Below are 56,802 nucleotides of genomic sequence, written 5' to 3' on the forward strand. Positions count from 1 at the left end.
GGGCGGGCCCCCAGTGCTCCTCCATCCCTTCGCGCAGTTCCGCGGGCAGCCCGGCGAACCACTCGCGGTACTTGTCGGCCGGGACGCGGATCGGGTTGCCGGACAGCTGCTCCTCGGTCAGCCATTCCGGATCCTGGCCGCCCGCGGCGATGAGCGCGTGGATCAGCGCGTCACCGTCCGGCTGATCGGTGCCGGTGGGCTCGACGCCGGGGAACGGGTCCTCGCCGAGGTCGTAGCCCCGGTCGCGCATGCGACGCAGCAGTTCGATCGCGGACGCGGGCGTGTCGAGGCCGACGGCGTTGCCGACGCGAGAGTGCTTCGTCGGGTAGGCCGACAGCATCAGCGCGATCTTGCGCTCCTGGGGCGGCGTGTGCCGCAGTCGGGCGTGCGCCAGCGCGATCTCGGCGACGCGGGACGCGCGCTCGGTGTCCGGCACGTACTTGGGGAGGCCGTCGTCATCGATTTCCTTGAACGAGAACGGGACGGTGATCAGGCGGCCGTCGAACTCGGGGACGGCCATCTGGTTGCCCGCGTCGAGCGGGGAGAGCCCGTCGTCGTTCGCCGACCAGGTCTCGCGGTCGCTGGTGAGGCACAGCGCCTGCAGAATCGGGATGTCGAGCGCGGCCATCTCGGCGACGTCCCATGCCTCGTCGTCCCCGCCCGCCCCGACCTCGGAGGGCTTGGTGCCGCCGGCGGCCAGCACGGTCACGAGAAGCGCGTCGGCCTTCGCCAGCTCGGCCATCATCTCCGGCTCGCGGGTGCGCAGGGACGCGCAGTGGACCGGGAGCGCGCGGCCCCCGGCGTCCTCGATGGCGTCGGAGAGGGCGTGGACGAACTCGGTGTTGCCGGACAGGTGGTGCGCGCGGTAGTAGAGGATCGCGATGACCGGGCCGCTTGTTCGCCGGGATGCGCGCTCGAGGACTCCCCAGAGCGGCTGCACCGCGGGCGGCTCGAAGCCGTCACCGGTGAGCAGGAGCGTGTCGCTCAGGAAGCGGTGCAGCTGTGTGAGGTTCTCGGGCCCACCCTGCGCGAGGTACGCGTGAGCCTCGGCAGCCGTCCCGGCCGGTACCGTCGAGAGCTTCATGAGCTGCGCGTCCGGCGTCTGCTCGCCGCCGAGGACGACCACGTGCGCGCCACTCGCGCGGACCGTGTCGAGCCCGTCGGACCAGCTACGCTCGGACCCGAGGATCCGGACGACGACGATCTGGGCGCCGTCGAGCAGAGCGGGCAACTCGGCGAGGTCGAGCCGGGCGGGGTTGGCCAGCCGGTAGTCGGCCTCACCGGCGCGGGCGCTGAGCAGGTCGGTGTCCGAAGTGGACAGAAGCAGGATCACGGCAGTCCTCACTCGGGGTGTCCGCGCCCCGGGTCGTGCGGTCGCGGCGGCCGGAGTTCCTGGCTTCCCCTCTTTGTGGCTGGGAGGGGTGACAGTGGCGGGACCGCCCCGGAGTCCCACCGGGTTCCTCCACTTGCCGACGCGTGGGTTCCCGCTCACTCTCCGGTGCGGTTCGGCGGGAGTCAAGGTGATGTGTCCGGCAGGGGTGTTTCCGCTGGTGGAGGGGTTCGCCGGAAGTGGTGGTTCGGTCTGGTGGGCCGGGCGCGGCGTTTCGGGTTCCGGTGGGCTCACGGCTGCCGACTCACCGTCCCGAATCTTCCCCGAGGTTCCAGATGGCGTGACCTCCGTTGTGCAAGCTCCGTGGCGGTGGCGCCCGTGCGCTCCGTCAGCCGTCGATATCGCCCATGACCTTCCGGAGTTAGTGTTGTCCGTTGACGTACAAGTCTTCACGCCACGAGACTCGATCTTCGCCAGGTACTGGCCCAACCCGGCGGTCGCCACCCTTGTCACCTGCACTGAAAAGTGATTCGGCCAGGTGTGCGCGGTTACCGCATTTAGTCGACTAATTGCGACACGCAGCTGCCCACCCCGATAACGAGATCATCGCCATTGGTCGGCGAGGTGGCGGGTCGGCCGGGCCTGGCGCAGGTGGAGGTCCCTTACCTTCCCCAACGCGGCTTTCCCTGACGCGGTCCCAGATTCTGTCGTGGGTCACCCGCACCAGATCCGCCGTCACGCCGTGTTCGCTCAGCATCCGAGCCGCGCCACCTCCGGCCGACAACAGTCCGGCGATCAGCTCGACAACGCCGAGTGAGCCAGACCGCAAGACCTCGAAAGCCTCACCGTCGACCGAGAAACCCTCGACGGTCTCAGTGGCCGGTGCCGAATTCGCCGCGACCGCTTTCTCCAGCTGCCACACGAGGACGTCGCGAGGAATCTCCAGCGAGACGAAGATGAAGTACCCGAAGCTCTCATCCAGGACGGCGAGCAGAAGCTCCTCGCCCCGATCCCATCCCGCCCCAGCCGCACGGCATGCGCGTGCGCCCGCTCCGGCAGACTCACGCCGACCGCTCCGAGGAATCGCCGATGCGCGGGAAGGGGGCGGTGGAGAAGATGATCTCCACCGCCACCTCGAAGAACCCCGCGATCCGCAACGCGAGGTAGAGGCTCGGGCTGTACTCGCCGCGTTCGAGGTAGCCGATGGTCTGGTAGTGCACGCCCAGCGCATCGGCGAGCTCGCGGCGGGAGATGCCCCGTTCCGCCCGTAGCATCGCGATCCGGTTGTAAACGACCTCGCTCATGAGCTAGCCAATTCGCTGCATCGCCTTTTCCCGTCGTGCCGCCACCGAGGACCCGGACTCCCGCCGCGCCATGCGCCGCAGGACGATCGGGGCCAGTGCCAATCCGATCACGGTCCACGCGGTCAGCACGCCGAGGGTCTCCCACGGCCGCCAAGACTGCCCGATCTCGATCATCACCGTCGAGTCCGGCAGCAGCGCCGACCGCATGCCGAGGCCGAGCCAGTACATCGGGAACACCTGCGCGATGCCCTGCAGCCATTCCGGCAGCGCGGTGATGGGGTAGAAGATCCCGGAGATCGCGCCAAGGCCGAGGGTGGGCAGCATGACCAGGCCGATGCTGCGCGCGTTCTTGGTCAGCGAGCCGAAGATCGCGCCGATCGGCATGGTGGCGAGCAGGCCGAGCACCAGCACCCACAGCAGGCCCAGCCACGACGTCAGCCCGCCGGGCGCGATGCCGTCGAACAGGACCAGGCTGGGGATCAGGACCAGCACGATTCCGATGACCGTGCTGAAGGACACCGTGACGACCTTGCCGATGAGATAGCCGACCATCCCGTTCGGGGTCGCCTTGGCGCGCAGGAGGGTGCCGTCCTCGCGTTCGACGGCGAGGATGCCGGCCATCCCGAGCATGCCGCTGAACACGATCGACGCGCCCAGCACGCTCGGCACGGTGGCGGCGCCGAGCGAGAACTCCGTTCCCGGCAGTTTCGCGTTGCGCATGAAGAACATGGCGATCACGAACATCGCCGGGAAGAGGAAGGTGTTGAACAGGTCTTCGCTGTTGGTCATCATCTGGCGGGCTTCGAGCCAGCCCCGTCGGATGCCCAGCCGGACGCTGTGCTGCACCGGGTTCATCACACACCCACCTCCGAGCGGGGAGCTTCGGCCTTGCGGACCAGGGTCATGTAGGTGTCCTCCAGTGACGCCCGGCGGACCTCCAGGTCGCCGACGGCGTCCCCGTGCTGCTTGAACAGTTCGTGCACGTACTTCGTCGATTCCGTGGTCGAGTGCACGAACCGCTGACCGTCCAGCGTCCAGCGCACCTCGGCCTCGCCGGCGATCTGCCTGCTCAGCGCGTCGGCGGAACCGTCGGCGACGATCCGGCCGTGGTTCAGGACCAGGATCCGGTCGGCCAGCTTCTCGGCTTCGTCGAGGTCGTGCGTGGTCAGCAGGATCGTCGTGTCGTCGTCATCGGTCAGCCGGTGCACGAGTTCGTGGAATTCGCGCCGGGCCTCCGGATCCAGTCCGGCGGTCGGTTCGTCGAGGAACAGCAGTTCCGGACGGCCGACGATGCCGATCGCGACATCCAGCCTGCGCCGCTGCCCGCCCGAGAGCATCCGGACCTTCTTGTCCGCGTGCTCGGTCAGCCCGACCGCGGCGACCAGTTCGTCCGGATCCCACGGCCGCTTGATGCGGTCGGTGGAGTACGGCGCATAGTAGCCGCCGAGGTGCTCCAGCAGTTCCCGAACCCGCCATTTCGCGTGGTCACGCCAAGCTTGGAGGACGACCCCCAGCCGCGCCCTCCAGTTCTCGTCCGCGCGTGCCGGGTCGATGCCCAGCACGCTGACCTCGCCCTCCGACCGCATCCGGAAGCCTTCGAGGATCTCGATCGTCGTGGTCTTGCCCGCCCCGTTCGGCCCCAGCAGGCAGATCACCTCGCCGCGGTGCGCGGTGAAGTCCACGCCGTGGAGGACGTCGTTCGTCCCGTACCGCATCCGAAGATCTTTGACGGAGATCATCAGCTCTTGTGGATCTCTCATTGGTCACCCCCATCTCAGTGCTGCGACTGAATGTAGCACACCTACTACATATGATCTGAGAGATACTCTTGCTCGGGGTGGCCATCTACAGTGAGCGCATGTCCACGAGCACGCGTGTCCGAGCCGACGCGTGCCCCGGCGTTTTCGCCACGCACGACGCCGCCGACGGTCCGCTCGCCCGGATCCGGCTGCCCGGCGGAGCCATCACGAAAGAGCAGCTCACGGTCCTCGCGGACGCCGCCGACGACCTCGGCGACGGCGCTCTCCACCTGACCTCCCGTGGCAACGTCCAGCTGCGCGGCGTCACCCGTCCGGGTCTCGCGAGCAGACTCTCCGCGGCCGGGCTCCTGCCCTCGCCGTCGCACGAACGCGTCCGCAACATCCTCGCCTCGCCCCTGAGTGGCACCGCCCAAGAACTCGCCCCGGCACTCGACAAGGCCCTGTGTGCCGTCCCTGAGCTGGCCGAACTTCCCGGACGCTTCCTCTTCGCCCTCGACGGCGGTCGCGGCGACGTCTCTGGGGAGGGCGCCGATGTCTGCTGGCGTGACGGCGCGTTGCTGCTCGACGGCGCAGACACCGGCCTGCGCGTCGCCGTGGAGAACGCCGTCGAGGCGTTGATCGCGGTCGCGCGCGCCTTCGTCCGGATCAGGGAAACCGCCTGGCGGGTCGGTGAACTCCACGACCCAGAACCACTTCTTCATGGCATACCGGGCGAAACCGAAGAACCCCGGATCTTCGACACGAACCCTGGCCTGCCCATCGGGCCTATCGGTGACGCCTTCGGGGTCGCGCCGGTCTTCGGCCGCCTGGCCGCCGAACAGGCGCGCGCGATCGTGAAGGCCGGGAACGCCGTGGTGACGCCGTGGCGCTCGATCCTCGTCTTCGGCACGTTGGACGACGACGCCGGCCTGATCACCGATCCGGCCGCGCCGTCGCTCGGGATCAGTGCCTGCATCGGGCGTCCGGGCTGCGCGAAGTCGCTCGCCGACGTCCGGGCCGACGCGGCGCGGGTCGGCCAGACCCCGAGGGTCCATTTCGCCGGTTGTGCGCGGCGGTGCGGAAAGCCCGCGCGTGAGCACGTCGACGTGCTCGCGGCGGAGGACGGTTATCTGGTCGACGGGGCATGGGTCCCGGTCGGCGACCTGGCCAGGACGTTGGCGCGGAAGGGCAGTGCCGAATTGAAGGGACAGCAGTGATCGACTACATCCGGGACGGGGCCGAGATCTACCGGCATTCGTTCGCCACCATCCGCGAGGAGGCGGATCTCGCGATCCTGCCCGACGACGTCGCGGTGCTGGCCGTGCGGATGATCCACGCGTGCGGGATGGTCGACCTGGTCGACGACCTCCGCTACAGCCTGGACGTGGTGGAGTCCGGCCGCGCGGCCCTCGAAGCGGGTGCGCCGATCTTCTGCGACGCGAACATGATCGCATCCGGCGTGACCCGCAAACGTTTGCCTTCGGCCAACGAGGTGCTGTGCACGTTGTCCGACCCGAAGGTGCCGGGGCTGGCCGAGCGGATGGGCACCACTCGCTCCGCGGCGGCGCTGGAGCTGTGGCGCGACAAGCTGCCCGGCTCCGTGGTGGCGATCGGCAACGCGCCCACCGCGTTGTTCCGCCTGCTGGAACTGCTCGACGAGGGCGTCGGTGCCCCGGCGGCGATCATCGGCGTCCCGGTGGGCTTCGTGGGCGCCGCCGAGTCCAAAGTGGAGCTCGTGCAGCGTGCTCCCGCGCCGTACCTGGTGGTGCACGGACGCCGCGGCGGCAGCGCGATGGCCGTCGCCGCGATCAACGCGATGGCGAGTGAGGTCGAATGAGCGGGCTCGGAAAACTCTGGGGCGTCGGGCTCGGACCCGGTGACCCGGAACTGATGACGGTCAAGGCCGCGCGGCTGATCGGCGAGGCCGACGTCATCGCCTATCACAGCGCGCGGCACGGCCGGAGCATCGCGCGTTCGGTCGCCGAGCCGTACCTGCGGGACGGCCGGATCGAGGAGAAGCTGGTCTACCCGGTCACCACCGAGACCACCGACCACCCCGGCGGCTACGAAGGCGCCATCGCCGATTTCTACGAACTGAGCGCGAAACGGCTTGCCGAACACCTCGACGCCGGACGTGACGTGGTCGTCCTCTGTGAAGGCGACCCGTTCTTCTACGGCTCCTACATGTACATGCACGAACGGCTCGCCGACCGCTACGAGGCGACCGTGGTTCCCGGCGTGACGTCGGTCAGCGCGGCGTCGTCGGTGCTCGGCCGTCCGCTGGTGCAGCGCGACGAGGTCCTCACCATCCTGCCCGGCACGCTGCCCGCGCCGGAACTCGCGCGACGCCTCGCCGACACGCAGGCCGCGGCGGTGCTCAAGCTCGGCCGCACGTTCGGCAACGTCCGCGAGGCACTGGCCGAAGCCGGGAAACTGGACGATGCCGTGTACGTCGAACGGGCGACCTGGCCGACGCAGCGCGTCGAGCCGCTCGCCGGCGTCGACCCGGACTCGGTGCCGTACTTCTCGCTGGCGCTGCTGCCCAGCCCGGCCTACGCGTCGCGTCTCGCGGGGGAGCAGGAGACGGCGAAGCCCGCTGAAACCCACACCGGTGGCGAAGTCGTGGTCGTCGGCCTCGGCCCGGCTGGCCCGGACTGGCTGACCCCTGAAGCGACCGAGGAACTGGCCGCGGCGGAGCACATCGTCGGCTACGGCCCGTACGTCGCGCGGGTGCCGCAGCGTGCGGGCCAACAGCGGCACGCGTCGGGTAACCGGGTCGAGGCGGACCGCGCCGTCGAGGCGCTCGAGTTGGCCGCGAACGGCGCCAAGGTCGCGGTGGTGTCCTCGGGCGACCCAGGTGTGTTCGCGATGGCGTCGGCCGTGCTGGAGCAGGCCGCCGCCGGACACGGCACGGGGACGCGGGTCCGGATCGTGCCGGGGGTGACCGCCGCGCAGGCGGCCGCGTCCCGGGTCGGCGCCCCACTGGGGCACGACTACTGCGTGCTCTCACTGTCCGACCGGCTCAAGCCGTGGGAGATCATCGAGAAGCGGCTCGACGCCGCGGGTGCCGCGGATCTCGTGCTCGCGCTGTACAACCCGGCGTCGCGCACGCGGACCACGCAGCTCGCACAGGCCCGCGACGTCCTGCTCCGGCATCGCGCGCCGGAGACGCCGGTGGTCGTCGCCCGCGACGTCGGCGGCCCGGAGGAGGACATCCGCGTCGTCACCCTCGGCACGCTGGATCCGGCGAGCGTGGACATGCGCTGCCTGCTGATCGTGGGCTCGTCGAAGACTCGCGCCGAGAACGGCATCGTCTGGACACCGCGCAGCTACGAGTGACGGCCCAGCCCCGCGTTGCGCGCCTGCCGGACCGTCCGGTTGCGAGACGTCGGCGAACTGGCCTCGAGTGGCTCTGGGCGATGGACGACTCCCGGGCCAGGACCGGTGCCGGGAAGAGTGGAAGAGGTACTTTCCGGGGCTCGAAAACTTGCCACCGGATGGATGAGCGACTCTCTCCGTAATAAACATATAGCGCATAGGGGGACTTGCCGCAAGACCCCGGTCATGCTTCAAACTCACTCGCCGTAGCCGAAACCTGGCGAAATGGGAGTCTGTGTCAACTCAGGGTCATGAAGAAGAGCTGCTGTCCGAGCGCGAGTACGTCGCCGGGCTCTACGCGCGCCTGGACGCCGAGCGAGCGCGGGTGAAGGGCGAGCACCAGGCAGCGCTGGGGGGAACCGGCGGGACGGCCATGGAACGCGACGTCGAGGTGCGGGCGCTGGCCAGGGAGTCGCGGCGGCTGGAAGTCGTGGACAACGGACTGTGCTTCGGCAGGCTGGACAGCGTCGCGGGGGAGACCTTCCACATCGGCCGCATCGGGCTCTTCGACGAGAAGAACGACTACGAGCCGGTGCTGCTCGACTGGCGGGCACCGGCGGCGCGCCCGTTCTACACCGCGACCGGTGCGACACCGGAAAAGATGCGCCGTCGCCGTCAGTTCCGCACGCGCGGGCGCGAGGTGCTCGGGTTCACCGACGAGGTGTTCGGCCGTCCCGGCGGTGACGCGGAGGGTGACGCGGCGCTGCTCGCGGCCGTCAACGCGCCGCGCGGCGAGGGCATGCGCGACATCGTCGCGACGATCCAGGCCGAACAGGACGAGATCATCCGGCACGAGCACCCCGGTGTGCTGGTGATCGAGGGCGGGCCGGGTACCGGGAAGACCGTGGTGGCGCTGCACCGCGTCGCGTACCTGCTCTACACCCAGCGCGAGCGGATGGAACGGCACGGCGTGCTCGTGGTCGGGCCGAATCCGGCGTTCCTGCACCACATCGGACGGGTTCTGCCGTCGCTGGGCGAGACCGACGTGGTGTTCATGACCACCGGCGACTTCGTCCCCGGCAAACACGTCACCGCCGAGGACGGTCCGGAGGCGGCGCGGCTCAAGGGCTCGCTGAAAATGCTGGACGTCCTGGCCGCGGCCGTCGCCGATCGGCAGTCGCTGCCGGAGGAGCCGCTGCCGATCGACCTGTCCGACGTCACCGTCCGGATCGACGCCGAAACCGCGGACTGGGCAAGGGAGGAGGCGCGCAAGAGCGGGTTGCCGCACAACGAAGCGCGCGCGGTGTTCACCGACATCGTCACCTACGTCCTGACCGAGCGGGCGATCGCGCGGATCGGCCGCGGCTGGCTGAGCCGGGACGACCGTGACGAATGGGAGCGGCTGCGCAAGGACCTGCTCAAGGAGCTGGCGGAGAGCGAGACGTTCACCGCCGCGCTCGACGCGCTCTGGCCGATCCTGACGCCGGAAAGCCTGCTGGGGTCGCTCTTTTCGTCGTCGGAACGGCTTCGTGCGGCGGGCGCCGACCAGGCGCTGCTGCGTGCCGACGGTGCGGCATGGACGGTGTCGGACACGCCGCTGCTCGACGAACTCGTCGACCTCCTCAGCCGGGACACGGCGGCGGAGAAGGCGGCCGAGGCAGCCGTCGAGCGGGCGAAGAAGGCCGAGGCCGAGTACGCCGAAGGTGTGCTGGACACGATGAAGCTGGACCGCGAGGAGATGGACGAGGACGTCCTGCTGTCCGCCGAAAACCTGCTCTTCGCCGACGAACTCGCCGATCGCTTCGTCGAGCACGACACGCGCGGCCTCGTCGAACGCGCTTCCGCGGACCGGGACTGGACGTACCGGCACGTCGTGGTCGACGAGGCGCAGGAACTGTCCGAAATGGACTGGCGGGTGCTGATGCGCCGTTGCCCCAACCGGTCCTTCACCGTCGTCGGCGACCTCGCGCAACGCCGGTCCGAGGCCGGGGCACGGTCGTGGGGCTCGATGCTGGAGCCGTACGTGCCGGGCCGGTGGGTCTACCGGTCCCTGACGGTGAACTACCGCACCCCGGCGGAGATCATGGCCGTCGCCGCCGCTGTGCTCGCCGATTTCGCACCCGAGGTCCGGGCACCGGATTCGGTCCGCTCAAGCGGTGTCCTGCCGTGGGCTCGGCCGGTCACCGACGACTCGCTGGCCGGCGCCATCGAGGAGTTCGTCAAGGACGAAGCCGGCCGTGAAGGCACCAGCGTCGTGATCGGACCGCCCGGGGTACCGGGCACCGTGCCCGCCTCGGAGACAAAGGGCCTCGAGTTCGACGCCGTCCTCGTCGTGGACCCGGTGCGGATCCTCGCCGACGGGCCGCGGGGTGCGGCCGAGCTCTACGTCGCGCTCACTCGCGCGACCCAGCGGCTCGGGGTCCTGCACGACGGTCCGCTGCCGCCGGCGTTGGCCGTGCTGGCTGTCCGGTGAGCGATGGGTTTCGTGAGGGGTAGGGACGGTTCTATCAAGGGGTGTGTGGAAATAGGGACGTTGAGTGTCCCTATTTCCACCCACCCCCCGGGCAGCGGGACCGGTCACCGGCACGCGTGAGCCGACGGACGACACGCGTGATGGGATGGACGACACTCGTGTCCAGACGGACGACTCGCCGCGCAGCCTGGCCGCACGTGTGTCGTCCATCTGGTCACGTGACATCGCCACTGGCTGAAGGGGCCCATCACCGCGTCTCATGCGGTGATGGGCCCCTTCGCTGCGTCTTACGCGGGGAAAGTCCCCTTCAGCTCCGAGCACGTCAGCTCCTAGCACGTCAGCTCCTAGCGCGTCGGGTCCTTGCCGTTCGGCTGCCGCGGTCCCGGACCCGGCGACCACCAGCCGGGCACGACCTTCTCACCGTGGATGATCGTCGGAGCGATCCCCTCGGTGAACGGTTCGACCTGCAGCAGCTGTCCCCACGACTGACTCGGCTGGCCGATCAGGTAACTGGGCACCTCGGGTTCGGCCGCGACCTCTTCGAGCCAGCCGATCGGGCCGCCGTTGGTACTGGACGCCCAGTTCGCCTCGTCGGCGACGGCGCCCGCGGTGATCCGGTACTCGGGCATCTTCGAGATGCCGTCGTGCGAGGTCACCGGCTGCACACACGGGTAGACGAACGACGCGGGCCAGTCGACGTACACCGGCTTGCCCGCGATCTTCTCGGTCAGCGTGGTGAACGTCGGGACGCGGGGTGCCGACGCGGCGATCCAGCCGTCCTCGGTGAGGTCGTTGTCGACGATGTTGATCCGCACGGACGTCGTCTCGGCCGGCAGGTCACGCAGGTTGATCCGGGTGTCGTTCCAGCCGTTGGTCCCCGCGCCCGGCGGAAGTACGAACTGGCTGCGAAGCACCTTCACGCCTTCGCCGGTGTTCACGCCGTAGTCGAGGCTGACCGACGTCGGCCGCCGTGATGCTCCGGCGGTGGCGACCACGATCTGGCCGTCTGCGGGCTTTTCGGCGAGGGCGTACCAGTCGCCGCGCAGCCGCCCGGCCCGCGTTTCGGGGTCGAGGAAACTGCTCCACATCGGCACTTCGTCGGGTTTGAAGCCGTGCGGCGGTTCGGCCAGCGGGTCCTTGTCGTCGATCGCGCGGGTGTGGAACCCGGTCTGCACGCGGCCGTTGTCCTGCCCCGGATCGGGCAGCGGCGGGGTCGCCCCGGCGGGCGGCTCCTCCTTCTTCACCGGCACCGTCCGCTGTTCGGGCTGGGCCCGCAGGATGCTGGTCGCGGCGTCCCGTTCCACCATCACGTGGTCGGAGAGGTTGCAGCTCTTGCCGGACAGATGCCCGAAGTTCGCGGCGCCGAGACTGTAGGAACCGGCTTGGTTGTGGATCGCCCACGCCATGCTGACGAACTCGCCCGTCGCCATCAGGCCACAGACCACCGCCAGCGAGAGCGACCCGAGCCGCAGCGACCGGCCCCGGCCTTCCTGCGGCCCCGCGGGCAGCCCCGGCCGGTGCGCGCGGACGTTCTCCACGAACGCGTACACCCCGGAGATCGCGGCCGCGACCAGCAGGATCGTCGACAGCGGGATCCCGCCGATCGAAGGCGCCACCGCGGTCCACTGCACGCCCAGTTTCGACACGAACCAGAACGAGTTGGGTCCGGTCGCGGCCAGCGCGCCGACCACGAGCAGCCCGGCGAGGAACGCCGCCCGGTTACGCCTCGACCGCAGCACCGTCGAACTGGTCGCCAGCGCGGTCAGCGCCGCCATGGCCGCGCCGACCGCGGCGAACGCGCCGAAGTGGTGCGTCCACTTGGTCGGGGTCAGCGCGAGCAGCAGGAAGAACAGCGCGACCGTGCCGATCAGGCGACGGCTGGGGCCGAGCGCGGCACCGGGGATCCGGCCGCGGCGCAGCAGCACCACCAGGCAGGCCCCGGTGCACAGCAGGACGAGCAGCACGGGGAACCGCCGTGGCGCCGATCCGTCCGGCAGGCTCTCGAAGAGCAATTGGTAGCGCGCGAGTTCCTGGAACCACGACAGGTTCGGGCCGACCTGGGTGCGGATCCGGGTCGCCTCCTGCACGGTGGCGAAGGTCTGGTCGGCGAACACCACGACCAGCACCAGCAGCCCGGCGGCCAGCACCGGCGCGAGCACCGGCAGCCAGCCGTTCTCGGCGCGCTGGCGGACCAGTTTGAACAGCGGCCGGGCGGCGACCAGGAACGGCGCGACCGCGATCAGCCCGGTCGGCGTCGCGGCCAGGGTGAACCCGGCCGCGGTGAGACCGAGGGCCAGCGGCAGCAGGCGACGGGTCACCAGCGCGCGCTCCACGGCGCAGATCGCCAGCAGCGAGCCCAGCGCGGCGACCGGTTCCGGCCGGACGCCGTTGTTGAACGGCATCCACCAGACCAGGAAGACCGCGGCGGCGGCCCAGCCCGCCGCGCGGCTCGTCCGGACCTGGGTGCCGAGGCGCGGCATGACCTCGCGGCTGATCAGCAGCCAGCTCAGCACGCCGAGCAGGAACGACGGAAGCCGGATCCACGGCGGCACCGTGCTGACGTGCGCCATCAGCTGATACACGTGGTAAAACCAGCCGAACGGCGCTTCGGCGACGCCGAACCAGCGGTGGTAGTTGGTCAGGTAGCCGGTCTCTTCGGCCACTCTCGCCATCGTGAGGATGTAGCCGTCGTCGGAGGTGACCGGGCCGATGAAGACCCACGCGCCGAGCGCGACGGTCACCGTGGCGTCGCGGGCGGTCAGCCGCCACCAGCCGACCGGCGCCCAGCGCGGCGCGCGGCGGGCGAAACCGGAGTCCATCCGCCACACCGCGATCAGGCAGCCGATGAACGACAGCGCCGCGAGCACGCCGATGATCCACTTCAAGACCGTCGGCGACGTCTGGTAGCGGGTGTCCGGGACGACCGAGACGTGCACGCCGCCGATCGGGTCCTTGCCCGCATTGATCGACGAGTAGATCCCGACCAGCCGCGGCCGGACGTCACCCTCGGCGTGGAACACCACGGTCCCGGCGACGGTCAGCGTCATCTGGTTCGCGTCCGCCGACAGTTCGACGTCGCAGTTGCTCTCCGGCAGCGGCTGCTGCACGATCTGCTGACCTTGGCTGACGGCGAGCAGTACGCCGTTGTCGATGCGCAACTGCAGGCCGACGCCCTTGCCTGCCCGCGGGTCGGTGCGGCCGTCGGGCACGGTGGAGAACAGCAGTGCCTGGCCCTGCGAACGCGCGTCCAGCGAACGGACGGTCGGGCACGGCAGATCGACGCGCAGGTCCTGTGCCCAGTACCCGGTCAGGGGCGCGTTGACGGAGCGGGTGTCGCCGCCCGTTGGCCAGACGACCTCCGCTGTGTCCTGCACCACCGGCAGGAAGGGGAAAGCCAACGCGCACAAGGCGGACAGCAACCCCAGCGTGACAGCGATCAGACGCATCGGCGCAACGCTAACGGGTCTGATCCGAACGGCTTACGCAGGGCTGCCCTTCGTCGTGACGCTGAGCCGGTGGGCGGAGCTGAGGGCGGTTCCGGGAAGGTGACCGTACGCGAACCCGCCCTGGCCGAAGGCACGCTATCGCGGTGGCAGGGCGCCATTTCCGAATAGGTGGCGTGGATGACGAGGTGGCGTCCTGCCGACGTCGATCGCGGGTTCACCAAGGGCCCTGAGCCAGATCAAGGCGTCCTGAACTGTCGTTACGCCGTCCGTCCCAGGTCGCCGCGGCCGCCGGACGACGACCACGGGGAGGGCGAGTTCGCGGGCCGCGGTGAGCTTCGCCGCGGTCATCGCGCCGCCGCTGTCCTTGGTGACGAGTACCTCGATGCCGTGCCGTTCCATCAGCGCGCGTTCCTTGGCGGGCTCGTACGGTCCGCGGTCCAGCAGGACTTCGTGCCGACGGGGGAGCGGCGCCTCCGGCGGATCGACGCAGCGGATCAAGAACCACAGATCGAGCTGGGCGAAGGCGGCGAGCCCTTGACGTCCGCTGGTGAGGAACACGCGTTCGCCGAGGGCCGGGAGCAGCCGCGCGGCGTGGCCGAGGTCGTCGGCCCAGTGCCAGGTGTCGCCGGGCTGTCCGGCCCAGCCGGGCCTGGCCAGTCTCAGCAACGGTGTGCCCGTCTCACGGGCGGCTTCCACCGCGTTGGCGCCGATGCGTTCGGCGAAAGGGTGCGTGGCGTCGATCATCGCGGCGATGTCGTTCTCGGTCAGCCAGCGCGCGAGACCTTCCGGGCCGCCGAAGCCGCCGACGCGGACTTCGCCGTCCGGCAGCTTCGGACGCGCGACGCGGCCCGCGAGCGATGACACGACGTGCTCGCCGCGTGCCGCCAGCTCCTTCGCGAGTTCCCGGGCTTCGCCGGTGCCGCCCAGGATCAGCAGCGTCATCGGGCCACGGCCGCGCGCCACCGTTCCAGCGTGCGCAGGTTGGCGATCGTCTCCGCCCAGGTGAGTTCGGGTGCTTGCCGGTCGGCGAGATGCGCGGCGACGTGGTCGGCTTCGCGGGCGAAGAGGCCTTGCGTCGCCTCGACTTCGATCACCTCGGGCTCGCCGCCTTCGGGCGTGAGGATGATTTGCGAGGTCTTCGGCTTGCGCATTTCGTGGATCCACGCCGGCTTCGGCACGTACAGCTGTCCTCGTGAGCCGTAGACGCGGATGTGGTCGTCCTGGGTGAGCTGGAAGCCGCAGGCCACCTGCGCGAGGATGCCGCCGGGCAGCCGCAGCAGCCCGAACGCGACCTCGTCGATGCCGTTCTCGTCGAGCCTCGCCATCCCGAGCACCTCTTCGGGCTCGACGACGTCCTGCCCGGTCGCCGCCTGCGAGACGAGCCGCGCGAGCGAGGTGCAGTAACACCCGACGTCGAAGATCCCGCCGCCACCCAGCGCGGGATCGGTGAGCCGGGGGACGGCGAAGTCGTAGCTGAAGGCGACGTCCACGGCACGGACCTCACCGATGGCGCCGCCGGAGATCAGCTCGGCCAGGCGGCGGATCTGCGGGTGCAGCCGGTACATGAACGCCTCCATGAGGAAGACGTCGTTGACGCGGGCCGCCTCGATGACCTTCTCGGCTTCGCTGACGGACACCGTCAGGGGTTTCTCGCACAGGATGTGCTTGCCAGCCTCGGCCGCGCGGATCGCCCACTCGCCGTGCAGCGGATGCGGCGTCGAGATGTAGATCGCGTCGACGTCCGGGTCGGCGAGAAGGTCTTCGTAGGAGCCGTAGCACTTCGGGATCTCGAAGCGGCTCGCGAACTCGGCCGCCCGGTCGCCGGAGCGCGCGGCGACGGCCTCCAGCACACCGTGCTTGCTCTCTGCGACGCCCGCCGCGAACTCGGCGGCGATGGTCCCGGCGGCCAGCAGGCCCCAGCGCACGTTTTCAGGTTGACCCAGTTTCACAGTGACTCCGGTTGGTTCGCGCGATCTCGGGTGGCCGAGTACAGGAAACTGTCGGGAAATCCTTCGGCGGCAAGGACTTCCCCGACGAAGATCATCGCCGCGCGGCTGATCCCGGCTTCGCGGGACTGGGCGGCGATGGTGCCGAGCGTTCCGCGCAGCACCTGCTCACCCGGCTGACTCGCCAGCGCCACCACCGCCGCCGGGCAGTCGTCCCGATAAAAGGGGCGCAATTCGTCGACTGCTTGCTCGACGCGGTTGATCGCCAGGTGCAGCGCGAGCGTGGTGCCGGTGCGCGCGAAGTTCGCCAGCGTTTCACCCGGTGGCATGGCCGTGGAGCGGGCCTGCGCCCGCGTGATGACCAGGCTCTGGCCGACCTCGGGCACGGTCAGTTCGCGCTTGAGCAGCGCGGCCGCGGCGGCGAACGCGGGTACGCCCGGGGTGACGTCGTAGGGGACTCCGGCCACGTCGAGGCGACGCATTTGTTCGGCGACCGCGCTGTAGAGCGACGGGTCCCCGGAGCACAGCCGCGCGACCTCGTGACCGCTCCGGTGGGCCTCGACCATGCGCTCGACGATCGCGGGCAGATCGAGGTTCGCGGTGTCGACGAGCACTGCCTCCGGAGGGCAGTAGGCGAGCAGGTCCGTCGGCGTCATGCTGCCGGGGTAAAGGCAGGTTTCGCAGCGACCGAGCAGGTCACGGCCCCGCACGGTGATGAGGTCGGCGGCACCGGGGCCCGCGCCGATGAAATGCACTGTCATGCCCTGCTCCATTGTGTCACGACCCGCGCCGGGGTCCAGCCGGTGAATCCGCCCAGCGGCGCGGCCTGTTCGACGCCGACGCGGATCAGTTCGCCACCGTGTTCGGCATAGGCACGGGCCAACGTCTGCTCGGATTCGAGAGTGACGCCGTGTGCCACCAGCCGCGCGCCGGTCGCCAGACAGGCGTCCAGAACACCCGGAACGGTCACTCCGCCGCCGAGGAAGATCGCGTGCGGCTTGGTCAACCCTTCGAGTGCTTCCGGCGCGGCACCGATCACCACGTCGAGTTCCGGTACCCCGAGCGCGTGCGCGTTCCGGATGATCCGGGCGGCTCGCTCCGGCGACCGCTCGATCGCGATCGTCCGGTTCAGCGGATGCACCCGGGACCACTCGATCCCGACGCTGCCCGCGCCCGCGCCGACGTCCCACAGCAGTTCGCCGGGTGATGGCGCGAGCCTGGCCAGCGCGGACGCGCGGAGGTCGCGTTTGGTGAGCTGGCCGTCGTGCTCGAAGGCGTCGTCCGGAAGACCGGTCAGCGGCAGCGCGGGCCCGTCGGCTTCGACGGCGAACACGGTCAGCGAGCCTGGGCCGACCCGCTCGTCGGGGCCGCCGAGGTCGGACAGCGCGATGACGCGGCTCCGGCCGTAACCGCGGGCTTTGAGCAGGTCACGCAGGTCTACGTCGTTCGCCCCGAGGACGAGGATCCTGCGGCCCGGCGCCAGTGCCCGGCTCACCCGGCCGATCGCGCGGCCGACGACGGTGACGACCTCGGTCTCTTCCGCCGACCAGCCGAGCCTCGCGCGGGCGAGTGTCACCGAGGAGAGCGCGGGCAGGATCTGGACGTCGTAGCCGCGCTGGATGAGCGTCGTGCCGATGCCGGACAGCAGGGGATCGCCGCTGGCCAGCACGCAGACGCGGCCCCTGTCCGCGAGGAAGTCGTCCAGAGCGGGGAGTAGCGGGCTGGGCCACGCTTCGGTTTCCACGTCTTCGGGCAGGGACGCGAGCTGTCTCGGTGAGCCCACGACGACGTCCGCGTTCAGCACCGCTTCCCTGGCCTGCCCGGACAGGCCGGACCAGCCGTCGGCTCCGATCCCGACGACCGTGAGGGGTGATTCTTCGCGCACGCTCGTCACGTTAGATGACGCTTTTCCTATGCGATGATCGCACCAGATCGTCGACGACAGGAGTGCTGTGAAGCCGTACCCGTTCTCCGCCGTTGTGGGGATGCCGGAGCTGCGCCTGGCGCTGGTGCTTTCCTCCCTCTCGCCCGCCGTCGGCGGGGTGCTGGTGCGGGGGGAGAAGGGCACGGCGAAGTCGACGATGGTGCGCGCGCTGGCCGGGCTGCTGCCCGGCGTCGACGTCGTGGACGCGTGCCGGTTCTCGTGCGATCCCGTCGAACCCGATCCGGCCTGCCCGGACGGCCCGCACACCGAGGGTTCGCCCGCCCACCGCCGTCCCGCGCGGCTGGTGGAACTGCCGGTCGGCGCGGCCGAAGACCGCGTGATCGGCTCGCTGAACCTGGAGCGCGCGCTCGCCGACGGTGTCACCGACTTCCAGCCCGGCCTGCTCGCGGCCGCGCATCGCGGACTGCTGTACGTCGACGAGGTCAACCTCCTGCACGACCACCTGGTCGACACGCTGCTCGACGCCGCCGCCATGGGGCGCGCGACCGTCGAGCGCGAAGGCGTCTCGGTGTCGCACGCCGCCCGGTTCGTCCTGATCGGCACGATGAACCCCGAGGAAGGCGAACTGCGGCCGCAGTTGCTGGACCGCTTCGGCCTCACCGTCGAGGTCGCGTCCAGCCGGGATCCCGAACTGCGTGTCGAGGTCGTCCGGCGGCGGCTCGCCTACGAGGCGGATCCCGACGGTTTCGCCGGCCAGTACGCCGCTGCCGACGCCGAACTCGCCGCGGACATCGAGGCGGCGCAACGACTTCTGCCGTCGGTCAAACTCCCGGACGACGCGCTGCGGCAGATCGCCGAGGTCTGCGCGTCCTTCGAGGTCGACGGGATGCGCGCGGACATCGTGACCGCGCGGACCGCCGTCGCGCATGCCGCCTGGTCCGGGCGGACCGAGGTGACCACCGAGGACGTCCGGGTCGCGGCCCGTCTCGCACTGCCGCACCGCCGTCGCCGGAATCCCTTCGACGCGCCCGGAATCTCCGAGGAGCAGCTGGAGCAGGCGCTGCAGGACGCCGAGCCGGAAGGCCCCGGTCCCGACGACGACGGCCCCGGCTCGGGTACTCCTCCGGAGGGCGGCGAGGCTTCGGGCCAGCCGCCTTCGGAAGGCGGGCAGGAGCCGTCGGGCGGTGGGCAGAGCGGCGGTGACCAGAAGCCGGTCGGAGCCGGGGAAGCCTTTCGCGCCAGGCGTTTCGAGGTGAAGGGCACCGGAGAGGGCGCCGCCGGACGGCGGTCACGCGCGATCACCGACAACGGCCGGACCATCGGCGTTCAGCCCGCCGGGGTCTCCGGTGGTCACCCACATCTGCTCGCGACCGTGCGCGCCGCCGCGCCGCACCAGCGTTCTCGCGGACGCAGTGGTGCCGGGCTCGTGGTGCGGCCCCAGGATCTGCGGTTCGCGCGGCGGGAAGGGCGCGAGGGCAACCTGGTGCTGTTCTGCGTCGACGCGTCCGGCTCGATGGGCGCTCGCCAGCGGATGCGGGAGGTGAAGACCGCCGTGCTGTCCTTGTTGCTCGACGCCTACCAGCGGCGTGACAAGGTGGGCTTGGTGACCTTCCGTGCTTCCGGCGCTGAACTCTCGCTTCCGCCGACGATCAGCGTCGACGCCGCGGCGTCCCGTTTGGACGGTCTCGCGACCGGCGGCCGGACGCCGCTGGCCGAGGGACTCCTCGAGGCGGCGAGGGTGCTGCGGATCGAAGCGGTCCGCGACCCGCTGCGACGCCCGTTGCTCGTCGTCGTCACCGACGGCCGGGCGACCAGCGGGGCCGACGCCGTCGAACGGGCACGGCAGGCGGCCGGGCTGCTGGCCGGGAACGTGACTTCGGTCGTGATGGACTGCGAGAGCGGGAAGATGCGACTCGGGCTCGCCGCGGAACTGGCGAAACACCTTGGCGCGGAACACGTTCCGGTCACCGAGGTCGCCGCCGACACGCTCGCCGGTGCCGTCCGTACGCGCATTTCCGGGAGGGCCGCGTAATGCCTCAGGGCAAACCGGAAACCGTACCCGCCGACGGTCTCACCACGCGTCAGCGCCGCAACCGTCCCCTGCTCGCCGTGCACACCGGCGAGATGAAGGGGAAGTCCACGGCCGCGTTCGGGATGGCGTTGCGGGCATGGAACCAGGGCTGGTCGATCGGGGTGTTCCAGTTCGTCAAGTCGGCGAAGTGGCGCGTCGGCGAGGAAGCCGCGTTCCGCGCGCTCGGCAAGCTGCACGAAGACACCGGTCAGGGCGGGCCGGTCGAGTGGCACAAGATGGGCGAAGGCTGGAGCTGGGCACGCAAAGCCGGGTCCGAGGAGGATCACGCCGCCAACGCCCGCGAGGGCTGGGCCGAGATCGAACGCCGTCTCGCCGCCGAGACCCACGACTTCTACGTACTCGACGAGTTCAGCTACCTACTCAAATGGGGCTGGCTCGAAGTGGACGACGTCGTCTCGACCCTGACCGCGCGCCCTGGTCACCAGCATGTGGTGATCACCGGCCGGTACGCGCCGCCGGAGCTGGTCGACGCCGCCGACCTGGTCGCCGAGATGACCAAGGTGAAACACCCGATGGACGCCGGGCAAAAAGGCCAGCGAGGCATCGAATGGTGAATCGCGTGGTCATCGCCGCGCCCGGCTCCGGGCACGGCAAGACCACGATCGCCGCGGGCCTGATGGCGGCGTTGCGCGCGCGGGGACTGAACGTGTCCGGGCACAAGGTCGGCCCCGACTTCATCGACCCGAGCTATCACGCCCTCGCGACCGGGCGACCCCCACGCAACCTCGACCCGTTCCTGCAGGGCGAGGAGCAGTTGATCCCGTTGCTGCTGCACGGTTCCGCCGGGGCCGACATCGCGATCATCGAAGGCGTGATGGGCCTGTTCGACGGCGCGCTCGGCACCGAGGGGTATGCCTCGACCGCGCACGTCGCCCGGCTGCTGGACGCTCCGGTCGTACTCGTCGTGGACGCCTCGGCCGCGTCGCGCAGTGTCGCGGCGACCGTCCTCGGCTTCGCGCAGTACGACACCCGCGTCCGGCTCGCCGGCGTGATCCTCAACAAGCTGGGCTCGCAGCGGCACGCCGACGAGATCGTCACGGCGCTGGAAGCGACCGGCGTCCCGCTGCTGGGAACCTTGTATCGCAACGAAGAGATCCACGCGCCCAGCCGTCACCTCGGCCTGGTCCCGGCGGCCGAACGCGCGAGCGAGTCGGAGCGGTTACTGCCGGAGCTGGCCGGATGGATCAGCGAAGGCGTGGACCTCGGCGCGGTCGTCCAGGTCGCGCGGTCGGCTTCCCGGCTGTCGGGAGAGCCTTGGCGGCCTTCGCTTTCCCACGATGGCCCACGCACCGTGGTCGCCGCCGCGGCCGGTCCGGCCTTCACCTTCCGCTACACCGAGGCAGGGGAACTGCTCGCCGCCGCCGGTGTCGACGTCGTCGACGTGGATCCCTTGCAGGACAAGGAACTTCCCGAAGGCTGCGCCGGACTGTACTTCGGCGGCGGCTTTCCCGAGGTGCACGCCGAGGAGCTGTCGGCGAACGTCCCGCTGCGGACGGCGGTGGCGCGGGCCATCGGCGACGGAATGCCCGTCGTGGCCGAATGCGCCGGTCTGTTGTACCTGTGCCAGGACATCGACGGGCTGCCGATGACCGGTGTCCTCGACGCCTCGGCCACCATGACCAAACGCGGGAAACTCGGCTACCGCAAGGCTTTCTCGCCCTCGGATACGGTGCTGACCGTCGCCGGGCAACGCGTCACCGGGCACGAATTCCACCGCACGATCGTCGAACCCGGCAGCGGGCCGACGCCCGCGTGGGGTTGGGACCGCACACCCGACGGCTTCGCGTCGGCGTCACTGCACGCGTCCTATCTGCACGTCCACTGGGCGGGCTATCCCGAACTCGCCGAGCGGTTCGCCGCCGCGGTACACGCTCATGGCTGACTACGATCTCTGGCACCACGGCGATCGCGAGGTCGGCGAGGGGCTCGTCGACCTGGCGGTCAACGTCCGGCTCCCGGCTCCCCCCGCCTGGCTGCGCGCCGAACTCGCGGCTGCTCTGGACGACCTGGCCGCTTACCCGGACGTCACCGCCGCGACCGCCGCGGTGGCCCGACGGCATGGGCTTCCGGTGTCCCAGGTGCTGGTGACCGCGGGTGCGGCCGAGGCTTTCACGTTGCTGGCCACGGCGTTGCGGCCTTCTCGTGCCGTGGTCGTGCATCCGCAGTTCACCGAGCCCGAAGCCGCTTTGCGCGCGGCAGGCCATCCAGTGCACCGTGTGCTGCTGTCGCCCGATGACGGCTTCCGCCTGCGCCCGGTTCCCGAAGACGCGGATCTGGTCTTCGTCGGAAACCCCACGAACCCGACGTCGGCGCTACACCCGGCCGCGGACCTGCTCGCCTTGGGACGTCCGGGGCGCCTCGTCGTCGTCGACGAGGCTTTCCTCGACGCCGTCCCCGGCGAAACCGAAAGCGTCGCGGGAGAGCCGGGTTTCGTCGTTCTCCGGAGCTTGACGAAAACCTGGGGGATCGCCGGGCTGCGCGCCGGATACGTACTGGCGGATGAGTCCGTTGTGGACAGTCTGCGCGCGGTACAACCGCCGTGGTCGGTGTCGTCGCTCGCCGCCGTCGCCGTGGTGGCGTGCTGCCGTCCGGCGGCGCTGGAAGAAGCCGAAAAGCTGGCGGTGGCGGCGGAATCGGACCGGGAGTACCTCGTGTCCGGGTTGAGTGCCTTGGGTGTCGACGTGCTGGGGGAGCCGCGGGGTCCTTTCGTGCTCGTGCGGCTGCCCGGAGCGGATGGCGTCCGGGAACGGTTGCGGGAGGCCGGTTTCGCGGTGCGGCGCGGGGATACCTTCCCGGGACTGGACGCGCGGTACCTGCGGATCGCGGTCCGGGACCGGGAGACGGTGGACGGCTTCCTGGCGGCGCTCACCGCCGTGCGGTGAGCGCGGATCCGCAGGCATCCTCGATGCTGGTTTGGTAGCGCGAAGCGAAGCCGAAAGCCGAGATCGTCGCCCACGGGCATGATCACCCAGTCCACAGTGACCTCGCCTCGTGATCCGGGCACGATGTGCACAGGGATGTCGGGCCCCTCGCGTTCCAGAGCCGAAGCGGCAGGGATAACGGCGCGGGGCGCGCTAGTTCTCCGAAAACCTCTGCTTGGTGATCCGTACCTCGGCCGCGTACGAGAAGTCCAAGATGTGCTTCGAACCTGTGTCAAACAAAGAGTCAGGAGGTCCCGTCATGGACACCACCACTCGAGACGACGCCGTCCTCCAGGTCAAGGGCACCACGGTCTTCGGGCCGCCTGACATGTCCGGCGACCAAACCGCCGACCATCACCTGGGCTGCGACGTCCCCGCCGGGGTGGGCCGGCGGTGCGAGGCTCGTGCGCGATCTTTGGGCTTTCTCAAGGCAAGTGGTTGGATGGGCCGGTGAACTTCGTGATCGGCGTCTTCGATCTCTTCGCCTACACCATCCCCGGCGCGCTCTACGTCGCGTTCTTCGGCTACCTCGGGATGAAACTGCATATCCTGACCGCGGCGAGCCTCGGTGGCGTGCCCACCGTGGTGGTGGTCGTCGTGATCGTGGTGCTGAGTTTCCTGTTGGGCTATCTGGCCTATCCCCTCGGTGAGGCTATGGAGCGGATCGTGCCACGCCGTCGTCAGAGGGTCCTCTCCGAAGAGTTCCTCCGTCGCCTGCCTTCGGCCAAGGACCGCGCCTTCGTGTACCAGAACCAGCATCTTCTGCTGTGTGCTTTGCAACTGCACGACAAGGAGATCGCGGTCGACGTCACGCGGCTGCGCGCGTCCGGCCTCATGGTGCGCAACTGCGCGCCGCCACTGCTGTTCGGCGCGGTCGCCGCGGTCGTCGAGATCTTCGCGGGCAAGCATCCGTTCATCGCCGCCGGAACGGCGGTCCTGCTTCTGATCTCGTCGCTCACGCTGGTTTCGCAGGGCCGCAAACTCGCGCTCTGGGCGGGGATGAAGACTCTCGAACTGTGCTACTGGCTTCCGGAAATCGACGAGAAGCTGAAGGCGGCCGAGCAAACCGCTTGAGCCGGGTTCACCTCCTCGGAACGCGCCAAGGTGTCGCTGCCCGGGCTGTCGCGATCGGACCGGTTCTGCGGGACCGTCTGGATTCTGCTCATCCAACGTCCCGAAATCCCCACGGTCGGTCCTCAAAACGACAAAGCCAGCAGAACCCCCGCGACGGCGACCTCGACACAGCCCCCGAGCACGTCCCCGGTGACCCCGCCCAGCCGCTGGACGCACCGCGCCAGCAACGCCGACGCGGCCAGGTAGCCGAGCACCACCGCGATCAGGCCCTGCCACCACGGAAACACCAGCGCAGCCGCACCCGCGAGTACGGCGAACACCACCGCGGCCGCCCATCTCGGCACCGAACCGGCGACGGTCGCGCCCAGTCCTTCGGGCCGCGCCGAGGGGACGCCACGCGCGCAGCACAGGGACAGCACGCCGCGTCCGGCGAGGACCGCGATCGCGGCCGTCGCGATCCCGTGCCCGGCCGCGATCGCTCCCGCCAGTGCTCCGGTCTGTACGAGCAGCACCAGCACCAGGGTCGCGATCCCGGTCGGCCCGGAGTCCCCGCGGCGCATGACGTCGAGTGCCCGCGCGCGGTCGTACGAAGCGCCGAGCCCGTCGGCCGTGTCCGCGAGACCGTCCAAGTGAAGCCCGCGGCTGCCCAGCGCCACCGCGCCGAGGGCCAAGGCCGCCGACGCGAAAGCCGGCAGGCCGACCAGATCCCCCAAGAAGACGAGGAGGGAAGCGAAAGCCGCGAGAGGCACGGCAGCCAAGGGAGCAAGCACCATCGCGCCGCCCGCCACGCGCTTGTCGATCACGCCCGGCGCCGGAACCCGGACGGTGGTCAGGGTGCCGACGGCCATCTTCAGCGCGTCCAGGATCAAGTGAGGTCCGCCAACAGACCCATGTCCGCGAGGATCGCCCGTGCCGCCCTCAGCGTCGGCACCGCCTGCACGGCGCCGCTGCCTTCGCCGAGCCGCAGCCCGAGGTCGAGGATCGGCTCCAGGTCGAGTGCCTGCAACGCGTACGCCTGTGAAGGCTCTGTCGAGCGATGTCCGGCGAGCCACCACTGCTCAGCACCCGGTGCGATCTCTCGTGCGACGAGTGCCGCCGCACCGGAGAACACACCATCGAGCAGCATCGGCACACCGCGAACGGCGGCTTGCACGAGAAAACCCGCCGTCGCGGCGAGACATGCGCTGCCTAACGCGGTCAGCAACGCGAAGGGGTCCTTCACCTCGCCAGCTCGCTGGAGCGCGGCTTCGACGACGGCGACCTTCCGTGCTCGCCCGTCCTCATCGATCCCGGTGCCCGTGCCGACGACGTCCTCCGCCGCCAGGCCGAGTACCGCGGCGACCACGGCCGCGCAGATCGTCGTGTTGCCGATCCCCATGTCGCCGGGGATGAGCAGATCCGCGCCGCCGTCGATCTCCTCGTCCGCGATCGCGAGCCCGTGGCCGAACGCCGTCCGCGCCTCGCCTTCGGACAGCGCGTCCTCGACGTCGATCGAGCCGGAACCCCGCCGCACCTTGTGCGCGACGACCTCGGCGGGTACGTCCGCGCCGTCCCAGTCCACCGCGATGTCCAGCGCCCGCACCTTCGCCCCGGCCAGCCCGGCCAGCACGCCGACGCCGCTCTTCCCGGCCAGGAACACCCGGACCATGGCCGCGGTGACCTCACGTGGATACGCCGACATACCGGAAACCCCGTGGTCCCCGGCGAACACGACCACCCGGACGTCGTCGAGTGGCCGCGGCGGCACGACCCCGTGCGCGGCGCTGAGCCACGCGGCCAGGTCTTCGAGCCGCCCGAGTGAGCCCAGTGGCTTGACAAGGCCGTCCAGTCTGGTGCGCGCGGCGGCCCCGGAGGCGGCGTCCGGGGCGGGGATGGCGAAACGCATGGCGGCTCCTCTGTGGCTGTTGGTGAACCCGCGTCCGCGATGGGGCTCCGCCGACAGGCTTCCTAAGACAGGTCGAGCATCCGCCCGGCGACGACCAGCACGGTCCGGTCGGAGACGGCGGACACCCGGTTGTTCACCGCGCCCAGCACATCACGGAACACCCGGCCGGACACCGCCGGAGGCACCACACCGCTGCCGACCTCGTTGCTGACCGCGATCACCGGCACGCTCGCCTGCTCCCACGCCGCCAGGAAATCCTCCAGCCGGTCGTCGAGCCGCCGTTCCCAGCCCTTCTTCTGGTCCCAGGCGCCGACCTCGTCGAGCACGCGGGCGATCCAGGTGCCGAGGCAGTCGATGAGCAGCGGATGCGTCGCCGTGCGCAGCACCGTGGCCAGGTCGGTGGTCTCGATCGTCTTCCAGGTGCTCGGCCGCCGCGCGCGGTGCGCGGCCACACGAGCGGCCCATTCGGGATCGTCGGCGCTCGGCGGCAGGCCGGGCGCGACATAGGTCAGGTGCGGGTGGCGGGACGCGAGCCGTTCGGCGTGGTGCGACTTCCCGGAGCGGACGCCGCCCAGTATCAGCACCTTGCCGTCGTCGCGCGAGTAGCGGCGAAGTGCCCGCGCGAGCGTCTCCAGAACCCCCGCGAGGCGATGCGTCAGCTTGGTCATACCTCGCATTCTCGTGCACGCGCTACGGTTCGCCACGTGCCACTCCGACAAGCCGCCACCGCAGCCGGACTCGTTACCGGTTACGTCGCCGACGCCGTGTTCGGAGATCCACGACGAGGACATCCGGTCGCCGGCTTCGGCCGCGCCGCGCAAGCCCTTGAACAGCGGGTTTGGGCTGATTCGAAGGTGCGGGGCGCGGCGTACACCGCCGTCTGCGCGGGGACCGTCACCGGAATGGGTGTCGCCGCCCAGCTCTTGACCCGAAAGCGGCCTTTCGCGCGATTCGCGCTCACGGCGGCGTCCACCTGGGTGGTTCTGGGCGGGCGAGGGCTCGCGGCCGAGGGCACACGCATGGCCAGGCTGCTCGACGACGGCGATCTGCCCGGCGCGCGGCAGCGGCTCTCGCACCTGTGCGCCCGTGACGCCACCGGCCTCGACGCCGGGCAACTCGCGCGCGCGACCACCGAGTCCCTCGCCGAGAACACTTCGGACGCCGTCGTCGCGCCGTTGCTGTGGGGAGCGGCCGCCGGGATCCCCGGTCTGCTGGGTTACCGGGCGCTCAACACCCTGGACGCGATGGTCGGCTACCGCTCGCCGCGTTATTCCCGGTTCGGCTGGGCGTCGGCCAGGGCGGACGATCTGGCCAACCTGGTCCCGTCCCGCGTCGGCGCGGCGCTCACCGTGGCGTCGGCGCCGCTGGCGGGCGGCTTCGCCAAATCCGCGTTCCGGAGCTGGCGTCGCGACGGGAAGCACCACCCGAGCCCCAACGCGGGCCAGGTCGAGGCGGCCTTCGCGGGCGCGCTCGGTATCCGGCTGGGCGGGACGAACAGCTACGGCGGCCGCACCGAACGCCGCGGCGTGCTCGGCGACGGCCGTGACCCGGAACCGGTGGACGTGCGTCGCGCGGTCCGGTTGTCGAGAGCGGTCGGTCTCGCCGCGCTCGCCGTCGCGGTGGCGGTCACGCGGTGAACGGCCTCCTCGTCGCGGGGACGACGTCGGACGCGGGCAAGAGCCTGGTCACCGCCGCGTTGTGCCGCTGGCTCGCGCGCCGGGGCGTGCGGGTCGCGCCGTTCAAGTCCCAGAACATGTCGAACAACTCGATGGTGTGCGCGGACGGCGCCGAGATCGGCCGCGCGCAATGGTTGCAAGCACGCGCGGCCCGCGTCGAACCCGAAGCCGCGATGAACCCGGTGCTGCTGAAACCAGGGAGTGACCGCCGCAGCCACGTCGTCGCGCTCGGGAAACCGTTCGGCACCCTGGAAGCGGGGGAGTACGCGACCGGCCGGGCCGGGCTCGCCGAGATCGCCTTCGACACCTTCGCCTCACTGCGACGGCGATTCGACGTCGTGCTCTGTGAAGGCGCGGGCAGCCCGGCCGAGATCAACCTGCGCGAGGGCGACTACGTCAACATGGGGCTGGCGCGGCGGTTCGGCCTGCCCGTGGTCGTCGTCGGCGACATCGACCGCGGCGGGGTCATGGCCGCGATGTTCGGCACCCTCGCTCTGCTGTCCGCCGAAGACCAGGCGCTGGTTTCGGGTTGGCTGGTCAACAAGTTCCGCGGCGACGTCGGCCTGTTGCGGCCGGGACTGGAGACGCTGGAGAAGCTCACCGGCCGTGAGGTCTTCGGCGTGCTGCCCTGGCTCGACCAGGTGTGGATCGACTCGGAGGACGCGCTGGCCGCCGCGGGCTGGGGCGCGACCGGTGGATCCCTGCGGGTCGCTGTCGTGCGGTTCCCCCGCGCCTCCAACGCGACCGACGTGGACGCGCTCGCTGCCGAGCCCGGTGTCTCGGTCGCGCTGACGGCTGATCCGGACACGGTCCTTTCCGCCGACGTGGTGATCCTGCCGGGTTCCCGTGCCACGGTGGACGACCTGGCGTGGTTACGTGCCCGTGGTCTGGCCGCCGCTGTGCAGGCGCGGGCCGAGGCCGGTCGTCCGGTGCTGGGGATCTGCGGTGGCTATCAGATGCTGGCCGCCGAGATCGAGGACGACGTCGAGTCCGGCGCCGGAACGGTCCCCGGCCTCGGCCTGCTGCCGACGCGTGTCTCGTTCGGTGCCGACAAGGTGCTGGCCCGGCCGTCGGGCGAATGGCGAGGTCAACCCGTGGAAGCGTACGAGATCCACCACGGCGCCGTGTCGGCCACCGGCCCCGCCGAGTCCTTTTTGGATGGACATCGGCGGGGGTCGGTGTGGGGCACGATGTGGCACGGCGCCTTCGAGAACGACGGCTTCCGCCGTGCCTGGCTCGGCGAAGTGGCGGACTGGTCACCTACCCCCGGGGCGCAGGGGTTCGGCACGCTGCGGGAGAGCATGCTCGACCGGCTCGCCGACGCCGTCGAGGACCACGTCGACACTCAGGCGTTGCTGCGCCTCATGGATCGGGGTGCGGTGGAGGGGATGCCTTTCGTCCCGCCTGGCGCCTCGTGAGTCAGCACCGTCCGCGCCATTCATCGCTTGCCCGCCAACGCCTTCTCACCCAGCACCTTCTCGGCCAAGGCGCCGAAGGTCAGGCCGAGTACGGTCCACAGCACCAGCTGGGTGCCGACCGAGGCCAGCCGGAAGCTCCACAGCGTGGAACCGGGGAACTCGGCGGGGACCTCGTCGATCGACGGCAGCAGCGCCGCCGCCACCGCGATCAGCACGACGTATCCGCCCGCGGCGATCAGCCCGCCACGCCAGGCGCCGAGTTTGTCGGCCAGTTTCCGGCCGAACGCCGCGGCGAGGATGCCGATCAGCAGTGAAAGCGCGACGAAGCCGAAGTACAGCGAAGTGCGGCTTCCGATCGTGCCCGCCTGCCCGACGGCCGGCGGGTTCGCCGGGTATTTCAGGAACGGCACCAGGAACACGACCACGAAGGCACTCGCGGTGAGCAGCGCGGCGGTCACCCGAGGCCGGAGCGTGCCGATCCGTCCGTAGACGAAGGCGAACGCCAGCGAGAACAGGCCACCGACGGCGACACCGTAGAGCCCGACACCGGTAAGCAGGCCGACAGTGCTCTGCACACCACGGGTGACCAGCTCGTCCTCTTCGGCGGGAGGGTGCTCGTGGGCGTCGGGGGCACTGTGTGAATGCGCGGCGCTGCCTTCGAGTCCGATGGCGGCCTCGACCGAAGGCTCACCGAAGAAGTACGCGAAAAGGGTCGCCAGCACACCGGCGATCAGGCCCGCGAGCATGCCGCGGACCAGCAAGGACCTCATCATGGGGCGCGTGCCGCCTAATGACACGGGAAGGCCAGCAGGTGCCGGCCGTCGTGGACGAACTCGTGGACGTACGAGTTCGCGAACACCGACACCGCGCCCTGCTCGGCGCTGATGAAGTACAGCGTGATCAGCGAAAGAAGGATGACGAGCGCCGCCCAGGGCAGGATCTCGCGGACGGGGATCCGGATCGGGACGGGTACTGCGGCTACCGCTTCGGACATGGCGGTGGGACCTCCTCGGGCTAGCGCGGCCTCTTCAGGGGTGACACGACGGCTCCGGGTCTGGCTTCCCCGAACCGGATGGTTCGAGGTCACAGTGGCGCGACCGCGCGGAATCTCACCGCGTTCCGGGTGCCGTCGTCTGGCCGGTCGAGCGTAGGTCTCCGCAAAGCGTCCGGTCAATGTGACAATCCAGCTATGACACCTGCGGTGGCGGCACTCGACGTCGGCGGCACGTCCATCAAGGCGGCCCTGTACGACGCGGATCTGAAAGACCTGGCCAGCTTGCGCGAGCCGACGGCGCGCGGAGCGGACGGCGAGGCGCTCGCGGACCAGGTCGCGCGGATCGTGGAAACCCTGGGCAAGCAGGCGGGCACCGGTACGCCGGACGCCGTCGGCGTGGTCATCCCCGGCATCGTCGACGACGTCGAGCGAGTGGCGCGGTTCTCGGCGAACCTCGACTTCCGGAACGTCCCGTTCGGCGAGCTGCTCGACAGCAGGCTGGGGCTGCCGTTCGCGTTCGGGCACGACGTCCGCGCGGGCGGGCTCGCGGAGTTCCGCGTCGGCGCGGGCAAGGACTGCACCGACGCCGCCTTCATCCCGGTCGGTACCGGGATCGCGGCCGCGCTCCAGCTCGACGGGAAGTTGTACGCCGCGGGTGGGCTGGGTGGCGAGATCGGGCACATCGACGTCGGCCACCGGCTGCCGTGCGGCTGCGGCGCGACCGGATGCCTTGAGGCGATCTCCTCGGCGTCGGCCATCGCCCGCCGCTACAGCGAGCACACCGGACGTCCCGTCGAAGGCGCCGAGAAGGTCGTCGGCGCCGCGCGGCACGGCGACGAGGCCGCGATCTCGGTGGTCAACGACGCCCTCGACGGACTCGGTCACGGCATCAAGACCTTGGTCACCTTGCTCGCACCGGAGGTCGTCGTGCTCGGCGGCGGCCTGTTCACCGCCGGCGACTACGTGCTCGAACCGGTCCGTGCCTGGCTGACCGCGAACCTGCAGTTCCAGCGGATGCCGGAGCTGCGGATCGCGCAACTGGGCGACGAGGCGGGCAGGCTCGGCGCGGCCCTGCTGGCACTGGACCTGCTCAGTGTCTGATGGCGAACCCGACGTCGATCGCGGACGCGGGTTCACGCTTGGTCCTGTTTCGCGGGTCGCTCTCAGCTTGGCCAACCGGCTCAAGCCTTGACCACCCGCACGCCTTCCTCCTCGAAGGCGTGCACTCGCTCGGGATCCGCGCGGCCGTCGGTGACGAGAACGTCGACATCACCGGTCGCGCAGATCTTCGCGAAGGCGTGCCCGCCGAGCTTCCCGCTGTCGGCGAGCACGACGACCTGCCGCGCGCGGGCCGCCATCAGCCGGTTCGTGCTCGCGTCGCCTTCGTGGTGCGCTTGCGCGCCGTGCACCGGGTCGAACGCGTCCACCCCGAGGAACACCAGATCCAGCGAGATCTGGTCGAGGAACAGATGGGACAACGGCCCGGACAGGTCGAACGACTGCTGCCGCGCGACCCCGCCGGTCACCACGATCTTGATGTTCGGGCGCACGGCGAGTTCGTGGGCGATGTTGAGCGCGTTCGTCACCACGGTGAGCGACGGGCCGCCGCTCGGCTCGCCCATGTCCGGCCGGGTGGCGAGCGCCCGGCCCACTTCGGTGCTCGTGGTGCCGCCGTTGAGGCCGACCACCATGCCGGGATCGACCATTCTCGCCGCGGCGGCCGAGATCCGTTGCTGTTCAGGTGCGTTGCGCGCGGCCTTGTGCCGCAACGGAAGGTCGTAGGCGACGTTGCTCGCGACGGCGCCGCCACGGGTACGGACCACGAGATTGCGGCCGGCGAGGTGATCGAGATCCCGGCGGATCGTCGCGGGAGAGACGCCGAGTTCTCCAGCGGAGACTTCGACGTCGACTTTTTCCCGCTCTCCCACCATGTCCAATAAGGCCGTCAGCCGTTCATGCCGATTCATCTCCAGCTCCCTCCCCGAAGCGCGATAAGTCGCTCACCGCACCGGACAAAGTACTACGCGTCGCGATACGGGCGGAGGGAAGAGGCGGTTTGAGACGTCGGAGAGAAAGGGAAGAGCGGGCGCCGGCCACCCCCAGTGTGACCGGTGCCCACCCGGTGACCGGCACGCCCAGGGCCGACCCGTCCTGGAGGCTATCGCCGTCGACGCCGAACTGATATCCATTTTGCGTCCATTCCGGTGACGTTCAGCGGATAACCCGCTGCCCGATCACCGGAACCGACCATAGTTCGGGAAAGAATCAGCCCAGTCCACCCAGTCCGCGCAGGAAGGCGAGCGACGGCATGAAGAAGTAGTCGCCGCTCTCGCAGATCTTGCCGGTCCCCACCGTCGTGATGACACCACGCAATTAGTCCTCTACTTGCGATAGTTGCACGCGCAACCATCGCAAGTAGAGGACTAAACGCGGGGCCGCTAAGAAAGCGGTCGGTCGGTGGGGGCGATCGGAGCGGGCAGGACGTCCCGTCCGGTGAGGAACGCGTCGACCCCGGCCGCGGCGGAGCGGCCTTCGGCGATCGCCCACACGATGAGCGACTGGCCGCGGCCCATGTCCCCGGCCACGAACACGTTGTCGACACTGGTCTTGAACGCCTTGTCGCGGGCGACGTTGCCGCGCTGGTCCAGCTCGACGTCGAGCGCCTCCAGCAGGCCGTCCCGCTCCGGGCCGACGAAGCCCATCGCGAGCAGCACCAGCTGCGCGGGCAGTTCGCGTTCCGTTCCGGGCACCGGGACGAACTTGCCGCCCTCGTTGCGCACCTCGACCAGCTTCAGCGCGCGCACGCGACCTTCCGCGTCCGCGGCGAAACTTTGGGTGTTGACCGAGTACAGCCGCTCGCCGCCCTCTTCGTGCGCGGACGAGACGCGGTAGATCATCGGGTACGTCGGCCACGGGTGCGCGTCGGCGCGCGAAAGCGGCGGCTTCGGCATGATCTCCAGCTGCGTCACCGACTTCGCGCCCTGGCGGTGCGAGGTCCCGACACAGTCCGCGCCGGTGTCGCCGCCGCCGATGACGACGACGTCGAGGCCCTCGGCGCTGATCGGCGAGACGTCCAGCTCGCCCGCCGCGACGCGGTTGGCGTGCGGCAGGAACTCCATCGCCTGGTAGATGCCCTGATGTTCGCGGCCCTCGATCGGCAGATCCCGCCATGCCGTCGCGCCACCGGCGAGGACCACGGCGTCGTACGACGACTTCAGTTCCTCGACGGTGAGATCGACGCCGACGTTCACCGAGGTCCGGAACTCCGTGCCTTCGGCCCGCATCTGGTCGAGGCGGCGGTCGAGCCGGTGCTTCTCCATCTTGAATTCGGGGATGCCGTAGCGCAGCAGCCCGCCGATCTTGTCGGCCCGCTCGAAGACCACGACACTGTGGCCCGCGCGCGTGAGCTGCTGCGCCGCGGCGAGTCCCGACGGGCCGGACCCGACCACGGCCACCTTCTTGCCGGTGCGCGCCACCGGCTCCTGAGGCGTGACCCAGCCTTCCTCGAAGGCCCGGTCGATGATCGAGATCTCGACCCGCTTGATGGTGACGGGATCGTCGTTGATCCCGAGCACACACGCCGTCTCGCACGGCGCCGGGCAGAGGGTCCCGGTGAACTCCGGGAAATTGTTGGTCGCGTGCAGCCGCTCGGCCGCCTCGCGCCAGTCGTCGCGCCAGGTCAGCGTGTTCCACTCGGGGATGAGGTTCCCGAGCGGGCAACCCTGGTGACAGAACGGGATGCCGCAGTCCATGCAGCGCCCGGCCTGCTTCTGCAGCTTCGTCGTCGCGAAGTCCTCGTACACCTCGCGCCAGTCCATCAGGCGCAGGTCGACGGGACGGCTCTTCGGCGTCTCGCGAGTGGTGGTCAGAAAGCCCTTGGGGTCAGCCATGTGCGGCCTCCATGATCGCCTCGTTCACATCGCGCCCATCGCGCTCGGCCTTCGCCTGCGCCGCGAGCACACGCTTGTAGTCCTTCGGCATGACCTTGCCGAAGCGGTCGACCGCGGCGTCCCAGTCGGCGAGCAGCGCACGCGCGACCGCGGACTCCGTTTCGTCGTAATGCTTTTCGAGCGCCTCACGCAGGAAGTCCACATCGGACGAATCCAGCGGGTCGATATCGACCATCTCCGGGTTGGCCCGGTGCGCGGGCAGGTCCAGCACGTAAGCGATGCCGCCCGACATCCCGGCCGCGAAGTTGCGGCCCACGCTACCGAGCACGACGACGCGGCCGCCGGTCATGTACTCACAACCGTGGTCTCCGACCCCCTCGACGACGGCCAGCGCGCCCGAGTTGCGCACGCAGAACCGCTCGCCGACCTTGCCGCGGATGAAGATCTCGCCACTGGTCGCGCCGTAACCGATCACGTTGCCCGCGATGATCTGCTCTTCGGCGTTGTACCGCGCCACCTCGGGCGGCCGCACGATGAGCCGTCCACCGGACAGGCCCTTGCCGACGTAGTCGTTGCCGTCACCGTAGAGCCGCAGGGTGATGCCCTTCGGCACGAACGCGCCGAACGACTGGCCCGCGGTCCCGGTGAAGGTGACGTCGATCGTGTTGTCCGGCAGGCCTTCGCCGCCCCACCGCTTGGTGAGCTCGTGGCCGAGCATGGTGCCGACGGTCCGGTTCACGTTGCGGACCGGCAGTTCCAGCCGCACCTTGTCCCCGGCGGACAGCGCGCCCTCGGCCAGCTGGATCAGCGTGTTGTCGAGCGCCTTCTCCAGGCCGTGGTCCTGCACGGTCTGCTGGTGCCGCAGACCGGCCGGAGCCATTTCGGGTACGTGGAAGATCGGCGACAGGTCGAGCCCGGCGGCCTTCCAGTGGTCGATCGCCTTGCGCTTGTCGAGCATCTCCGCGTGGCCGACGGCCTCGGCGATGGACCGGAAACCCAGCTCCGCCAGGTACTCCCGGACCTCCTGCGCGATGAACTCGAAGAAGTTCACCACGTACTCGGCCTTGCCACTGAACTTCTCGCGCAGCTTGGGGTTCTGCGTCGCGACGCCGACCGGGCAGGTGTCGAGGTGACACACGCGCATCATGATGCAGCCGGAAACCACCAGCGGCGCCGTCGCGAAACCGAACTCCTCGGCGCCGAGCAACGCGGCGATGACGACGTCACGGCCGGTCTTGAGCTGGCCGTCGGTCTGCACCACGATCCGGTCACGCAGCCGGTTGACCAGCAGCGTCTGCTGTGTCTCGGCGAGGCCGAGTTCCCACGGCCCGCCGGCGTGCTTGATGGACGACAGCGGGGAAGCGCCGGTGCCGCCGTCGTGCCCGGAGATGAGCACGACGTCCGCGTGCGCCTTGGAGACACCCGCCGCGACCGTGCCGACGCCGACCTCGGACACGAGCTTCACATGGATGCGCGCGGCCGGGTTGGCGTTCTTGAGGTCGTGGATCAGCTGCGCCAGGTCCTCGATCGAGTAGATGTCGTGGTGCGGCGGCGGGGAAATGAGACCGACGCCGGGCGTGGAGTGCCGCGTCTTCGCGATCCACGGGTACACCTTCGCGCCGGGCAGTTGACCGCCCTCGCCGGGCTTGGCGCCCTGCGCCATCTTGATCTGGATGTCGTCGGCGTTGACCAGGTACTCACTGGTGACGCCGAACCGTCCACTCGCGACCTGCTTGACCGCGCTGCGGCGCTCGGGATCGTAAAGACGCGCGGCGTCTTCTCCGCCCTCACCGGTGTTCGACTTGCCGCCGAGGCGGTTCATCGCGATGGCCAGGGTTTCGTGCATCTCCGAGGAGATCGACCCGTACGAGATCGCGCCGGTGGCGAACCGCTTGACGATCTCGGAGACCGGTTCGACCTCCTCGATCGGCACCGCGGGCCGCTGGCCGATCTTGAAGTCGAACAGCCCGCGCAGCGTGTACAGCTTCTGCGCCTGGTCGTCGACGGACTTCGTGTACTCCTTGAAGACTTCGTACTTCCCGGCGCGGGTGGAGTGCTGCAGCTTGAACACCGTCTGCGGGTTGAACAGGTGCGGCTCGCCCTCGCGGCGCCACTGGTAGTCCGCGCCGGTCTCCAGCTCGCGGTGGTTCGCGCGGAACCCGTCGGCGGGGAAAGCGCGGCGGTGCCGTTCGGCGACTTCCAGCGCCAGCGTGTCGAATCCGACGCCGCCGAGGCGGGAAGTGGTGCCGGCGAAGCAGTTCTGGATGACCTCGTCGCCGAGCCCGACCGCTTCGAAGATCTGCGCGCCGGTGTAGGAGGCCACTGTGGACACTCCCATCTTCGACATCGTCTTCCGCACGCCCTTGCCCAGCGCCTTGATCAGGTTCGTGGTCGCCTGCTTGGCGGTGGCACCGGCGATCAGGCCCTGGTCGGCCATCTCCTCGACGGTCGCCATCGCCAAGTACGGATTCACCGCGGCGACGCCGTAGCCGATCAGCAGTGCGATGTGGTGGACCTCGCGCGCGTCGCCCGCCTCGACGATGAGGCCGACCTGGGTGCGGGTCTTCTCGCGCACCAGATGGTGGTGCACCGCGCCGGTGAGCAGCAGCGATGGGATGCCGGCGTGGTCTTCGTCGATCCCGCGGTCGGACAGCACGATCAGCCGCGCGCCCTCGGCGATGGCCGCGGACACTTCGGCGCGGATCTCGTCGAGCCGCCGCACGAGCGCCTCGCCGCCACCGTGGACGTCGTAGGTGCCCTGTACGGCGACCGACTGGAACTCGGGTAGGTCGCCGTCGTCGTTGGCGTGCACCAGCTTCGCGAACTCGTCGTTGTCCACCACCGGGAACGGCAGCACGATCCGGCGGCAGGACGACGCGTCGGCGCTCAGCAGATTCGGCTGCGCGCCAAGCTGGGTGCCGAGCGCGGTGACGAGTTCCTCGCGGATCGCGTCCAGCGGCGGGTTGGTCACCTGGGCGAAGAGCTGGATGAAGTAGTCGAAGAGCAGCCGCGGGCGGCTCGACAGCGACGCGAGGGGGGAGTCGTTGCCCATCGAACCGATCGGCTCCGCGCCGGTGCGGGCCATCGGCTCGAGCAGGACGTCGAGTTCCTCTTCGGTGTAGCCGAAAGCCTGCTGGCGGCGCACGAGCGCGGCGTGCGCCGGGATCTCGCGTTCGCGACCGGGGAGCCCTTCCAGCGGCAGCAGCCCGTCCTCGACCCATTCGTCGTACGGGTGCTCGGTGGCGAGCTCGTTCTTGATCTCCTCGTCCTCGACGATCCGGCCGGCCTCAGTGTCCACGAGGAACATGCGGCCCGGCTCCAACCGTCCTTTCCGGACGATCGTGGACTGCTCCAGCTCCAGCACGCCGACCTCGCTGGCGAGGACGACGAGGCCGTCTTCGGTGACCCAGTACCGGGCAGGGCGCAGGCCGTTGCGGTCGAGCACCGCGCCGATCTGGGTGCCGTCGGTGAAGGACACCAGCGCGGGGCCGTCCCACGGCTCCATCAGCGTCGAGTGGAACTCGTAGAACGCGCGACGCGCGGGATCCATCTCCTGATGGTTCTCCCAGGCCTCGGGGATCATCATCAGCACCGCGTGCGGCAGCGACCGGCCACCGAGGTGGAGCAGCTCCAGCACCTCGTCGAAGGACGCGGAGTCGCTCGCGCCTCGGGTGATGATCGGGTAGATCCGCTTGAGGTCACCCGGGATCAGGTCGGACTCGAGCAGCGCCTCGCGCGCGTCCATCCAGTTGCGGTTGCCGCGCAGGGTGTTGATCTCGCCGTTGTGGGCGACGTACCGGTACGGGTGCGCCAGCGGCCACGACGGGAAGGTGTTGGTGGAGAACCGGGAGTGCACCAGGCCGATGGCGCTGGTGACGCGCTCGTCGGTGAGGTCGGCGAAGAACTTCTCGACCTGCGGCTCGGTGAGCATTCCCTTGTAGACGATCGTCCGTGAGGACAGGCTCGGGAAGTAGACGTCGTCCTCGACCAGTTCGTGCTCGGCGCGTTTGCGCACGACGAACGCGGCGCGCTCCAGCGCCAGGCCCGAAAGCGTGTCCCGCAGCCCGGCGAGGAAAAGCTGGCTGAAGTGCGGCATCGTCTCGGCCGCGCCGGTGCCGACGTGTTCGATGTGGACGGGCAGATCACGCCAGCCGAGCACGCGCATGCCTTCTTCGGCGGCGATGCGCTCGATGGTGGTCATCGCCCGGCCACGCCGTTTTTTGTCCTGGGGCAGGAAAGCTGTGCCGACGGCGTACGCACCGGGTTCGGGCAGTTCGAAGCCGACGACGTCGCGATAGAACTCGTCGGGGACCTGGATCAGGATCCCGGCGCCGTCGCCGGTTTCCGGGTCGGCGCCGCGGGCCCCGCGATGTTCCAGGTTCCGCAGCGCGATCAGCGCTTTGGCGACGATGCCGTGATCGCGTTTTCCGGAGAGATCGGCGACGAACGCGACACCACAGGCGTCATGTTCGAACTCCGGGTCATACAGGCCTTCGGGGGCCTTGCTGCCCTTGTTGCTGGCATGGTGGGTCACGGCTGGCCGCCTCCCAAGGCGTCGGCGCGACCGGTACCACTGGCGTTCGGGTGGTTCACAGGTGAACCAGTTAACGAAGTGGTCCGGGACCGCGATGGTCAGTCGAGAGGGAACGATTCCGCCCGCGGAAACGGGGGCAGGACTCGTAGAGCCGCACTGCACTGGGCGGCCGATGCGCTGATCGGTGCTGCTGTGCGCCGCGTGCCGCCAGACCGTTGTGGTGGATGGCAGGCGGGGCGCACGGGTTACTCCCGGGTTCGCCGGTCTTATGACGATAGTGTGAAATCGCTGTTATCGACATACGTCGCTTGGTCGGGGTGGGAAATGCCACGCGGGCGTTGACTTCGTACATCATCTGCCCACTGGCTGGAATGACATGTCCACTGAGTGGTGCATCAGGCCGCTGACCTGCGTGAACGACCGCTCACGTCCTCCGATGGTGTGACCTGGATCGCGCATTGGAGTGGGTTTCACCGGTGTTGCGGTGACCTGAGGTGACCATCGAATCGCCCGAACGGCAGAGCGCCCCGTCTGGTTTGAGAGGCTTGGCCGATGGCGGATCGTTATCTCACCGTGGCGGGCACCGGGGTGCACGAGATCGAAATCCGGCGTTCGCGGTTCCTGTGCGCGCTCGCCCCGGTGACCTCGGAGGAGGCCGCCCGCGAGGTGATCGCCGCCCGGAAGAAGGCCGATCCGGCCGCCCGGCACCACTGCCACGCGTTCGTCCTGGGCACCGACGGCAGCCGGAGCGGCCCAAGGGATCCTCGGCGGGAAAGAGTGCCTCGAATCGAGCGTTCGAGTGACGACGGCGAGCCGTCGGGGACGGCGGGCACCCCGATGCTCGAGGTGCTCCGCCGCCGGGAGCTGACCGACACGGTCGCGGTGGTGACCCGCTACCTACTTCGGCGGGGTCCTGCTCGGCGCTGGTGGCCTGATCCGTGCGTACGGCCAGGCCGTCTCCGAGGCCGTCGACGTCATCGGGGTGCGGGAGTACCGGCGGCTACGGCTGGTGGAGGTCGTCGTCGACTATGACCGGGCCGGACGGCTGGAGAACGACATCCGCTCGTCGCCGTACCTGCTGCACGCGACGCGGTTCGAGGACGTCGCGCACTTCGACGTCGGCGTCGCACCGGATCAGGGGGACGCGTTCCACGCGTGGCTCGCCGACCTGACCGGCGGTGAAGCCCTCACCGCCGAAACCGGCGAAACCTGGCTCCCGAACCCGTGACCAAACACCGAACTCGCGTGCTCAGAGACGGAACTCACGAGATCGGCGTCTGATCACGTGAGGGCGCGGGACCGCCATTCCTCCAGCGTGATCGCGTACTCGACCTCGCCCTCCTCCGTGCCGGGGATCGGGTCGTCGAAGTCCTCGTGATAGGTCCGGACGTGGTGCATCCCGACCTTCTCCATCACCCGGCGTGACCCCAGGTTCACCGCCATGGTGGCCGCCCAGATCCGTCGCGCCCCGAGTTCGGTGAAGCCCTTCTCCAGCAGCGCGAGCGAGCCTTCGGTGGCGTAGCCCTTGCCCCAGGAAGAGCGGTTCAGCCGGTAACCCAGTTCCGGGTCGTCCGTGTGATGGCCGCGCAGCGGCCGGAAATGGAACCACCCCAAGAAAGCCCCACTGGATTTCTCGATCGCCGCCCAGAACCCGTAATCGGGGGAACGCTCGTAGTAACCGAGAAAAGCGGGAAGGTCGAGCTTTTCGATCTCCGCCCGGTCGGCTGGTTTGCCCCCATTGAGGTACCGCATGACTTCGGGGTCGTCGTAGAGCGCGAACAGGTCGTCGACGTCGGCGTCGGTGAACTGCCGCAGCAGGAGCCGTTCGGTCTCCAGAAAGACACGCATCAGCAGATCTTGGCGCCTCTCGCGCACCCCGGCAAACGTTTTTAGGCGGCGGCCATCGGCGGTAGGGCGAGTGCCGGTGCGGCGGCCCCCAACGCTTCCGCCCCTGCCTCGGTGAGCCGGGCGGGGACGCGTTCGCCCCATCGGCCGCCGCGGGCGGGTGCTACCAGGCCGAGGTGGGCCAGGCGGTGCGCGGTGTGCTGGTCGCAGCAGGCGAGACCGTCGACGAACAGGTCCGGCTCGCAACTGCGGCTGATCTCGGCGTGGCCATCGGCCACGGCTTTCAGGGTGGCCCGCTCACGATGGTTCAGCTCTGTCCGAACGTCCATGGCGTGCCTCCTTTCTGTTCCGCTTCGAACAAGTCAAACCCATACCCCCGACAGTTTCCGTCTTCTCCGGTGCGAAATCTTGGATTTCGGGCGGACTCAGGGGTGGTGTGTCGGGTATTCCAGGGTGAACTCCTTGGGGTTGTCACCGGGTATTCGCAGCGGAAGCGGTTCCAGCTCGGTCTTGCGCAGATGCCGGAAAATGATCGAACTCCGGAAACCGACGATCTCCTTGCGCTTCGACAAGCGATCCACCAGGAATGAGTGGAGCTGTTCGACGTCCTGTGCGGCGACGTGGATCAGGAAATCGTCGCTGCCGGCGGTGACGAAGACCGAAAGGACCTCCGGCAATTCGGCGACCGAGCGCTGGAACGAGTCAATCACCTCCCGGCTCAGCGGCCGCACCTGCGCCGAGACCATCGCCTGCACGCCGCGGTTGAGGCTGCGCAGATCGATGTCCGCGTGGTAGCCGCGGATGACGCTGCGTTCCCGCAGCAGCCGCGTCCGTTCGAGGCAGGTCGACGGCGCGACGCCGACCTTCCGGGCGATGTCACGGTTCGACTGCCGCGCATCCGCCTGGAGTTCCCGGATGATCGCCGAATCAAGTTCGTCCACGGTGATCCCTTCCCAGAGCCTGCCGAATATCGTTCGGCAGGCCACCCGTAAGCGTGACGATCAGCCTAACTTCAGCGCAAGTAGCCGACTAATTGCGCGAAGGGGACCAAAATGTCTGTACAGGAGCTGGTCGTCCGGCGGGGGCGCAGGTCCGGGGTGACCACGATGGTCGCCGTGCACTCCCGCACGCTCGGCCCGGCCGTCGGCGGTTGCCGTTTCAAGGTCTATCCGGGCATCCACGACGCGATCGACGACGTCCTGAGGCTTTCCTCGGCGATGACCCGCAAATGCGCCGTCGCGGGCCTGGACTTCGGGGGTGGCAAGAGCGTCATCACGCTCGAGAGCCTGCCGACACCCCGGCAACGCCGAGAAATCCTGCTCGACCACGCCGACCTCATCGCGTCACTCGATGGTGCGTATCTCGCCGGTCCGGACGTCGGCACCGGGCCGGACGACATGCTCGTGCTGCGAGAGCGGACGCCCCACGTGTTCTGCGTGCCCGAGGAGCACGGCGGCACCGGGTCGTCCAGCGGACCGACCGCGGTCGGCGTGCTCGCCGCGCTGCGGGCCGGGGCGAAGACCGTCTTCGGCGACGACGAGATGAAGGGCCGCAAGGTGGTCATCAGCGGCTACGGCTCGGTCGGCGCGCACCTCGCCACTGACCTGGTCGCGCAGGGTGCCGAGGTCATCGTGTCCGATGTGGACGAACGACGCCTCCTCGCCGCCGAGGAACAGGGACTCGGGTGGGTCCACCCTGAGCGGGTGTTCGGAATCGAGGCCGAAGTCCTGATCCCGGCGGCCGTCGGCGGGGTGTTCGGCCCCGCCACCGAGGTCAAGGCACCGCTCGTCGTCGGCCCGGCCAACAACCAGCTCACCGAGGACGCGGTGGCGGACGGCCTCGCCGACAGGGGGGTCGTCTGGGTCCCGGATTTCGTCGCGAGCGCAGGGGGAGTCGTCTACACCCTCGGCCGCGAAGCCGAAAACCTGACGCACGCCGAGGCCCTCGCCCGTGTCGAGAGGTTGGAGTCGACCACGCGACAGATCCTCGACGCGGCTTCGGCCAACGGCACCACACCGCTGGCCGAAGCGAACGCGCTCGCCGAAGCCCGGCTCACTGCTGGTGCGGAGCCACGTACTCCTCCGCCTCGGGAGCCTCGAACAGCGGCTTGACGTAGCGGACCCCGCCCCTCGGCCGACGCGTCCGGTGTCGCCGCGTACACCTGGCGCGTCGCCGGGGTGCCCGCCTTCGAGAAGTCCAGTGCCGCCACCAGATCCTCCGTGCTCGCCGACGTCGCCTGCTTCAGCGCGGCGGCGATGCCCTCCCGGGTGAGGCCCGTTGAGCGCCGCGACCCGGTCGAGGGTTGAGCAGCTCCTCGCGCTCACGCGGAAGCCCGCCGAGCACCGCGCTGTGCTCGGCGGCGAGGTGCTCGGCGGTGTGCCGTCTGGCCCTCACGCGTTCACGACCGCACACTGAGCGTGGTCTCCGACACACCCGGCTGGAGAGGTTCACCGATGCATTCTCGCCCCCGGTTGTCTTGAATGGACTCCGTGGAGATCCTGGCCGACGCCGCGACACTGGCGCTGTACACGACCGATGCCTCCAACTACCGGCACGTGCCCCACGGCGTGGTGCTGCCGCGGAGCGTCGACGAGGTGATCGCGGCGGTCGCCGCCTGCCGAGCGGCCGGGCTGCCGGTGATCGCCAGAGGCGGCGGTACCAGCGTCGCGGGCAACTCGTGCGGCCCGGGCGTCGTGATCGACACGTCCCGCCATCTGGGCGGTGTGCTCGCCCTCGATCCGGAAGCCAGGACGGCGAGGGTGGCACCCGGAACCGTCCTCGACCACCTTCAGGCGGTCGCCGCGCCGCACGGCCTCCGGTTCGGGCCCGACCCGTCGACGCATTCGCGCTGCACGATCGGCGGGATGATCGGCAACAACGCCTGCGGTTCGCATTCGGTCGCTTACGGGCGCACGGTCGATGTCGTCCGCGAACTGGATGTGCTGCTCTACGACGGCACTCGGCTGACCGTCGGGCCGACTTCGCCGTCCGAAGTGGACGAGCGAGCGGCCAGGCCCGGTACGGAAGGCCGGGTCTTTGCGGAGTTGCGTGCGCTCGTCCACGACAACCTGGCGCTACTGCGCACGGAACTGTCCACCTTCAGCAGGAGGGTGTCCGGATACGGCCTGGAACACTTGTTGCCGGAGCACGGTTTCGACGTCGCCAAGGCACTGGTCGGCAGCGAGGGCACCTGCGTCACCGTGCTGGAGGCGACGGTCTCCCTCGCCAAGGTGCCGGACCGCAAGGTGCTCGCGGTACTCGGTTTCGAGTCCGACATCGCCGCCGCCGACGCCGTCCCGGCGATCCTGCCGTGGTCGCCGTTGACCGTGGAGGGCGTCGACGCGGACCTCGTCGCGCTGCTGGAACCGGGCCGCGCCGACGGACTTCCGCCGGGTGGAGCCTGGTTGTTCGTCGAAATGACCGATCCGGACAAGGCACGCGGGCTGATCGCGGAACTACACGGCGCTTTGACCGGGTCCGCGCTGCTGGACGACACGGCCGCGCAAAAGCGACTGTGGCGGATCCGGGAGGAGGGCGCCGGTCTCGCGACGCGACTGGCCGGTGGCGAGGAAGCCTGGCCCGGTTGGGAGGACGCCGCCGTCCCACCCGCGCGGTTAGGTGCCTACTTGCGCGAGTTCAAGGAACTCATGCGGAAGCACGGCCGCAAAAGCGTGGTCTACGGCCACTACGGCGAGGGCTGCCTGCATCTGCGGCTGGACTTCGATCTGCTTTCCCCGCGAGGGATCGCCGGATTCCGGTCGTTCCTCGAAGAGGCCGCCGACCTGGTCGCCGCGCACGGTGGTTCGCTGTCCGGGGAACACGGCGACGGCCAAGCCCGTTCGGAACTGCTGCCCCGGATGTACAGCCCAGAGATTCTCGCGCTTTTCGCGCGGTTCAAGGGGATCTTCGACCCGGACGGCAGAATGAACCCCGGTATCCTCGTCGATCCGAGGCCGGTCGACGCCGATCTCCGGGTGCGGCGAGCGCCGCTGGACCTCGAAGACGTCACCGCGCTCGCGTACCCGGAGGATCAAGGGAGCTTCGGGCAGGCGATGCGGCGCTGCGTCGGTGTCGGGAAATGCCGCGACACCGCCGGTGCGGCCGTGATGTGCCCGAGTTACCGCGCCACCCGCGAGGAGAAGCACTCGACGCGGGGCCGCGCGCATCTGCTCGCCGAGATGGTGAACGGCGAACTGATCACCGACGGCTGGCGCTCCGAAGAGGTCGCCGAGGCGCTGGATCTCTGCCTGTCGTGCAAGGGCTGCCTATCCGATTGCCCGGTCGATGTCGACATGGCGACCTACAAGGCGGAATTCCTGCACCAGCACCACAAGGGGCGGCCGCGCCCGGCGTCGCACTATTCGATGGGCTGGCTGCCGGTGTGGCTGCGTGCGGCGTCACTGGCGCCGCGGCTGGCGAACACGTTGTCGCGCCGGTTCTCCGGTCTGCTGAAGAAGCTCGGCGGGATCGCGCCGGAGCGGGAGCTGCCGACGTTCGCCGGGACGTCGTTCACCGGGCGCCGCGAGGATCTCCGGCGGTGGGCGACCGGTACCCGGCCCGTCGTGCTGTGGCCCGATTCCTTCAACAACTACCTGACCCCGGACGTCCTCGACGCCGCGGCCGAGGTGCTCACCGCGGCGGGCTACGACGTCGTCCTGCCCGATCGCGGCGTCTGCTGCGGTCTCACCTGGGTGTCCACCGGACAGCTCGACGTGGCGAAGAAGGTGTTGCGCCACACGCTTTCCGTTCTCGAACCGTACCTGCGGTCGGGATATCAGGTCGCCGGGCTGGAGCCGAGTTGCACGGCGCTCTTCCGCGGCGACCTCGAAGCCCTGCTGCCGGGTGACCCGGTCGCGAAACTGCTCGCCGGGCAGACCAGGACGTTCGCCGAGCTCATCGAAGACTCACCGCTCGAATTCCGGTCGCTGGACGTCGAAGCACTCAGCCAGGTGCACTGTCACCAGCACGCCGTGCTCGGCTTCGGGGCCGACGAGGCCGCGATGCGCGCCGCGGGTATCCACAATTCCACCATGGATTCCGGCTGCTGTGGATTGGCCGGCAACTTCGGCTTCGAACGCGGGCATTACGACGTATCCGTCGCCTGCGCCGAGGATCGCATGCTGCCCGCGATCCGCGCCGCGGCCGAGGGCACCGAAGTGGTCGCGGACGGGTTCAGCTGCCGGACGCAGATCGAGCAACTCGACGGACGCAAGGCCGTGCACCTGGCCGAACTGCTACGGCGTGCGCTGCCCTAGAGCCTTTCCGGACCGGCGGCCCCGGCGATCGCGCTGTCGACGCGTTCACGCGGCCAGCCGAGTACGGCGGCCGCCCTGACCGTCACGCCGGGATCGGCACGGACCAGGGCGGCGAGCACGGTCAGCGCGTCGTCTCGTGCGGTGGCGCCGGGACTGTTCGCCATGGCGTCGGTGACGGTCGCGAAAAAGCGGCTCATCCGGTCCAGCCGCGCCCCGGCGGGGGAGGTGCGATCGAAGAGTTCGGCGCCATCGCGGGCGGTGTCCGCCCAGGTCGCGTTCGTACGGGCGCTCGAGAGCCAGGCGCGGAGCCAGACGTCGTCGTCGATGAAGTACCACTCGCGCCTTCCCCGATGCGTACGCCGGACGACTTCCAGTCCTTCGAGGTAGGAGACGGCTTTGGACACCGAGGCGGGGCTGACCTGGAGCAGTCGGACCAGCTCGGCCGAGGTCAGCCCGCCCGAGTTCGTGGTGACCAGGCGCGCGAGCACCCGCGCGGCCATCCGAGGCAAGCCGCTCCGGACCATCATCTCGGCGAAGCGGTCCGCGTAACCCCGTACCGCGGCCGGCTCCCCGTCCAGCGAGTCCAGAGTGGACGAATCGGCAAACGGGCCGCCTCCGCCTCGCCTGCCGCGCCAGATGGTGGCGTGCTGGGCGTGGTTCGCCCGGTAGCCGCGGCGCCCGCCGTTGCGGGCGACCTCGCGGCTGATGGTCGACGTCGGCCTGCCCAAGCGGCGCGCGATTTCGGCGAACCCGAGGTTCTCGGCCAATCCCGAAGCGATCCGCTCACGGTCTTCCCCGGTGAGCCTTCCCGATGTCACCGGCCCAGTGTGCGTCAGGGGCAATATCAATGCAACGTCGTTGCGTTTCACGGGAAGGCCAATGCAATGAACTGGGGCTGTCAACGGATATTCGACGGAAAGTCGCCGTATGAGCATTGACGATCGAGGAAAGACGACTTTAGCGTCCGTGGTGCCTGAAAGGGGGCGACATGATCAAGACCGCAGTGCGGCGAGTACTCGACCGGGCGATGGCCGAGGGCGGGATACCCGGCATCCTCGTCGAAATCCGCGAGGGGGCCGGCAGTCGGTCCGATGAGCGGAAACGCTCGCCCGAGGACAGGTTCCGCATCGGAAGTATCACCAAGACGTTCACCGCCACGGTGCTCTTGCAGCTGGCGGCCGAGAACAAGGTGAGGCTCGACGATCCGGTGGGAAAGTGGTTGCCCGGGCTGGTGGAGGGGAACGGTCACGACGGGGACGAAATCCCCCTCCGGCGGCTGCTCGACCACACCAGCGGGATCGCCAACCACACGGAGGATCCCGAGGCGTTGAGCGAGTACGAGACCTACACGCCGCGGCAACTCGTCGATATCGCCCTACGGCGTCCGGCCGCCTTCAAGGCCGGTACGGACTGGGCGTACTCGAACACCAACTACGTGCTGGCCGGGATGATCGCGGAGCGGGTCACCGGACGGGACCTCGCCGCCGAGATCGCCACGCGGATCACCGTCCCGCTCGGCCTGAGCGGGACACGCCTGCCGCGGGCGGGTGACGAGACCCTCGGCGAGCCCCATTCCCGTCATCACACGAAGCTGTTCTCGCCCGATCCCGCCGCCGAGATTTACGACGCCACCGAACTGGAGCCGAGTCCGTACTGGGCGGCGGGCGGGATGGTCTCGACGGCCGGTGACCTCAACCGGTTCTTCGGTGCGTTGCTGGGCGGGCGGCTCCTGCCGCCGGAGCAGCAGCGGGCGATGTTCACCACCATCCCGACCAAGAATTGGCTGCCCGCCACGACGTATGGCCTCGGCGTCTCGTCCGTGACGTTGCCCGACGGCACCGAGTTGTGGGGGATGGGCGGCGCTCTGTTCGGTTCGTGGTCTTACGTCTACGGTTCCCGCGACGGTGGGCACCTGCTCGCGGTCAACGTCAACGGCGACTGGACCTCCGGTCCGTGGGATGATGCGAGCGGCGTCTTCACCGACCTGCTGGTGGCGGAGTTCTGTTGAGCCGCGCGTCGCGTTCGGCGTATCCCTTCAGTGTCAGCAGCTGTTTCCGCATCATGACCAGGTCACCCCAGCCGAGCAGGAACTCCTTCAGGCGGCCTCGGAGTCCCTTCGAGGTCACGACGATGCGGCACAGCATCCGGCACGACCGCTCGTCGATCGCCTCGACCGAGTACGTGGCCGCCACCGGGCCGAACAGCTTCTCGGACTTGGCGAAAGTGCGGCCGGTGAGGCTGTGCCCCCGGTCGACCTCGGTCAGCTCGAACACGATCAGCGTGTCGCCGGGAGCGAGGTCGTCGGCGCCGGGCGTGAGTGCGCGCGGACTGCGGTGCCCCAGGTTGTCGAGCAGGTCGTAGCTGTAGGGCGCGACCGAGATCTGGCAGAGCCAGCGGTAGGCGAGCGCGGCGGGCGCCTGCACGGTGACCGCGCGGTCGAACCGCGCGACAGGACCGTCGAGCAAGGTGTCCGCCGGCTGCGCGCGGCGGCGTTCTTCCGGGGTCGCGCCCCAGTTCGCGGGTGATCCGAAACGCATGGTGACTCCCGTACGGTGCCGTATGTTTTTCCGTACGGTAGCGTATGCAAGGTGGCCGGGAAACGGAAGCTCGCCCGCGAGGATTGGGCGGACGCGGCGCTCGAAGCGCTGTGCGACGGCGGGGTCGCCGCGATCGCCGTCGAACCCATCGCGGCGAAACTCGGGACGACGAAAGGCAGCTTCTACTGGCATTTCGCCAACCGGGACGCGCTGGTCGAAGCCGCCGTGCGCCGCTGGGCCGAGCAGCACACCGAGGCGTTGATCTCGTTGCTGGACGGGATCTCGGATCCGGTGCGGCGGCTGCGTGAACTTTTCGAACTCGTCTTCGGGGTGAAGGACGACCAGCGGGCCGAGCTGGCGCTGCTCGCCCATGCCGTCGACCCGGTGATCGGCCCGCTGCTCGCCGACGTCACCGCGCGGCGTGTCGATTTCATCGTCCGGTGCTTCCGGGAGATGGGCTGTCCCGAAGCCGAGGCCCGGCATCGTGGTCTGCTGGCCTACACGGCCTTCATCGGGTTGATCCAGGCGCAGCGGGCGAGCGGCGGCACACTGCTGTCCGCGGCCGATCGGCCGGGCTATCTGGAGTTCCTGCGCGGGATTATCACGCGGTGAGAGGGATCTTCGGCTCTTCGGGGAGGTGACCGGCCGGAGCCTTCCGACGGTGCGGCCCACCACCCATCATCGGCCCATGACAGCCACGTATCCCGCGGCCAAGAACCACGCCGCGACCCCGATGGGCGCGATCTACGCCGAGTGTCCGCCGATGTCCCGGGTCGTCTTCCCCAGCGGCTGCGAAGGCTGGCTGGTGACCCGGTACGAAGACGTCCGCTTGATCTTCTCGGATCCGCGGTTCTCCCGGAACCTGCTCGATCCCGGCGCGCCGTGCCTCATCGAGCCGGGCGACTTCTCCACCGGTGAGCACAGCATTCTGAACATGGACCCGCCGGATCACACGCGGCTGCGGAAGCTGTCGGCGCCGGCTTTCACCGTCCGCCGGATCGCCGCGCTGCGGCCGCGGATCCAGGAGATCGCCGACGATCTCCTTCGCGTGCTGGCCGGGCAGGGCCCGCCGGTGGATCTCGTGGAGACCTTCGCCTTCCCGCTGCCCACCGCGGTCATGTGCGAAATCCTCGGTGTCCCGTTCGAAGGCAAGGAACGGTTCCGCCAGTGGTCGCGGGTGATCGTCACGCCGATGGCCTACACCCCGGCGGAAGTGGCGCAGGCCCGGCGTGACGGGGCGGAGGACATGGCCGCGCTCGTCACCGTCAAGCGCGCGAAGCCGGGCGAGGACCTGCTGAGCGTCCTCGTGCACACCCGTGATGAGGACGGTGACCGGTTCACCGAGGCCGAGTTGATCGATCTGGCCACCCAGCTCCTGCTGGCCGGGCACGAGACGACGGTCAGCCTGATCGCGACCGGGATCGTGCTGCTGTCGGAGCATCCGGACCAGTTCGCCGCGCTGCGTTCGGATCCCGATCTGACGGCGGGGGCCGTCGAGGAGATCATGCGCTTCGACGGCCCGGCCGAGGCGTCGCTGCTCCGGGTCGCGCTGGAGGACGTCGAACTGAGTGGTGGCCTGGTCCGGCGCGGTGAGGCCGTGCTGGCGCACACCGGTGCGGCGAACCGCGACGAGAGCGCCTTTCCCGGCGCGTCGCGGTTCGACATCCGGCGCCGGAACGCGCCACAACTCGGCTTCAGGCACGGCATTCACTTCTGCCTTGGCGCGGCACTCGCGCGGCTCGAAGGGGAGATCGCGTTCCGGACCCTGCTCGACGGACTGCCGGGACTGGATCTCGCCGTTCCTCTCCCGGAAATCGTGTGGCGGCCGCCGCTCTCGCTTCGCGGCCCGGAAGCCGTGCCGGTGACGTGGGCTACCACCAAACGCGGCTGAGGCTCTCCAGCGTCGGTTCTTCCGGCGCCGGAAGAACCTTGAAGTACCACGTGAAATTGCTGTAGACGTGCAAAAGCGCATACGCCAGGCAGCGCCGCGAGAACCCATCGTCCCGATCGACGCCGTACCCGGTGAGCAGCCGCCGCAGGAAGTCCTTGTCCCCGCCGGAAACGAACAGGCCGACGGCGACGAAGTCGTACTCGGCGGCACCCCGCATCGCGGGTTCGAAGTCGAAGAGGCCGGTCAGCCGGGGGCGTTCGCCGTCGTGGGTGACCATGACGTGGTCGCGCATGAACTCGGTGTGCAGCGGGACGACGGGAGGTGAGCCCAGCTCGACGGAATCGAGGAACGCCGGGATCTGCGCGATCCAGCTTTCGCCGAGGCCGGTCCGGCGGTGCTGCTCGACGGCGTTCGCGCGCTGCTCGGCGACGAACGAGGCCCAGTCCGGCGGATCCAGGACGTCCAGCCGCGGGTCGCGCAGCGAATGCAAGGCGGCCAGCGCCTCGCCGAGTTCGGGAGCGATCAGGTGCTTGTCCTCTGTGGACAGTTTGGGCCAGGCGTTTTTCAGTGTTTCGCCGCGCAGACGCTCCATGAGCACGTAGCCCCAGCCGTCCCGCTCGCCGACGTCGTGCACGGCGGGCGTCGGGATCGGGAGCTTGCCGTGCAGGACCTCGAGCATCGTCTGCTCGGTGGGGAGTTCGTCGAGATGCACCGGCGGGAACAGCTTGAGTACCAGGTCTTCGCCGACGGCGTAGACAGGCAGTGAGCCTTCGGTGAACGGGACGACCTCGCCGAGCCCGAGCGACCCGGTCAGCGAGGTCACCGCCGGAAGCAGGTCTTCCCTGGTCAGGGCGTCGAACTCGGCTTCGGTGCCGGCGGGCGGGAACGAGGTCACGACACCGACCGTAGAACAGCGGGGCCGGGGACGGCGACGCAATTACCCGCTGCGCTCCAGCAGCGTCCGTGCCGCGCCGAGCACGAGACGGCAGACGTCGTCGGGATCCGCGCTGGCCAGAGGTTCCTTGCCGGTGATCTCGCGGACGAGGCCGATCCCGAGCAGCCAGGCCAGAACGAGGTCGGCCCGCAGATCGGCGTCGTCGGCGTCGGTCAGCGTGGCCAGCACCTTCGCGTACTCCTCGCCGAGTTGCCGCCGGACCGTGGCCGCCGCGCTGTCGTGCCCGGTCGAGCGCAGGTAGGCGTCGAGTGTGCGATCCCGCCCGGTGTCGGACTCCAGCATGCTGCGTAACGCGGTCCCGAGCAGTTCGTCCGGTGGGGTGGTGGCGATCTGCTCGCGTCCGCCGCGCGCCAGTACCTCCTCGAAGAGCGCGTCCTTCGAGCCGAAGTAGCGGAACAGCAGTGCCTGATTGGCTCCGGCGAGCTTCGCGATGTCTCGCACGGTCGTCCGGTCGAAGCCGCGTTCGGCGAACAGAGCCGCCGCCGCGTCGAGCAAGGCCGCCTTTGTCGCGGCCGCGTCACGCTTGCGGACCTGCGGTTCTTCGGTCATCGGGCACAGGCTAGCCGGACGTCGCACGGTAGGCGCATTGACGCGTTCCGTGATCGTGGTTAGCGTTGTAAGCAGTTGCTTACAAACCGTCGAGCCGGGGGGTTTCCGGAAAAATGACCACCACAGGACCTGAGATTCTCGCCTATCCCTTCAATCAGGACGCGGGACTCGAACTCGACGAGGCCTACGCCGCCGCCCGTGCCGCCGAGGGCATGCTCCGCGTCCGTCTCCCGCACGGCGAGCCGGCGTGGCTCGCCACCCGCTACGCCGACGCGCGTCTCGTGCTGGGTGACCGGCGGTTCTCCCGCGCGATGGCCGTGGACAAGGACGAGCCGCGGATGGCGCCGGGCAGGCGGCCCGGCGGGATCCTGAGCATGGATCCGCCCGACCACACGCGGCTGCGCACGCTGGTCGCGAAGGCGTTCACCATGCGCCGCGTCGAACTGCTGCGGCCGCGGGTCGCGGACCTGGCGGCTGGCCTGATCGTGGACATGAAGACCAAGGGACAGCCCGCCGACCTGGTCGAGGACTACGCGCTGCCGATCCCGGTCGCGGTGATCTGCGAACTGCTCGGCGTCCCCGTCGAAGACCGGCCGAAGTTCCGTGTGTGGAGCGACGCCGCGCTGTCGACCAGCCCGTTGACCACCGAAGAGATGATGGCCAACCAGGAAGAACTGCGGGCGTACATGCACGTGCTCGTCGAAGAGCACCGTGCCCGGCCCCAGGACGACCTGATGACCGCGCTGATCGAAGCACGCGACGTCCGCGACAGGCTGAGCGAGCTGGAACTGGTCGACCTGTGCATCGGCATCCTGATCGCCGGGCACGAAACCACCGCCAGCCAGATCCCCAACTTCGTCTACGCCCTGCTCGAACAGCCGGACCAGCTCGCCCGCCTGCGCGGGGACCTGGACCTGATCCCGGCCGCGGTCGAAGAACTGATGAGGTTCATTCCACTGGGTGCCGGAGCCGGGTTCGCCCGGTACGCCACCGAAGACATCCAGGTGGGGGACGTGCTGGTGAAGGAAGGCGAGCCGGTGATGGTCGCGATCGGCGCCGCCAACCGGGACGCACTCCAGTTCACCTCGGCGGAAGCCCTCGAATTCGGCAGGGAAGTCAACCCCCACCTCGGTTTCGGGCACGGCGTGCACCACTGCCTCGGCGCACCCCTGGCGAGGCTGGAACTGCAGGAGGCCTTGCGGGCTTTGTTGCGTGATCTTCCCGGACTGCGCCTCGACGGCGATATCGTGTGGAAGACGCAGATGCTGGTGCGGGGACCCCGCTCCATGCCGATCGGATGGTGACCATGAGCTGGAATGTCGAGGTCGATGGCGGGACGTGCATCGGCTCGGGAATGTGCGCTTCGCTGATGCCGGAGGTCTTCGAACTGGAGGGTGCCACGGCGACAGTGGTCGCGGGGGAGGTGAGTCCGGACGAGATGGTGCTGGACGCGGCGGACTCCTGCCCCGCGATGGCGATCGAGGTGACGGAGAAGGGTGAGGTGATCGGGCCGCGGCCCTGATCTTCGCCCGTTAATACGTGGCGGTCGTCGGTGAAAAGGCGTAGGACGACTGGGTGACCGATGATGGCCTGACCCTTCGTAACCTGACCACCGACGACCTGCCCGCACTCTCGGACATGCTGGCCCGCACGTTCCTCACCGACCCCTCGGAAGGGTTCCAGTACCGTGAGGGGCTGGTGTTCGAACCCGAGCGTTCGCACGGCGTCTTCGACGGTGACGAACTGATCGGGATGGGGGAGATCCTCAGCCGGAAGATCACCCTGCCGGGTGCCGGGCCGACACCGTTCGCCGGGATCACGTCGGTCGGCGTCGCTCCGGGACATCGGAGGCGGGGCGCGCTCACCCGCGTCATGCGGGCGCAGCTCCACGGCCTGCACGAGGACGGCGCCGAGCCGATCGCCGCACTGTGGGCCTCCGAAGCCGTCATCTACCCCCGCTTCGGCTACGGCCTCGCGACGCAGTTCTACCGCGCGAAGGTGCGCGCGAAGTCCGCGTTCCGGCCCGGCGTCGAACTCGAAGCCGAGCGCGTGCGCGAAGTCGGCCGCGAGCAGGCGATCCCGCTGATCAAAGCGATCTACGAGAAGGAAGCGTCACAACGGGTCGGCGCGCTGGACCGGCCGGGGGCGACGTGGGAGTTGAACCTCGACGACCCGGAGCGGCGAAGGAACGGCGCGACCGCGCTGAGGTTCGCCGTCCTGTCGGACGGCTACGTGATCTACCGGCTGAAGAACGACTGGAATGAGGAAGGCCCGCGAGGGACGTTGACCGTGCAGGAACTGGTCGCGACCACGTCGGAGGCCTACGCGACGCTGTACCGCTTCCTGCTCGACTACGACCTGGTCTTCACCGTGGAGACGTTCGCCGCCCTCGACGAACCGCTCATCCACCTTCTCGCCAATCCCCGCGCCATGACCCGGTCCGCCGGTGACTCCCTGTGGGTCCGGCTCGTCGACGTCGATCGGGCCCTGGTCACCCGCCGCTACGGCGTCCCGGTGGATCTGGTGTTCGGTGTGCGCGACGCGTTCTGCCCGTGGAACACCGGGAACTGGCGGCTCGTCACCGATACCGATGGGAACGCCGAAGTGACCAGGGTGGAGGACGCGCCGGATCTCGAACTGGACGTGATCGACCTCGGCGCGATCTTCCTCGGCGGGACCCGGCCGAGCACGCTCGCCGCGGCCGGGCGGATCAAGGAACGGACCGCGGGGGCGGTTTCGCGGGCGACCGCGGCTTTCGCCGGCGACCGCGAGCCGTCCTGCCTGGAATCCTTCTAGGGCGGCATTACCTCGCGGGTAATCGACCTCATGTGGTCCTTCGCGCCAGAGTGACCTGGTGCGAAAAATCAACGGATTCTTGGGTGCGGCGGCTGTCCTGCTCGGTGCGATGCTCGCGCAAACCGGGACGGCGACGGCGAAAACAGGTGAGGACTGCCCGATCCTGGAACAGCTGGGTGATCGTGTCGAAGGCACGGTGTCACCGGGCGCCTGCGCCTTCATCGCGAAACAGACGGAATTCGGGGCAATGCGCTCGGACACGCCTGAGGCGCGAGAAGCTCGCGTTCGGTTGTACGGCACCATATTCGCCACCGACGGGACGCTCGCGGAATCGGGCAGCGCCCCGCCGATGCGAGGCAGAGCCGCTATCGAGACCAATCTGCGGACCCTGCTGGGCGCCTTCCCGACTTTCCGGTTCACCCCGGTGAAGATCGTGGTGAACGGCGATGCGGTCTTCTACGAGGCGAGCAACGAAGCGGTGATCCACGGCCGGATGGTGCGGTACCCGGCCGTCTACCGGGTGGTGCTCAAGGGAGGCGAAGTCACCCAAGGCCGCCGCTATCACGATCGGACGGAATGGTTCCGCCCGATCGAGAGGGATGCTCTCCGTGAACTGTTCGCCGGTGTCGCCGACGACTGCCCGAGGAGGGGGCCTGCCTTCATCGGGCCGGGACTGACGACGCCGGTGACGGACCCGGTCTGCCACGGCGCCTACCTCGGCAGGTTGTCGGGCGCGATGACCGACGTCCGGCTGAAGGCCGATCAGTCGGCGGCCGGTCCGCGCACGCGGTTCCAGGAATACCACGGAACCGTACGGGCGAAAGGGCGGACGATCGATTACGGGATGATCGTGGGCAACGGGCCAGGCGGGGTCCGGTACTACTTCGACACGCTTCCGCTGAACTACGACGACACCGAGACGGCCGTACTGTTCGGCAAGCTGCTCACGGGCACAGCACCCCCTGCTCGGTGACCACCGCGGTCACCAGCTCGAACGGCGTCACGTCGAAGGCCGGGTTGAAGACCCGCGCGCCTTCGGGGGCGACCTTCGTTCCGCCGAAGCTCAGGACCTCGCCGGGATCGCGTTCCTCGATCACGATCCCGGCGCCGTTTCGCATCGTGATGTCCACAGTGGACGATGGGGCGACGACCACGAACGGGATTCCGTGGTGCTTCGCCGCGATCGCCAGGCCGTAGGTGCCGATCTTGTTGGCGACGTCACCGTTCGCGGCGATGCGGTCGGCGCCGACGAGCACACAGTCGACCAGGCCGCGGCTCATCGCGGCGGCGGCCGCACCGTCGGGCTGGATCCGGTACGGGACACCGGCTTCGGCCAGTTCCCAGGCGGTCAGGCGGGAACCCTGCAACAGCGGCCTCGTCTCGTCGACCAGCACGGACTCGACCAGGCCGCGAGCGTTCAGGTGCCAGACGACACCGAGCGCACTGCCCCAGGCGACCGTCGCGAGGTGGCCGGTGTTGCAGTGGCTGAGCAGCCGCAACGGCCGCCGCTCGCAGTTTTCGAGCACCACGGCGGCCGCGAGCCGGGAAGCCTCGTGGTTGATCCGCTCGTCCTCGTCGAGGATCTCCAGCGCTTCGGCGAGGACGGCTTCGGGCCCCTCCGGGAGCTTCGCGAGCGCCCGGGAAACGCCCCAGCTCAGGTTGACCGCGGTCGGCCGGGCCTTGGCGACGCGTTCCGCCTCGGCCCCGACGTCACCTTTCGCGCGGGTCGCGAGCACCACGCCGAGCGCCCCCGCCGCGCCGAGCGCCGGTGCCCCGCGGACCGCGAGGCGCTGGATGGCGTCGACGAGCTCGCCGACCGTGCGCAGTTCGAGCACGCGGTACTCGGCGGGCAGCGCGGTCTGGTCGATGATCGTGACCGCGTCGCCGGTCCAGTCGATCGTCCTGCGCATGACTCCCCCGTGAAATCCGGTTGTCCGGTCGCGGCCGCCTCGATGAGGATGCGGCTCGTGACCATTCAACGCCACCATCCGCCCGGTCTGCACCCCACGCCCACCTACCACCACGTGACCATCGTCGAAGGACGGCGGGACATCCACCTCGCCGGCCAGTGCCCGCTCTCCGAAGACGGCAAGGTCGTCGAGGGCGACGTGCTCGCCCAGGTCGACCAGGTCGTCGCGAACACCGCCGCCGCGCTCGCCTTCGCCGAGGCGACCCCGGCCGACGTCGTACGCACGGTGCTCTACGTGGTGACGCCGGACGCGGACGTGCTTTCGGCCGTATGGGACCGGTTCGTCGAGTCGGAGATCGGGGAGGCCTTCACGACCGCGAGCACCCTGCTCGGTGTCGCGCAGCTCGGCTACCCCGGGCAGCTCGTCGAACTCGACGTCACCGCCGCCACGTCCTGACCCCGTCACCGCGACTGGGTCGGGGTGGTCTCGAGTGGCGATTCTGGTTCTGGTGGACCCGTATTTGCCTACCCACCGAGCGGTTTCGTCCCGTAGGTCTCGCATCGAACGGCGACCCGGCGAGTTGAGCGTCCCCGATCCTCCCTTGATCAAGGTCCGGGTCGGGCGCGGCTTCCTGACGAGGTAGGAATTAGGACGCTGAACGTCCCAATTCCTACCCAGTCAGCCCCTGCGCAGGACCGGGCAGGTAAGCAATCCGGATCCGCCCTCACCACTCACGAGGCTCTTGTGCCGCGCGTGATCGGTTGGACGACACGAATGCGGGCTGCGCGGCGTGTCGTCCATCCCGTCACGCGTGTCGTCACTCTGGTCACGCGACATCGCCATCGGCGCACCGCGGTAGGTACCTAAGACACCCTTGGCCCTGACACGAATTCCTGCTCACCGGGAATCTTCTGTCCGGACCTGGGGAAGCGGGGTGGTCAGGTGATGATCGTGACGACCGGATCCCCTGCCTTCGCGGACCCGGCGAAGAAGGTCACGAGTTCGTCGTAGTAGCCCCGCACGTAGTCCAACGCGTCAGGCTCGTCCCAGATCGACGGGTAGATGCCGTTCGCCTCGAGCTGCGAGAGCTCGACGCCTCGCGACAGCTGTTCGAACCGGGTTCGCGACAGCTCCGCGGC

At 69.4% G+C, this 56,802-nt stretch carries 50 protein-coding genes, 1 pseudogene and 1 riboswitch (2 of these 52 cut by a window edge); of the genes and pseudogenes, 25 read left to right on the forward strand and 26 right to left on the reverse strand.

Annotated features, from left to right (window positions below; translation table 11 throughout):
- From cobN to ACM6LR_RS24675, 4 genes are all read right to left on the reverse strand, one after another.
- Window positions 1-1,333 carry the 5' portion of a cobaltochelatase subunit CobN gene (gene cobN, locus ACM6LR_RS24660; protein WP_414944636.1) on the reverse strand. It extends 2,249 nt beyond the left edge of the window, so only the first 1,333 of its 3,582 coding nucleotides appear in the window; its start codon is at window positions 1,331-1,333; its stop codon lies beyond the left edge, outside the window.
- A gap of 53 nt (window positions 1,334-1,386) precedes the next feature.
- Window positions 1,387-1,463: riboswitch (cobalamin riboswitch) on the reverse strand.
- A 928-nt stretch (window positions 1,464-2,391) separates the two neighbouring features.
- Complete coding sequence (locus ACM6LR_RS24665; RefSeq protein WP_020634313.1) at window positions 2,392-2,634, reverse strand: helix-turn-helix transcriptional regulator; 243 nt, start codon at window positions 2,632-2,634, stop codon at window positions 2,392-2,394.
- 3 nt (window positions 2,635-2,637) lie between these two features.
- Complete coding sequence (locus tag ACM6LR_RS24670; protein WP_414941117.1) at window positions 2,638-3,489, reverse strand: ABC transporter permease; 852 nt, start codon at window positions 3,487-3,489, stop codon at window positions 2,638-2,640.
- The gene (locus ACM6LR_RS24675; protein WP_414944587.1) at window positions 3,489-4,394 is read right to left on the reverse strand and encodes an ABC transporter ATP-binding protein; all 906 of its coding nucleotides are present in this window, start codon (window positions 4,392-4,394) and stop codon (window positions 3,489-3,491) included. Before ACM6LR_RS24675 ends, ACM6LR_RS24670 begins: the two co-directional genes overlap by 1 nt.
- Window positions 4,395-4,492: 98 nt before the next feature.
- On the opposite strand from ACM6LR_RS24675, the gene ACM6LR_RS24680 reads away from it, so the two are divergent.
- The 4 genes from ACM6LR_RS24680 to helR all read left to right on the forward strand — a co-directional run bounded on the left by ACM6LR_RS24680 (window position 4,493) and on the right by helR (window position 10,164).
- A complete protein-coding gene (locus ACM6LR_RS24680) occupies window positions 4,493-5,590 on the forward strand; it encodes a precorrin-3B synthase (RefSeq protein WP_414944588.1) in 1,098 nt (365 codons plus the stop codon).
- Window positions 5,587-6,210, forward strand: coding sequence for a precorrin-8X methylmutase (locus ACM6LR_RS24685; protein WP_414944589.1), 624 nt, complete (start codon window positions 5,587-5,589; stop codon window positions 6,208-6,210). Before ACM6LR_RS24680 ends, ACM6LR_RS24685 begins: the two co-directional genes overlap by 4 nt.
- On the forward strand, window positions 6,207-7,712 hold the full coding sequence (locus ACM6LR_RS24690; protein WP_414941113.1) for a precorrin-2 C(20)-methyltransferase: 1,506 nt from the start codon (window positions 6,207-6,209) through the stop codon (window positions 7,710-7,712). The genes ACM6LR_RS24685 and ACM6LR_RS24690 overlap by 4 nt, the downstream gene beginning before the upstream one ends.
- 274 nt (window positions 7,713-7,986) lie before the next feature.
- A complete protein-coding gene (gene helR / locus ACM6LR_RS24695; RefSeq protein WP_414944590.1) occupies window positions 7,987-10,164 on the forward strand; it encodes an RNA polymerase recycling motor ATPase HelR in 2,178 nt (725 codons plus the stop codon).
- 344 nt (window positions 10,165-10,508) lie between these two features.
- On the opposite strand, the gene ACM6LR_RS24700 is transcribed toward helR, so the two are convergent.
- From ACM6LR_RS24700 to cbiE, 5 genes are all read right to left on the reverse strand, one after another.
- On the reverse strand, window positions 10,509-13,610 hold the full coding sequence (locus ACM6LR_RS24700) for an arabinosyltransferase domain-containing protein (protein ID WP_414944591.1): 3,102 nt from the start codon (window positions 13,608-13,610) through the stop codon (window positions 10,509-10,511).
- A gap of 135 nt (window positions 13,611-13,745) precedes the next feature.
- Window positions 13,746-14,552 (reverse strand): cobalt-precorrin-6A reductase, encoded by an 807-nt coding sequence (locus ACM6LR_RS24705; protein WP_414941192.1) that lies wholly within the window; start codon window positions 14,550-14,552, stop codon window positions 13,746-13,748.
- Window positions 14,549-15,535: a Gfo/Idh/MocA family protein gene (locus ACM6LR_RS24710; RefSeq protein WP_414941110.1), complete on the reverse strand. Its 987-nt coding sequence runs from the start codon at window positions 15,533-15,535 to the stop codon at window positions 14,549-14,551. Before ACM6LR_RS24710 ends, ACM6LR_RS24705 begins: the two co-directional genes overlap by 4 nt.
- Before the next feature lie 20 nt (window positions 15,536-15,555).
- A complete protein-coding gene (gene cobM / locus ACM6LR_RS24715; RefSeq protein ID WP_414941109.1) occupies window positions 15,556-16,317 on the reverse strand; it encodes a precorrin-4 C(11)-methyltransferase in 762 nt (253 codons plus the stop codon).
- A complete protein-coding gene (gene cbiE, locus ACM6LR_RS24720) occupies window positions 16,314-17,450 on the reverse strand; it encodes a precorrin-6y C5,15-methyltransferase (decarboxylating) subunit CbiE (protein WP_414941108.1) in 1,137 nt (378 codons plus the stop codon). The genes cobM and cbiE overlap by 4 nt, the downstream gene beginning before the upstream one ends.
- A gap of 58 nt (window positions 17,451-17,508) precedes the next feature.
- On the opposite strand from cbiE, the gene ACM6LR_RS24725 reads away from it, so the two are divergent.
- From ACM6LR_RS24725 to ACM6LR_RS24750, 6 genes are all read left to right on the forward strand, one after another.
- Window positions 17,509-19,473 (forward strand): putative cobaltochelatase, encoded by a 1,965-nt coding sequence (locus tag ACM6LR_RS24725; RefSeq protein ID WP_414941107.1) that lies wholly within the window; start codon window positions 17,509-17,511, stop codon window positions 19,471-19,473.
- Window positions 19,473-20,087, forward strand: coding sequence for a cob(I)yrinic acid a,c-diamide adenosyltransferase (gene cobO / locus ACM6LR_RS24730; protein ID WP_414941106.1), 615 nt, complete (start codon window positions 19,473-19,475; stop codon window positions 20,085-20,087). Before ACM6LR_RS24725 ends, cobO begins: the two co-directional genes overlap by 1 nt.
- Entirely contained in the window at window positions 20,081-21,415 is a 1,335-nt protein-coding gene (locus ACM6LR_RS24735) for a cobyrinate a,c-diamide synthase (RefSeq protein WP_414941105.1), read from the forward strand. The genes cobO and ACM6LR_RS24735 overlap by 7 nt, the downstream gene beginning before the upstream one ends.
- Window positions 21,408-22,415, forward strand: coding sequence for an Rv2231c family pyridoxal phosphate-dependent protein CobC (gene cobC, locus ACM6LR_RS24740; protein WP_414941104.1), 1,008 nt, complete (start codon window positions 21,408-21,410; stop codon window positions 22,413-22,415). The genes ACM6LR_RS24735 and cobC overlap by 8 nt, the downstream gene beginning before the upstream one ends.
- 298 nt (window positions 22,416-22,713) lie before the next feature.
- Entirely contained in the window at window positions 22,714-22,908 is a 195-nt protein-coding gene (locus ACM6LR_RS24745) for a hypothetical protein (protein ID WP_414944592.1), read from the forward strand.
- Window positions 22,905-23,528, forward strand: a complete 624-nt coding sequence (locus tag ACM6LR_RS24750; protein WP_414941101.1) for a hypothetical protein — start codon at window positions 22,905-22,907, stop codon at window positions 23,526-23,528. Before ACM6LR_RS24745 ends, ACM6LR_RS24750 begins: the two co-directional genes overlap by 4 nt.
- A 122-nt stretch (window positions 23,529-23,650) precedes the next feature.
- On the opposite strand, the gene ACM6LR_RS24755 is transcribed toward ACM6LR_RS24750, so the two are convergent.
- The 3 genes from ACM6LR_RS24755 to ACM6LR_RS24765 all read right to left on the reverse strand — a co-directional run bounded on the left by ACM6LR_RS24755 (window position 23,651) and on the right by ACM6LR_RS24765 (window position 26,081).
- Window positions 23,651-24,397, reverse strand: a complete 747-nt coding sequence (locus ACM6LR_RS24755; protein WP_414944593.1) for an adenosylcobinamide-GDP ribazoletransferase — start codon at window positions 24,395-24,397, stop codon at window positions 23,651-23,653.
- Complete coding sequence (cobT, locus tag ACM6LR_RS24760; protein WP_414944594.1) at window positions 24,394-25,413, reverse strand: nicotinate-nucleotide--dimethylbenzimidazole phosphoribosyltransferase; 1,020 nt, start codon at window positions 25,411-25,413, stop codon at window positions 24,394-24,396. The genes ACM6LR_RS24755 and cobT overlap by 4 nt, the downstream gene beginning before the upstream one ends.
- Window positions 25,414-25,475: 62 nt before the next feature.
- Window positions 25,476-26,081: a bifunctional adenosylcobinamide kinase/adenosylcobinamide-phosphate guanylyltransferase gene (locus ACM6LR_RS24765; RefSeq protein ID WP_414941098.1), complete on the reverse strand. Its 606-nt coding sequence runs from the start codon at window positions 26,079-26,081 to the stop codon at window positions 25,476-25,478.
- A gap of 36 nt (window positions 26,082-26,117) precedes the next feature.
- Here ACM6LR_RS24765 and ACM6LR_RS24770 point away from each other — a divergent pair, with 36 nt between their 5' ends.
- Both ACM6LR_RS24770 and ACM6LR_RS24775 read left to right on the forward strand, forming a co-directional pair.
- On the forward strand, window positions 26,118-27,050 hold the full coding sequence (locus ACM6LR_RS24770) for a cobalamin biosynthesis protein (protein WP_414944595.1): 933 nt from the start codon (window positions 26,118-26,120) through the stop codon (window positions 27,048-27,050).
- Complete coding sequence (locus ACM6LR_RS24775) at window positions 27,047-28,507, forward strand: cobyric acid synthase (RefSeq protein WP_414941096.1); 1,461 nt, start codon at window positions 27,047-27,049, stop codon at window positions 28,505-28,507. Before ACM6LR_RS24770 ends, ACM6LR_RS24775 begins: the two co-directional genes overlap by 4 nt.
- Window positions 28,508-28,527: 20 nt before the next feature.
- On the opposite strand, the gene ACM6LR_RS24780 is transcribed toward ACM6LR_RS24775, so the two are convergent.
- Together ACM6LR_RS24780 and ACM6LR_RS24785 are read right to left on the reverse strand one after the other, a co-directional pair.
- A complete protein-coding gene (locus tag ACM6LR_RS24780; protein WP_414944596.1) occupies window positions 28,528-29,280 on the reverse strand; it encodes a CbtA family protein in 753 nt (250 codons plus the stop codon).
- Window positions 29,281-29,294: 14 nt separating this feature from the next.
- Complete coding sequence (locus ACM6LR_RS24785) at window positions 29,295-29,501, reverse strand: CbtB domain-containing protein (protein WP_414941094.1); 207 nt, start codon at window positions 29,499-29,501, stop codon at window positions 29,295-29,297.
- Between the two features lie 207 nt (window positions 29,502-29,708).
- On the opposite strand from ACM6LR_RS24785, the gene ACM6LR_RS24790 reads away from it, so the two are divergent.
- Complete coding sequence (locus ACM6LR_RS24790; RefSeq protein WP_414944637.1) at window positions 29,709-30,602, forward strand: ROK family protein; 894 nt, start codon at window positions 29,709-29,711, stop codon at window positions 30,600-30,602.
- Between the two features lie 80 nt (window positions 30,603-30,682).
- Here the strand turns inward: ACM6LR_RS24790 and ACM6LR_RS24795 are convergent, their stop codons facing one another.
- The 3 genes from ACM6LR_RS24795 to gltB all read right to left on the reverse strand — a co-directional run bounded on the left by ACM6LR_RS24795 (window position 30,683) and on the right by gltB (window position 37,925).
- Window positions 30,683-31,468 (reverse strand): DeoR/GlpR family DNA-binding transcription regulator, encoded by a 786-nt coding sequence (locus ACM6LR_RS24795; protein ID WP_414941093.1) that lies wholly within the window; start codon window positions 31,466-31,468, stop codon window positions 30,683-30,685.
- A gap of 471 nt (window positions 31,469-31,939) precedes the next feature.
- Window positions 31,940-33,391, reverse strand: coding sequence for a glutamate synthase subunit beta (locus ACM6LR_RS24800; RefSeq protein ID WP_414944597.1), 1,452 nt, complete (start codon window positions 33,389-33,391; stop codon window positions 31,940-31,942).
- Window positions 33,384-37,925 (reverse strand): glutamate synthase large subunit, encoded by a 4,542-nt coding sequence (gltB, locus tag ACM6LR_RS24805; protein WP_414944598.1) that lies wholly within the window; start codon window positions 37,923-37,925, stop codon window positions 33,384-33,386. The genes ACM6LR_RS24800 and gltB overlap by 8 nt, the downstream gene beginning before the upstream one ends.
- Before the next feature lie 552 nt (window positions 37,926-38,477).
- On the opposite strand from gltB, the pseudogene ACM6LR_RS24810 reads away from it, so the two are divergent.
- Window positions 38,478-39,153 (forward strand): annotated as a pseudogene (locus ACM6LR_RS24810) (YigZ family protein).
- Window positions 39,154-39,206: 53 nt separating this feature from the next.
- On the opposite strand, the gene ACM6LR_RS24815 reads toward ACM6LR_RS24810, so the two are convergent.
- The 3 genes from ACM6LR_RS24815 to ACM6LR_RS24825 form a co-directional block, all read right to left on the reverse strand.
- A complete protein-coding gene (locus ACM6LR_RS24815) occupies window positions 39,207-39,773 on the reverse strand; it encodes a GNAT family N-acetyltransferase (protein WP_414941088.1) in 567 nt (188 codons plus the stop codon).
- A gap of 41 nt (window positions 39,774-39,814) precedes the next feature.
- Window positions 39,815-40,099 (reverse strand): hypothetical protein, encoded by a 285-nt coding sequence (locus tag ACM6LR_RS24820; protein WP_414941087.1) that lies wholly within the window; start codon window positions 40,097-40,099, stop codon window positions 39,815-39,817.
- A gap of 96 nt (window positions 40,100-40,195) precedes the next feature.
- Window positions 40,196-40,711: an Lrp/AsnC family transcriptional regulator gene (locus ACM6LR_RS24825; protein WP_414944599.1), complete on the reverse strand. Its 516-nt coding sequence runs from the start codon at window positions 40,709-40,711 to the stop codon at window positions 40,196-40,198.
- Between the two features lie 111 nt (window positions 40,712-40,822).
- On the opposite strand from ACM6LR_RS24825, the gene ACM6LR_RS24830 reads away from it, so the two are divergent.
- The 3 genes from ACM6LR_RS24830 (at window position 40,823) to ACM6LR_RS24840 (ending at window position 45,025) form a co-directional block, all read left to right on the forward strand.
- Window positions 40,823-41,881: a Glu/Leu/Phe/Val dehydrogenase dimerization domain-containing protein gene (locus tag ACM6LR_RS24830; protein WP_414944600.1), complete on the forward strand. Its 1,059-nt coding sequence runs from the start codon at window positions 40,823-40,825 to the stop codon at window positions 41,879-41,881.
- Between the two features lie 166 nt (window positions 41,882-42,047).
- Entirely contained in the window at window positions 42,048-42,185 is a 138-nt protein-coding gene (locus ACM6LR_RS24835) for a hypothetical protein (protein ID WP_414941084.1), read from the forward strand.
- Between the two features lie 65 nt (window positions 42,186-42,250).
- Window positions 42,251-45,025 (forward strand): FAD-binding and (Fe-S)-binding domain-containing protein, encoded by a 2,775-nt coding sequence (locus ACM6LR_RS24840; RefSeq protein ID WP_414944601.1) that lies wholly within the window; start codon window positions 42,251-42,253, stop codon window positions 45,023-45,025.
- On the opposite strand, the gene ACM6LR_RS24845 is transcribed toward ACM6LR_RS24840, so the two are convergent.
- Window positions 45,022-45,843 (reverse strand): helix-turn-helix domain-containing protein, encoded by an 822-nt coding sequence (locus tag ACM6LR_RS24845; RefSeq protein ID WP_414941082.1) that lies wholly within the window; start codon window positions 45,841-45,843, stop codon window positions 45,022-45,024. The two genes, ACM6LR_RS24840 and ACM6LR_RS24845, sit on opposite strands and share 4 nt — an antisense overlap.
- Before the next feature lie 170 nt (window positions 45,844-46,013).
- On the opposite strand from ACM6LR_RS24845, the gene ACM6LR_RS24850 reads away from it, so the two are divergent.
- Window positions 46,014-47,033 (forward strand): serine hydrolase domain-containing protein, encoded by a 1,020-nt coding sequence (locus tag ACM6LR_RS24850; protein WP_414941081.1) that lies wholly within the window; start codon window positions 46,014-46,016, stop codon window positions 47,031-47,033.
- Here the strand turns inward: ACM6LR_RS24850 and ACM6LR_RS24855 are convergent.
- Window positions 47,002-47,562 (reverse strand): hypothetical protein, encoded by a 561-nt coding sequence (locus ACM6LR_RS24855; RefSeq protein WP_414941080.1) that lies wholly within the window; start codon window positions 47,560-47,562, stop codon window positions 47,002-47,004. The genes ACM6LR_RS24850 and ACM6LR_RS24855 overlap by 32 nt on opposite strands.
- A 51-nt stretch (window positions 47,563-47,613) precedes the next feature.
- Between ACM6LR_RS24855 and ACM6LR_RS24860 the strand changes: the two genes are divergently transcribed.
- Together ACM6LR_RS24860 and ACM6LR_RS24865 are read left to right on the forward strand one after the other, a co-directional pair.
- Window positions 47,614-48,174: a TetR/AcrR family transcriptional regulator gene (locus tag ACM6LR_RS24860; RefSeq protein WP_414941079.1), complete on the forward strand. Its 561-nt coding sequence runs from the start codon at window positions 47,614-47,616 to the stop codon at window positions 48,172-48,174.
- 76 nt (window positions 48,175-48,250) lie between these two features.
- Window positions 48,251-49,453: a cytochrome P450 gene (locus ACM6LR_RS24865; protein ID WP_414944602.1), complete on the forward strand. Its 1,203-nt coding sequence runs from the start codon at window positions 48,251-48,253 to the stop codon at window positions 49,451-49,453.
- On the opposite strand, the gene ACM6LR_RS24870 is transcribed toward ACM6LR_RS24865, so the two are convergent.
- Window positions 49,434-50,348, reverse strand: a complete 915-nt coding sequence (locus ACM6LR_RS24870; protein ID WP_414944603.1) for a phosphotransferase family protein — start codon at window positions 50,346-50,348, stop codon at window positions 49,434-49,436. The two genes, ACM6LR_RS24865 and ACM6LR_RS24870, sit on opposite strands and share 20 nt — an antisense overlap.
- 42 nt (window positions 50,349-50,390) lie before the next feature.
- On the reverse strand, window positions 50,391-50,957 hold the full coding sequence (locus ACM6LR_RS24875; protein ID WP_414941076.1) for a TetR family transcriptional regulator: 567 nt from the start codon (window positions 50,955-50,957) through the stop codon (window positions 50,391-50,393).
- Window positions 50,958-51,070: 113 nt separating this feature from the next.
- On the opposite strand from ACM6LR_RS24875, the gene ACM6LR_RS24880 reads away from it, so the two are divergent.
- Genes ACM6LR_RS24880 through ACM6LR_RS24895 form a run of 4 tightly spaced genes read left to right on the forward strand, consistent with a single transcriptional unit; the run spans window position 51,071 to window position 54,726 of the window.
- A complete protein-coding gene (locus ACM6LR_RS24880; protein WP_414944604.1) occupies window positions 51,071-52,261 on the forward strand; it encodes a cytochrome P450 in 1,191 nt (396 codons plus the stop codon).
- Window positions 52,262-52,263: 2 nt separating this feature from the next.
- The gene (locus ACM6LR_RS24885; RefSeq protein ID WP_414941074.1) at window positions 52,264-52,479 is read left to right on the forward strand and encodes a ferredoxin; all 216 of its coding nucleotides are present in this window, start codon (window positions 52,264-52,266) and stop codon (window positions 52,477-52,479) included.
- 53 nt (window positions 52,480-52,532) lie between these two features.
- A complete protein-coding gene (locus ACM6LR_RS24890) occupies window positions 52,533-53,753 on the forward strand; it encodes a GNAT family N-acetyltransferase (protein ID WP_414941073.1) in 1,221 nt (406 codons plus the stop codon).
- Window positions 53,754-53,811: 58 nt separating this feature from the next.
- Window positions 53,812-54,726, forward strand: a complete 915-nt coding sequence (locus ACM6LR_RS24895; protein ID WP_414941072.1) for a nuclear transport factor 2 family protein — start codon at window positions 53,812-53,814, stop codon at window positions 54,724-54,726.
- Here the strand turns inward: ACM6LR_RS24895 and mtnA are convergent.
- Complete coding sequence (mtnA, locus tag ACM6LR_RS24900) at window positions 54,698-55,663, reverse strand: S-methyl-5-thioribose-1-phosphate isomerase (protein WP_414944605.1); 966 nt, start codon at window positions 55,661-55,663, stop codon at window positions 54,698-54,700. The two genes, ACM6LR_RS24895 and mtnA, sit on opposite strands and share 29 nt — an antisense overlap.
- Before the next feature lie 48 nt (window positions 55,664-55,711).
- On the opposite strand from mtnA, the gene ACM6LR_RS24905 reads away from it, so the two are divergent.
- Complete coding sequence (locus ACM6LR_RS24905; RefSeq protein ID WP_414944606.1) at window positions 55,712-56,119, forward strand: RidA family protein; 408 nt, start codon at window positions 55,712-55,714, stop codon at window positions 56,117-56,119.
- A gap of 482 nt (window positions 56,120-56,601) precedes the next feature.
- Here ACM6LR_RS24905 and ACM6LR_RS24910 read toward each other — a convergent pair whose 3' ends face one another.
- On the reverse strand, window positions 56,602-56,802 hold the 3' end of the coding sequence (locus tag ACM6LR_RS24910; RefSeq protein ID WP_414944607.1) for a YfbM family protein. 258 nt of this gene lie beyond the right edge of the window; the window shows 201 of its 459 coding nt (coding positions 259-459); the start codon falls outside the window, past its right edge — the gene reads right to left on this strand; it ends in the stop codon at window positions 56,602-56,604.

The sequence above is a fragment of the Amycolatopsis sp. cmx-11-32 genome, from assembly GCF_047608695.1.
In the GTDB taxonomy this organism is placed as follows: Bacteria; Actinomycetota; Actinomycetes; order Mycobacteriales; family Pseudonocardiaceae; genus Amycolatopsis.

Coding starts and splice junctions, on each gene's coding strand:
- ACM6LR_RS24665 (WP_020634313.1), bottom strand. CDS start 2,634: ATGAGCGAGGTCGTTTACAACCGGATCGCGATGCTACGGGCGGAACGG.
- ACM6LR_RS24670 (WP_414941117.1), bottom strand. CDS start 3,489: ATGAACCCGGTGCAGCACAGCGTCCGGCTGGGCATCCGACGGGGCTGG.
- ACM6LR_RS24675 (WP_414944587.1), bottom strand. CDS start 4,394: ATGAGAGATCCACAAGAGCTGATGATCTCCGTCAAAGATCTTCGGATG.
- ACM6LR_RS24680 (WP_414944588.1), top strand. CDS start 4,493: ATGTCCACGAGCACGCGTGTCCGAGCCGACGCGTGCCCCGGCGTTTTC.
- ACM6LR_RS24690 (WP_414941113.1), top strand. CDS start 6,207: ATGAGCGGGCTCGGAAAACTCTGGGGCGTCGGGCTCGGACCCGGTGAC.
- ACM6LR_RS24700 (WP_414944591.1), bottom strand. CDS start 13,610: ATGCGTCTGATCGCTGTCACGCTGGGGTTGCTGTCCGCCTTGTGCGCG.
- ACM6LR_RS24705 (WP_414941192.1), bottom strand. CDS start 14,552: ATGACGCTGCTGATCCTGGGCGGCACCGGCGAAGCCCGGGAACTCGCG.
- cobM (WP_414941109.1), bottom strand. CDS start 16,317: ATGACAGTGCATTTCATCGGCGCGGGCCCCGGTGCCGCCGACCTCATC.
- cobO (WP_414941106.1), top strand. CDS start 19,473: ATGCCTCAGGGCAAACCGGAAACCGTACCCGCCGACGGTCTCACCACG.
- ACM6LR_RS24735 (WP_414941105.1), top strand. CDS start 20,081: ATGGTGAATCGCGTGGTCATCGCCGCGCCCGGCTCCGGGCACGGCAAG.
- cobC (WP_414941104.1), top strand. CDS start 21,408: ATGGCTGACTACGATCTCTGGCACCACGGCGATCGCGAGGTCGGCGAG.
- ACM6LR_RS24745 (WP_414944592.1), top strand. CDS start 22,714: ATGGACACCACCACTCGAGACGACGCCGTCCTCCAGGTCAAGGGCACC.
- cobT (WP_414944594.1), bottom strand. CDS start 25,413: ATGCGTTTCGCCATCCCCGCCCCGGACGCCGCCTCCGGGGCCGCCGCG.
- ACM6LR_RS24765 (WP_414941098.1), bottom strand. CDS start 26,081: ATGACCAAGCTGACGCATCGCCTCGCGGGGGTTCTGGAGACGCTCGCG.
- ACM6LR_RS24780 (WP_414944596.1), bottom strand. CDS start 29,280: ATGATGAGGTCCTTGCTGGTCCGCGGCATGCTCGCGGGCCTGATCGCC.
- ACM6LR_RS24785 (WP_414941094.1), bottom strand. CDS start 29,501: ATGTCCGAAGCGGTAGCCGCAGTACCCGTCCCGATCCGGATCCCCGTC.
- ACM6LR_RS24795 (WP_414941093.1), bottom strand. CDS start 31,468: ATGAATCGGCATGAACGGCTGACGGCCTTATTGGACATGGTGGGAGAG.
- ACM6LR_RS24800 (WP_414944597.1), bottom strand. CDS start 33,391: ATGGCTGACCCCAAGGGCTTTCTGACCACCACTCGCGAGACGCCGAAG.
- ACM6LR_RS24815 (WP_414941088.1), bottom strand. CDS start 39,773: ATGCGTGTCTTTCTGGAGACCGAACGGCTCCTGCTGCGGCAGTTCACC.
- ACM6LR_RS24820 (WP_414941087.1), bottom strand. CDS start 40,099: ATGGACGTTCGGACAGAGCTGAACCATCGTGAGCGGGCCACCCTGAAA.
- ACM6LR_RS24830 (WP_414944600.1), top strand. CDS start 40,823: ATGTCTGTACAGGAGCTGGTCGTCCGGCGGGGGCGCAGGTCCGGGGTG.
- ACM6LR_RS24840 (WP_414944601.1), top strand. CDS start 42,251: ATGGACTCCGTGGAGATCCTGGCCGACGCCGCGACACTGGCGCTGTAC.
- ACM6LR_RS24850 (WP_414941081.1), top strand. CDS start 46,014: ATGATCAAGACCGCAGTGCGGCGAGTACTCGACCGGGCGATGGCCGAG.
- ACM6LR_RS24855 (WP_414941080.1), bottom strand. CDS start 47,562: ATGCGTTTCGGATCACCCGCGAACTGGGGCGCGACCCCGGAAGAACGC.
- ACM6LR_RS24865 (WP_414944602.1), top strand. CDS start 48,251: ATGACAGCCACGTATCCCGCGGCCAAGAACCACGCCGCGACCCCGATG.
- ACM6LR_RS24875 (WP_414941076.1), bottom strand. CDS start 50,957: ATGACCGAAGAACCGCAGGTCCGCAAGCGTGACGCGGCCGCGACAAAG.
- ACM6LR_RS24880 (WP_414944604.1), top strand. CDS start 51,071: ATGACCACCACAGGACCTGAGATTCTCGCCTATCCCTTCAATCAGGAC.
- ACM6LR_RS24885 (WP_414941074.1), top strand. CDS start 52,264: ATGAGCTGGAATGTCGAGGTCGATGGCGGGACGTGCATCGGCTCGGGA.
- mtnA (WP_414944605.1), bottom strand. CDS start 55,663: ATGCGCAGGACGATCGACTGGACCGGCGACGCGGTCACGATCATCGAC.
- ACM6LR_RS24905 (WP_414944606.1), top strand. CDS start 55,712: ATGCGGCTCGTGACCATTCAACGCCACCATCCGCCCGGTCTGCACCCC.